At 68.0% G+C, this 57671-nt stretch carries 42 protein-coding genes (1 of these 42 running past the window's edge); 24 read left to right on the forward strand and 18 right to left on the reverse strand.

Going from position 1 to position 57671, the window contains the following annotated elements; genetic code table 11:
* On the reverse strand, window positions 1-630 hold a 630-nt coding region (locus AC1DXK_RS05460), incomplete at its 3' end, for an efflux RND transporter periplasmic adaptor subunit (protein ID WP_477297108.1).
* Window positions 631-970: 340 nt separating this feature from the next.
* On the opposite strand from AC1DXK_RS05460, the gene AC1DXK_RS05465 reads away from it, so the two are divergent.
* The gene (locus tag AC1DXK_RS05465) at window positions 971-2203 is read left to right on the forward strand and encodes a D-serine ammonia-lyase (RefSeq protein ID WP_477297110.1); all 1233 of its coding nucleotides are present in this window, start codon (window positions 971-973) and stop codon (window positions 2201-2203) included.
* Between the two features lie 173 nt (window positions 2204-2376).
* Here AC1DXK_RS05465 and AC1DXK_RS05470 read toward each other — a convergent pair whose 3' ends face one another.
* Both AC1DXK_RS05470 and AC1DXK_RS05475 read right to left on the reverse strand, forming a co-directional pair.
* Window positions 2377-2628: a PilZ domain-containing protein gene (locus tag AC1DXK_RS05470; protein ID WP_457104672.1), complete on the reverse strand. Its 252-nt coding sequence runs from the start codon at window positions 2626-2628 to the stop codon at window positions 2377-2379.
* 107 nt (window positions 2629-2735) lie between these two features.
* Window positions 2736-3050 carry a hypothetical protein gene (locus AC1DXK_RS05475; RefSeq protein ID WP_457104673.1) on the reverse strand — a complete coding sequence of 105 codons (315 nt, stop codon included), beginning with the start codon at window positions 3048-3050 and terminating at the stop codon, window positions 2736-2738.
* A 1330-nt stretch (window positions 3051-4380) separates the two neighbouring features.
* On the opposite strand from AC1DXK_RS05475, the gene AC1DXK_RS05480 reads away from it, so the two are divergent.
* The 4 genes from AC1DXK_RS05480 to AC1DXK_RS05495 all read left to right on the forward strand — a co-directional run bounded on the left by AC1DXK_RS05480 (window position 4381) and on the right by AC1DXK_RS05495 (window position 11264).
* Complete coding sequence (locus AC1DXK_RS05480) at window positions 4381-7650, forward strand: efflux RND transporter permease subunit (protein WP_457104674.1); 3270 nt, start codon at window positions 4381-4383, stop codon at window positions 7648-7650.
* Entirely contained in the window at window positions 7650-9035 is a 1386-nt protein-coding gene (locus AC1DXK_RS05485; protein WP_457104675.1) for an efflux RND transporter periplasmic adaptor subunit, read from the forward strand. Before AC1DXK_RS05480 ends, AC1DXK_RS05485 begins: the two co-directional genes overlap by 1 nt.
* 176 nt (window positions 9036-9211) lie before the next feature.
* Window positions 9212-9892, forward strand: coding sequence for a response regulator transcription factor (locus AC1DXK_RS05490; RefSeq protein WP_457104676.1), 681 nt, complete (start codon window positions 9212-9214; stop codon window positions 9890-9892).
* The gene (locus tag AC1DXK_RS05495) at window positions 9879-11264 is read left to right on the forward strand and encodes a sensor histidine kinase (RefSeq protein ID WP_457104677.1); all 1386 of its coding nucleotides are present in this window, start codon (window positions 9879-9881) and stop codon (window positions 11262-11264) included. Before AC1DXK_RS05490 ends, AC1DXK_RS05495 begins: the two co-directional genes overlap by 14 nt.
* Window positions 11265-11370: 106 nt before the next feature.
* Here the strand turns inward: AC1DXK_RS05495 and AC1DXK_RS05500 are convergent, their stop codons facing one another.
* From AC1DXK_RS05500 to fabG, 6 genes are all read right to left on the reverse strand, one after another.
* Entirely contained in the window at window positions 11371-11664 is a 294-nt protein-coding gene (locus AC1DXK_RS05500; RefSeq protein ID WP_457104678.1) for a hypothetical protein, read from the reverse strand.
* Between the two features lie 116 nt (window positions 11665-11780).
* On the reverse strand, window positions 11781-12149 hold the full coding sequence (locus AC1DXK_RS05505) for a hypothetical protein (RefSeq protein ID WP_457104679.1): 369 nt from the start codon (window positions 12147-12149) through the stop codon (window positions 11781-11783).
* Between the two features lie 97 nt (window positions 12150-12246).
* Window positions 12247-13845, reverse strand: a complete 1599-nt coding sequence (locus AC1DXK_RS05510) for a porin (protein ID WP_457104680.1) — start codon at window positions 13843-13845, stop codon at window positions 12247-12249.
* A 535-nt stretch (window positions 13846-14380) separates the two neighbouring features.
* On the reverse strand, window positions 14381-15994 hold the full coding sequence (locus tag AC1DXK_RS05515; protein ID WP_457104706.1) for a GMC family oxidoreductase: 1614 nt from the start codon (window positions 15992-15994) through the stop codon (window positions 14381-14383).
* 19 nt (window positions 15995-16013) lie between these two features.
* The gene (locus AC1DXK_RS05520; RefSeq protein ID WP_457104681.1) at window positions 16014-16841 is read right to left on the reverse strand and encodes a shikimate dehydrogenase family protein; all 828 of its coding nucleotides are present in this window, start codon (window positions 16839-16841) and stop codon (window positions 16014-16016) included.
* A gap of 23 nt (window positions 16842-16864) precedes the next feature.
* A complete protein-coding gene (gene fabG / locus AC1DXK_RS05525) occupies window positions 16865-17671 on the reverse strand; it encodes a 3-oxoacyl-ACP reductase FabG (RefSeq protein WP_457104682.1) in 807 nt (268 codons plus the stop codon).
* Between the two features lie 370 nt (window positions 17672-18041).
* Here fabG and AC1DXK_RS05530 point away from each other — a divergent pair, with 370 nt between their 5' ends.
* From AC1DXK_RS05530 to AC1DXK_RS05585, 12 genes are all read left to right on the forward strand, one after another.
* Complete coding sequence (locus tag AC1DXK_RS05530) at window positions 18042-19814, forward strand: ethylbenzene dehydrogenase-related protein (RefSeq protein ID WP_457104683.1); 1773 nt, start codon at window positions 18042-18044, stop codon at window positions 19812-19814.
* Between the two features lie 14 nt (window positions 19815-19828).
* Window positions 19829-20866 carry a 2Fe-2S iron-sulfur cluster-binding protein gene (locus AC1DXK_RS05535; protein ID WP_457104684.1) on the forward strand — a complete coding sequence of 346 codons (1038 nt, stop codon included), beginning with the start codon at window positions 19829-19831 and terminating at the stop codon, window positions 20864-20866.
* 75 nt (window positions 20867-20941) lie between these two features.
* Entirely contained in the window at window positions 20942-21751 is an 810-nt protein-coding gene (locus AC1DXK_RS05540; RefSeq protein ID WP_457104685.1) for a PstS family phosphate ABC transporter substrate-binding protein, read from the forward strand.
* On the forward strand, window positions 21748-24609 hold the full coding sequence (locus tag AC1DXK_RS05545) for an EAL domain-containing protein (protein WP_457104686.1): 2862 nt from the start codon (window positions 21748-21750) through the stop codon (window positions 24607-24609). Before AC1DXK_RS05540 ends, AC1DXK_RS05545 begins: the two co-directional genes overlap by 4 nt.
* Before the next feature lie 290 nt (window positions 24610-24899).
* Window positions 24900-25109, forward strand: coding sequence for a hypothetical protein (locus AC1DXK_RS05550; protein WP_457104687.1), 210 nt, complete (start codon window positions 24900-24902; stop codon window positions 25107-25109).
* 394 nt (window positions 25110-25503) lie between these two features.
* Window positions 25504-25644 (forward strand): hypothetical protein, encoded by a 141-nt coding sequence (locus tag AC1DXK_RS05555; protein ID WP_457104688.1) that lies wholly within the window; start codon window positions 25504-25506, stop codon window positions 25642-25644.
* Between the two features lie 493 nt (window positions 25645-26137).
* The gene (locus AC1DXK_RS05560) at window positions 26138-26227 is read left to right on the forward strand and encodes a K(+)-transporting ATPase subunit F (protein WP_017484418.1); all 90 of its coding nucleotides are present in this window, start codon (window positions 26138-26140) and stop codon (window positions 26225-26227) included.
* A 24-nt stretch (window positions 26228-26251) separates the two neighbouring features.
* Complete coding sequence (kdpA, locus tag AC1DXK_RS05565) at window positions 26252-27967, forward strand: potassium-transporting ATPase subunit KdpA (RefSeq protein ID WP_457104689.1); 1716 nt, start codon at window positions 26252-26254, stop codon at window positions 27965-27967.
* A 1-nt stretch (window position 27968) separates the two neighbouring features.
* Window positions 27969-28166, forward strand: a complete 198-nt coding sequence (locus AC1DXK_RS05570; RefSeq protein ID WP_457104690.1) for a hypothetical protein — start codon at window positions 27969-27971, stop codon at window positions 28164-28166.
* Window positions 28167-28305: 139 nt separating this feature from the next.
* A complete protein-coding gene (kdpB, locus tag AC1DXK_RS05575) occupies window positions 28306-30396 on the forward strand; it encodes a potassium-transporting ATPase subunit KdpB (protein ID WP_457104691.1) in 2091 nt (696 codons plus the stop codon).
* Window positions 30397-30418: 22 nt separating this feature from the next.
* Window positions 30419-31024 (forward strand): K(+)-transporting ATPase subunit C, encoded by a 606-nt coding sequence (locus tag AC1DXK_RS05580; RefSeq protein ID WP_457104692.1) that lies wholly within the window; start codon window positions 30419-30421, stop codon window positions 31022-31024.
* A gap of 22 nt (window positions 31025-31046) precedes the next feature.
* Window positions 31047-33764 carry an ATP-binding protein gene (locus AC1DXK_RS05585; protein WP_477297118.1) on the forward strand — a complete coding sequence of 906 codons (2718 nt, stop codon included), beginning with the start codon at window positions 31047-31049 and terminating at the stop codon, window positions 33762-33764.
* A 114-nt stretch (window positions 33765-33878) separates the two neighbouring features.
* Here AC1DXK_RS05585 and AC1DXK_RS05590 read toward each other — a convergent pair whose 3' ends face one another.
* The 3 genes from AC1DXK_RS05590 to AC1DXK_RS05600 are packed head-to-tail and all read right to left on the reverse strand — an operon-like array spanning window position 33879 to window position 38787.
* The gene (locus tag AC1DXK_RS05590; protein ID WP_457104694.1) at window positions 33879-35225 is read right to left on the reverse strand and encodes an NCS2 family permease; all 1347 of its coding nucleotides are present in this window, start codon (window positions 35223-35225) and stop codon (window positions 33879-33881) included.
* The gene (locus AC1DXK_RS05595) at window positions 35216-37957 is read right to left on the reverse strand and encodes a molybdopterin-dependent oxidoreductase (RefSeq protein WP_477297121.1); all 2742 of its coding nucleotides are present in this window, start codon (window positions 37955-37957) and stop codon (window positions 35216-35218) included. Before AC1DXK_RS05595 ends, AC1DXK_RS05590 begins: the two co-directional genes overlap by 10 nt.
* A complete protein-coding gene (locus tag AC1DXK_RS05600; RefSeq protein ID WP_457104696.1) occupies window positions 37954-38787 on the reverse strand; it encodes an FAD binding domain-containing protein in 834 nt (277 codons plus the stop codon). The genes AC1DXK_RS05595 and AC1DXK_RS05600 overlap by 4 nt, the downstream gene beginning before the upstream one ends.
* Before the next feature lie 170 nt (window positions 38788-38957).
* On the opposite strand from AC1DXK_RS05600, the gene pucL reads away from it, so the two are divergent.
* Window positions 38958-39800: a factor-independent urate hydroxylase gene (pucL, locus tag AC1DXK_RS05605; protein WP_457104697.1), complete on the forward strand. Its 843-nt coding sequence runs from the start codon at window positions 38958-38960 to the stop codon at window positions 39798-39800.
* A 457-nt stretch (window positions 39801-40257) separates the two neighbouring features.
* Window positions 40258-41742, forward strand: coding sequence for a methyl-accepting chemotaxis protein (locus AC1DXK_RS05610; RefSeq protein ID WP_457104698.1), 1485 nt, complete (start codon window positions 40258-40260; stop codon window positions 41740-41742).
* A gap of 28 nt (window positions 41743-41770) precedes the next feature.
* Here AC1DXK_RS05610 and AC1DXK_RS05615 read toward each other — a convergent pair whose 3' ends face one another.
* Window positions 41771-42490 (reverse strand): HWE histidine kinase domain-containing protein, encoded by a 720-nt coding sequence (locus AC1DXK_RS05615; protein ID WP_457104699.1) that lies wholly within the window; start codon window positions 42488-42490, stop codon window positions 41771-41773.
* 449 nt (window positions 42491-42939) lie between these two features.
* On the opposite strand from AC1DXK_RS05615, the gene AC1DXK_RS05620 reads away from it, so the two are divergent.
* From AC1DXK_RS05620 to AC1DXK_RS05630, 3 genes are all read left to right on the forward strand, one after another.
* A complete protein-coding gene (locus AC1DXK_RS05620; protein ID WP_457104700.1) occupies window positions 42940-44100 on the forward strand; it encodes a glycosyltransferase in 1161 nt (386 codons plus the stop codon).
* 840 nt (window positions 44101-44940) lie between these two features.
* Window positions 44941-46587, forward strand: a complete 1647-nt coding sequence (locus AC1DXK_RS05625) for a HAMP domain-containing methyl-accepting chemotaxis protein (RefSeq protein ID WP_457104978.1) — start codon at window positions 44941-44943, stop codon at window positions 46585-46587.
* Between the two features lie 60 nt (window positions 46588-46647).
* Window positions 46648-47583 carry a substrate-binding domain-containing protein gene (locus AC1DXK_RS05630; RefSeq protein ID WP_457104979.1) on the forward strand — a complete coding sequence of 312 codons (936 nt, stop codon included), beginning with the start codon at window positions 46648-46650 and terminating at the stop codon, window positions 47581-47583.
* A gap of 120 nt (window positions 47584-47703) precedes the next feature.
* Here the strand turns inward: AC1DXK_RS05630 and AC1DXK_RS05635 are convergent, their stop codons facing one another.
* Window positions 47704-48516, reverse strand: coding sequence for a universal stress protein (locus AC1DXK_RS05635; protein WP_457104980.1), 813 nt, complete (start codon window positions 48514-48516; stop codon window positions 47704-47706).
* Between the two features lie 191 nt (window positions 48517-48707).
* On the opposite strand from AC1DXK_RS05635, the gene AC1DXK_RS05640 reads away from it, so the two are divergent.
* Both AC1DXK_RS05640 and cydB read left to right on the forward strand, forming a co-directional pair.
* Complete coding sequence (locus AC1DXK_RS05640) at window positions 48708-50150, forward strand: cytochrome ubiquinol oxidase subunit I (protein WP_457104981.1); 1443 nt, start codon at window positions 48708-48710, stop codon at window positions 50148-50150.
* Window positions 50151-50155: 5 nt separating this feature from the next.
* Window positions 50156-51169, forward strand: coding sequence for a cytochrome d ubiquinol oxidase subunit II (gene cydB, locus AC1DXK_RS05645; protein ID WP_457104982.1), 1014 nt, complete (start codon window positions 50156-50158; stop codon window positions 51167-51169).
* 120 nt (window positions 51170-51289) lie between these two features.
* Here cydB and AC1DXK_RS05650 read toward each other — a convergent pair whose 3' ends face one another.
* From AC1DXK_RS05650 to AC1DXK_RS05665, 4 genes are all read right to left on the reverse strand, one after another.
* Window positions 51290-52114, reverse strand: coding sequence for an alpha/beta hydrolase (locus tag AC1DXK_RS05650; RefSeq protein ID WP_457104983.1), 825 nt, complete (start codon window positions 52112-52114; stop codon window positions 51290-51292).
* A 182-nt stretch (window positions 52115-52296) separates the two neighbouring features.
* Window positions 52297-53595, reverse strand: coding sequence for a hypothetical protein (locus AC1DXK_RS05655; protein ID WP_477297126.1), 1299 nt, complete (start codon window positions 53593-53595; stop codon window positions 52297-52299).
* Window positions 53592-55391 carry an alpha/beta fold hydrolase gene (locus tag AC1DXK_RS05660; RefSeq protein WP_457104985.1) on the reverse strand — a complete coding sequence of 600 codons (1800 nt, stop codon included), beginning with the start codon at window positions 55389-55391 and terminating at the stop codon, window positions 53592-53594. The genes AC1DXK_RS05655 and AC1DXK_RS05660 overlap by 4 nt, the downstream gene beginning before the upstream one ends.
* On the reverse strand, window positions 55381-57671 hold the 3' portion of the coding sequence (locus AC1DXK_RS05665; protein WP_457104986.1) for a glycosyl hydrolase 2 galactose-binding domain-containing protein. 145 nt of this gene lie beyond the right edge of the window; 2291 of the gene's 2436 nt are visible here — the last part of the coding sequence; its start codon lies off the right edge, out of view; the stop codon is at window positions 55381-55383. Before AC1DXK_RS05665 ends, AC1DXK_RS05660 begins: the two co-directional genes overlap by 11 nt.

The following is a 57671-nucleotide window of genomic DNA, read 5'->3' on the forward strand; positions in this document are numbered from 1 at the left end:
GCTCCCTTCCGGCAGGAACACCTCCGCCTCGCGGGCGCCGTCGCGGGCGAGCTTCACCACCGTCTGGCCGGCGGCGACGACCTGCCCGGGCTCGCTGGGCACTTCCATCACGACGCCGTCGGCATCGGCCAGAAGCTCAGAATAGCCGGCCTGATTGCCGATCTGGCTCGCTTGTGCCTCGGCGTTGGCGAACTGGGCGATGGCCGCGTCCGCCGCGGCCTTGTTCTGATCGTAGGTCTGCTTGGAGGTCCAGCCGTCGCCGACGAGCTTGCGGCTGCGCTCCTCGTCGGCCTTGGCCTTGATCATCTGCGCGCGGGCCGCCTCGACCGAGGCGCGGGCCGCGTTGAGCGCGAGGGTGAAGTCGGTGCGGTCGAGCCGCATCAGGGACTGCCCGAGGCTCACGTGGTCGCCGGGATCGACGAGGCGCTCGAAGATCTTGCCGCCGACCCGGAAGCCGAGATTGCTCTCGGTGCGGGCGCGGATCACGCCGGTGTAGCGCGCGACGCTGCCCGCGGCGGGCGCGACCGCGATGGTCTGGACCAGCGGCGGCTCGGGCGTCACGGCGGTCTCGGCCGGGGAGCATGCCGCCAGGGCCAAACCGGCGAGCCCGATCATCCATCGCGCGTCCATTGCAGATTCCCGTCGCCGTCCGAGCATCATAAAAATTATGATCGTCATCTATTATGGTGCGGCGACGTCGTCAATGGCCCCCGCGGCCGACGTCGCCGACGTTGCCGATTTTAGCGGCCGAGCGGACGAACAATGGAGCGCTGACGACGCTCAAATCGCGTCCCGCGGGCACGAGCCATGCTAAGGTCGGTGCATCCTGCGTGTCTGGACGTGCCATCGGTGCGCCGCCGTTCTTGCGCGCATGTTCTGCAGGCAGCCATCGACCGGGACCGCAATCGCTATGACTGCAATCGCCGAACCGCAGGGAAAATCACTGCTCGAACGGATCCCGGCCGCTGTCATGGGCGCCAGCCCTACGATCTGGATCAATCCCGCCCTTGGCAGCAGCGCGTCCGTTTTGCCGAGCCTGGCGTTCGGTCATGCCGATGTCGAGCAGGCGGTGGCGCGCTGGCGGCGTTTCGCGCCCTTGCTGGCTCACCTGTTCCCCGATGAGGGCGCGGGCCGGATCGATTCGCCGTTGATCCCCATGGCGGTGGACCTGTCCGAGAGGATGATGCCGGGCGCCGCCATGGGGCGCGTGCTGGTCAAGGGCGACCACGCGTTGCCGGTGACGGGCTGCATCAAGGCGCGGGGCGGCGTGTACGAGGTTCTGGCCTACGCCGAGGTGCTCGCCGGCCGCGCCGGGCTGCTCGCGGAAGGCGGATCCTACGCGGCCTTCGCCGGGTCGGCGTTCCGCGACCTGTTCGCCCGGCATACCATCGCGGTCGGCAGCACAGGCAATCTCGGCTTCAGCGTGGGCCTGATGGGGCGTGCGCTCGGGTTCTCGGTCGAAGTGCACATGTCGCACGATGCCAAGGCCTGGAAGAAGGCACGCCTGCGCGCTCTTGGCGCCCGCGTCGTCGAGCATCGTGGCGACTACGGAGCGGCGGTGGCGGCAGCGCGGGCTGCCTTTTCCGGACGCGACGACGCGCATTTCGTGGACGACGAGAATTCGGTCGACCTGTTCCTCGGTTACGCCGCCGCCGCCCACGACCTGGATCGGCAACTCGCGGCGGCGGGGATCGCGGTGGAGCCCGCTCGCCCCCTGTATGTCTATCTGCCCTGCGGCGTCGGCGGCGCACCGGGGGGGGTCGCCTTCGGGCTCAAGCTGCTGTTCGGTGACGCCGTGCATCCGGTCTTCGTCGAGCCCGTCGCCTCGCCCTGCATGCTGGTGCAACTCGCCGCGGGCCTCGAACGGTCGGTGAGCGTCTATGACGTCGGCCTGGACAACCGGACCGCAGCCGACGGGCTGGCGGTCGCCACAGCCTCCATGCTGGTCGCGAGGACCCTCGAGAGGCTCGTCAGCGCCGTGGTCACGGTGACCGACGACGCGTTGTACCATTGGCTCAAGGTGCTCTGGACGGAGGCGAACATCCGTCTGGAACCGTCCGCCGCGGCCGGCTTCGCCGCCGCGGAGCGGTTCGCCGCACAGCTTCCGGCGGAGGCGCGCGCCGGCGCGACCCACGTGATCTGGACGACCGGTGGCGAACACCTCCCGGTCGGCGAATTCGAGGCTGCTTTGGCCCGGGGTTAGAGGGTGCCCCGACGGGTCCAGCTCTGCGAGTCCGTTGAGGCGATCCCTCGACGTCTCGTGGTCCAGGCCGCCCGCGCGACCGCGTGGCGTATGGCAGGGTGACCGGCTGACAGCCGCGTGCAGAGACAGGCGGGCGGCGACACGCCTGACCACAATCCTCTGGCCGGCTGAGATCACTCCATGAGATCGGTCAAGGCTCCGATCTCGTCGGCATTCTTCCACACCGTCTCGCAACCGATCACCTTGTCGGTGGCGTCGATGGTCAGCGTGAATTCGGACGGTATCCGCTCCGTGCCTACGAGCCGGAGCCGAACGCCCCACCGTGACATGTCATGCACCACGCAGGGGATCGCCGGGTGGCCTGCCACCGCGATCCGACCCTGCAGGTTGATGGCGACGCGCCGGGAAATCCGCTGGTTTTCCATATGTACAAAGCCCTAAAGCCACGCACGTTACACAGCGATCTTCAATGAGCCGTTGACGCGTAAGGCGAAATTGCGCGGAACAACCGGACACGACGGCTCGAATTGGATCATCCGGTCTGCCGGTTCGGCAGCCACCGGGAGACGAAGTGCAATGGACGCGCCACGCTGGCGCCAGCGCTGCCATCCCTGACGGGTTCGTCGTCGGGCACCAGCGACGCGATCAACCGCAACAGATTCTCCCGCTCCTCGCCGCTGAACAGCACGAGGAACGAACCCAGTTCCAATTCCACCTCCGGTTCGTCGTCTCCGGTTCGGTGCAGAACATAGGGTTGGCCGGTCTTCACATCGCGCGTCAGCGCCCATCGGTCGCCGGCGGCGCCAATGTGAAACTCCCGAACGACACGGGGCGCCTGTTCAATCATGCCTCAACCAACGCGCAGTCAATCACGCAACGCACGGCCGATTAGCACCAAATTACGGGCGCGAATATAATCTGCTTCCGTATTCCACAATCTTGCGTTTCAGGATCGTGCATCCAAGACGGCGTTGGCGGCCGCACGGTCTGTGATTCGAACTCGCTCGCGTGCCGTAGACGGCTTGAACCCGGTGCGGCCTCGGCAGATCTGCCGGGTGAAACGGCGGTCTCGCAAACCGGCATTGTCGATCGGCTTATCCCCTGTGAGATCCATTGAGAGAGTCGCTGCCGATCGGTCGCCGCCGTGTCTCTCGGCTAGGGATAGGCGTGTCTGCGTGAGCGCTCGAACGCATCCGCGCAGGGTTTGTCGAATAACCTGCAGGGCGGATCGGCGTCGCCCGGCTCTGCCAACAGCGGTTGTCCTCCGACGTCGCCGGTGGAATGACGCTGCGAATATCGCGATCTCGGATCGAAATAGGGGTCCGAGGTGTAGCTGTTCATGAACGCGCCGCCTGCAGGCATCTCGCTCTCGGCTCTGGCCATGCCGATCAGTCGTGGAATCGTAAGCGCGGCCATTGCAAGCCACAGGCATCGTCTGACCATTGGCTGGCCTCTCTTCGTGTCGGCATAAAGGACGGTACGGATCGGGATCGGAACAAATGTGTCGGGACAATAGAAAGATAATTGAAGCTGATAGAAATTCGTATGCGAGAGATACAACGCGGAATGATTTTTATCAGATTGAAAACTAGAGATTTGCCGTCGACTCAATCATTGAACTTAGAGAGTCAGTGCTGATGGATGGCGCCGCCGAAATCCATTCCGACAGGGACGCCAACGCACGTTCACGCGATCGAGAAAAGGTTGCGTCCGCCATAGATCACCGAACCCAGCGCCTCCGCACCACGCCGTAGAGACGCGACCTTCTGCGGCCTCAGACGGTCGTGGATCGCGCCGCATCCCTGACGTGTAGATCGCGTGAGTTTGGCGGCCATGACAATGAAACAACGATTTCTCAAGTAAAAATAATAATACTTCTTGAATAATATTTCAATTTCCAATCGTCGCGATTGCGAGGTTCGATCGAGTCCGACCGGCCGCTCGTCTCTGGCTTCCCCGACTTTATGAAACCGGGCGCGATTTTAAGTTTCTTAAAGACGCTTTTAGTTTATCGCGCCGAATTCATTCGAAGAGTGGTTTCGTGCGGACTATATCGCTTTCCAGCGGGGCCACCGCTCGGCGTCCTCTTAGCAAACAAAGCTCAATCCGCGCATAATCCTTGCGGCCCACTGGCCGAGGACATGCGCCGGATCGGGGTGGGACATCGGCTAGGTAGCATGGAACTCGTCCGGTTCGCTCTCAAGTTCCGCAAGAGCTTCTATGTTCTTGCCATCCTTATGTTCCTGTCCGGCGTCGGGTCGATCGCGGTGGCGCCCAAGGATGTTCTCCCCGCCGTCGATATCCCGGTTGTGGTGGTGGTCTGGACCTACAGCGGTCTCGACGCGACCGACATGGTTCAGCGCATCACGAACTACAGTGAGTTCTCGCTCTCCAGCAACGTGAACAACATCAGGCGGATCGAATCGACCTCGATCCAAGGCACTGTGACCGAGCGGATCTACTTCGATTCCGCCGTGAGCATCGATCTGGCGATGACCCAGGTCGACTCGGCCATGAACGCGATCCGCTCGCGCATGCCGCCGGGCGTGCAGCCGCCCGTGATCATGCGCTTCTCCGCCTCGTCGGTGCCGGTGATCCAGCTGGCCCTGTCCTCGTCGAAGCTGACGCTCACCAACGTCTTCGACTACGCCCAGTATCGGACACGCAGGCGGCTGGCCGAGGTGCCGGGCTCCACCCTGCCATCCCCCTATGGCGGTGCGCCGCGGCAGGTGATGGTCGATCTCGATCCCGCGAAGCTGCGCGCCCTCGGCATGACGCCGCTCGACGTTCTCGACGCGGTTCTGAAGCAGAATCTCGTGGTGCCCTCGGGTCTCGCGAAGATCGGGACACAACAATACACGGTCCGGCTCAATTCGAGCCCGCAGCTGGTCGACCAGCTCAATCGCATCCCGATCAAGGTCGAGAACAATCAACCGGTCCTCCTGCGCGATGTCGCCCATGTTCGCGACGGGGCGCCCCCGCAGATCAACATCGTGCGCGCCGACGGGACGCATTCCGTCCTGCTGCAAGTTTTGAAGAACGGCGCGGCCTCGACGTTGGACGTCGTGAACGCCGTGAAGGCGGCGCTGCCCGACATCCGCGCCGCCGCGCCAAAGGGCATGACGATTACCTCGCTCTTCGATCAGTCGGTCTTCGTCTCCGACGCGATCTCCGACGTGGTCCGCGAGGCGGTGATCGCGGCCGGCCTCACTGGCTTGGCGATCCTGCTGTTCCTGGGGTCTTGGCGCTCGACCATCGTGGTCCTCGTCTCGATCCCCCTCTGCATCCTGACCTCCCTGTCGATCCTGGTCGCCCTCGGGCAAACCATCAATGTGATGACCCTGGGCGGCCTCGCCCTGGCGGTTGGCATCCTGGTGGATGACGCGACCGTTGCCATCGAGAACACCTACCGGATGTTCGAGGAGGGCTTCCCGTTCCGGCGGTCCGTGGTCGAGGGGGTCGCCGGTATCGCCAAGCCCGCGCTGATCTCGACGCTGGCGATCTGCTCGGCCTTCTCGGCAGTCTTCTTCCTCACCGACGCGCCCCGCTACCTTTTCGTCCCACAGGCCGAGGCGGTGGTGTTCGCGATGCTCACTTCCTACCTGCTGTCGCGGACGCTGGTGGCGATCCTGATCGACGTCCTGGTCGCCCCGGAATATGCCCGGCATCACGGCGGCTCGCATCCGGATGTCAACGGGTCCGTGGCGCCCCGCCGACGCACGAGACTGGGTCGCCTGCTCGGTGCGGTGGCGTGGCCGGCCCTCTGGCTCCTCCGGATTCCGGTGCGTGGCGCCCTCGCCTTTCGGGCCGCCTTCGAGCGGGGCTTCGCGCGCTTCCACGCCGGCTATGTCGGGCTTCTCTCCGCCGTGCTCCACCATCCGCGCCGGGCTTTGCTCGGCGGGCTCTCCGTCGTCGCCGTGACCGCGTCGATCTTTCCCTTCGTCGGGCAGGATTACTTCCCGATGATCCAGTCCAGCCAGATGACGCTGCATATCCGCACCCGGCCGGGCCAGCGGATCGAAGAGGCGGAAAAGACCTTCGCGCAGGTCGAGGATGTCGTCCGGCAGGTCGTCCCAAAAGAAGAAATTGGCCTGATTCTCGACAACATCGGTCTCCCGGCATCGAACTATAATTTCGCCTTCATGGATGCGTCATTCGTTGCGTACAACGATGGGCAAATGCTCATCAACCTGAAGGGCGAGCACAAGCCGATCGCGTTCTATCAGAAACGCCTGCGCAAGGTCCTGCGCGACGCGTTTCCCGAGGACACCTTCTACTTCCAGCCGTCCGATATCATCACGCAGATCCTGAACTTCGGCACCGTTGCGCAGATCGATGTGCAGGTGGCCGGTCGGCATGATGACAAGGACCTCGCCGTCGCCCGCGACTTGGTCCGCCGGATCTCCGCGGTCCGAGGCGCCGTCGACGTCCACCTCCACCAGATCGTCGACGCGCCGCAGATGTACGTGAATGTCGACCGGAGGCTGGCGTCGGAGATGGGTGTCAGCGAGCAGTCCATTGCGCAGAACCTCAACGTCTCGCTCTCCGGCTCCTTCCAGGTCAGCCCGAACTTCTGGGCCGATCCGAAGTCCGGGATGCCCTATCAGCTCTGGGTTCAGACACCGGAATGGCGCAACGCTGATATCAATCAGCTCATGAACACTCCGGTCTCCGTGCACGCGACCACGCAGAACCGGCCCGGGATTCCGATCCTGCTGTCGAACATCGCGACGATGCAGCGTCAGCCGGAGCAGACGGTCATCAACCACGTCAATCAGCAGCCGACCTTCGATGTGCTCGCCAACGTTCAGAACGCCGATCTCGGCAGCGTGCGCACGGACGTAGAACGGATCGTGGCCGAGGAGCAGGCTCAGCTTCCGGCCCCGGACAAGATCCTGGTCCGGGGCCAGATCGAGAGCATGGAGAGCGCGTTCTCGCATATCGAACTCGGGCTCGGGATCGCGCTGGTGGCGGTCTACCTGCTCCTCGTCCTGAACTATCAGACCTGGGTCGATCCCTTCGTCGTCATCGCCGCGCTGCCGCTCGCCTTCTGCGGCATCGTGATGAGCCTGTTCATCACCAGCACCGCGTTCTCGATCCCGGCCCTGTTCGGGGCGATCATGTCGGTCGGCGTCGCGAGCGCGAACTCGATCCTGCTCGTCACCTTCGCCAAGGAGCATCGGGAAGCCACGGGCTGCTCGGCCCGTGAGGCCGCCCTGATGGCGGGCCATACCCGGCTCCGACCGGTCCTGATGACCGCCTCGGCGATGTTCCTCGGCCTGATCCCGATGGCGATCGGTGCGGGCGAAGGCGCCGAGCAGAATGCCGCCCTGGCCCGCGCGGTGATGGGCGGGATCGGGATGGGCACCGTCTCGACCCTGTTGTTCGTCCCCCTCCTCTACACCCTGCTCCGGCGCAGCCCGATCAAGCCCCTCGAGGATTATTGATGCACGCTTTCACCGACGCCCCCGGGAGCGGCGCCGAGGCTGCCGCGCGGGCGCACCAGCACGCGGTCGAGGTCGATCCGCTGCGGCAGGACAGGGCCGGCGAGGTGCTTGCCCATGCCTCACCTCCGCCGCCGCGCAAGCGGCCCTTCCTGGTGGCGCTGATCGCCCTCGGCAGCGCCCTAGGGCTCGGCGCCTGGCACCATTGGCAGGCCTATCAGGCCTCCCTGGAGACGCAGGCCGAGACCGTCAACTTCGTCCCCGAGGTCCGGACCGGGCCGGCCAAGGTGGAGGACGGCCCCCTTACCCTGACCCTTCCGGGCCAGACGGAGGCCTTCGACCACGCCGACATCTTCGCCCGCGCCACCGGCTACATCGCCGAACGCCGGGTCGACATCGGCTCGCGGGTCAAGAAGGGCGACCTTCTCATCCGCATCGCCGCCCCGGATCTGGACCAACAGGCGCGTCAGGCCGAGGCCCAGCTAGGCCAGCTTCGCGCCCAGCTCGCGGTCGCGAATGCGGACGTGCAGCAGGCCAGGGCCAACGTCACCCTCGCGAACGCCACGGACGCGCGCACCTCGACGTTGGCCGGTCAGGGCTGGGCCTCCAAGCAGAACGCCGATCAGACCCGGGCCGGGATGCTGACCGCCTCCGCGTCCCTGACGGCCGCGGAGGCGAAGGTGAAGGTCGCCGAGGCCAACATCACCGCGCAGCAGGCCACCGTCGACCGGCTACGAACGCTGACGACCTTCGAGAACGTCGTTGCTCCGTTCGACGGGATTGTCGTCGCCCGCAAGGTCGATGTCGGGGATCTGGTTCATGGCGATGCCGGCGGCGGGACGCCGCTCTTCTCCATCGACAGCACCGACGTCCTGCGCGTTGCCGTGCAGGTGCCGCAATCGGCAGCGGTTGGCATCCACGACGGCGTCAAGGCCCACGTGAAGGTTGCGCAGATGCCGGATCGCACGTTCTCCGGGACGGTGTCGCGGAGTTCCGTCGCCCTGCAATCGTCGGTGCGGACGCTGGAGACCGAGGTCGACGTCGCGAACCCGGAGGGCATCCTGCGACCCGGCCTCTATGTCGCCGTGACGTTCGAGGTGCCGCGCATACATCCGCGCGTGACGGTGCCGGCCGAAGCGCTGATCTTCAACGCGGACGGGACGCGCGTGGCCGTGGTCGGCGCGGACGATACCGTCCGTCTCCGTCCGATCACGATCGCGCGCGATCTCGGCACGCGGCTCGAACTGCGCAGCGGCCTGACCAGCGACGACACTGTCGTCCTCAATCCGCCCGCCGACCTTCGGGATGGCAGCCGGGTCATTCCCAAGGGCAGCGCCGCCGCCCGGAACCCTCAAGCCAAGCTCTCCGAGCAGGCGAGTGCGGAGTGAGGCGCATGGTCCATAGCCCTCGCCCCCCGGTAAGCTTTGCCGCACCTATGACGCCTTCCAGCAGCCGCGGTCGGAGCCCATTTGACTCCGGGACAGAAGAGGATATTTCCGGCGCTCCCTCCGGGCCGCAGGAGACCAGACAAAGCCGGCGAATACAAAATAAGAAGGAAAAACGGATGGCTAGCGTATTGGTTGTAGAGGACGACCGCCGCGTTGCAGCCGAGATCGGGTCCGCGCTCGCGGAATACGGCTTCCAGGTGGATGAGGCGCCGAGCGGCAGCATCGGACTACGCAAGGCCATGGACGGTAACTTCGACGTGATCGTTCTGGATCGTATGCTGCCGGAGATCGACGGCCTGTCGTTGCTGACGAAGCTGCGTGCCGCGAAGGTCTCGACGCCGGTTCTCATCCTGAGTGCGCTGTCGGCCGTCAATGAACGCGTGGACGGCTTGCGAGCAGGCGGTGACGATTATCTCGCCAAGCCTTTCGAATTCATCGAGCTGACGGCCCGCGTTGATGCGCTTGCCCGGCGCAAGATGGCTGCGGAGGCGGTCAGCGAGCTGGTGGTCGGCGATCTCCGGCTCGACCTGATCGAGCGTGTGCTCGATTGTGCCGGCCGCGAGATCGAGTTGCTGCCCAAGGAATTCGCGATCATCGAGTTCCTGATGCAGAATCCCGGCGTCTTGGTCAGCCGAAAGATGATCTTCGAGTCGGTGTGGGGTTACAGCTTCAACCATCAATCGAGCGTGATCGATGTCCATATCGGCAAGATCCGCAAGAAGCTGGACCCCGACGGCCTGAATCCGCGGATCCATACGGTGCGCAACACGGGCTTCATCCTCCGTGCGCCTTCTTGAGGTCCGGCGCACGAGCGGCTTCCGGGTTGCGGGCCTGTTCTTCGCGACTTTCGGAACGGCATCGCTGGCGCTGTCGGCCTTCCTCTACATCGACACGCGCAGCTACGGGCGCAAAGCCGCGTTCGAATGGGTCGAGTGGGAATCGAAGCATCTTCTGAGCCTCTCGCCTCGGGCGCTGCGCGAGCGAATCGACGCCTCCGAGGACTTCGCCGAAGGCGGGCGTCCCCTGGTCCTCTTCGGCCCCGATCACGAACGCCGGGCCGGAGCGCCGATCGCCTATCCGGCCGCGGCGCCCCTTGGCCGGCCGTTCGTCCTGTCGCAGCCGATGGATCGCGGCACCCGGACCCTGTTCAGCCAGCTCACCGAGCTTCCGAGCGGCGAGTACGTGCTGGTGAGCCGCTCGGCCCAGGATCTTCAGGCCCTCGAGAAGGCGCTGGTCGAAACCTTCGTCTGGGGCATGGCCGCCACGATCATCATCGGCCTCGTCGGCGCCGTGATCTTCGGGGCCGGCTCGCTGCGGCAGAACGATGCGATCACCAAGGCGGTCGAGCGGATCATGCGCGGCGACCTGAGCGAACGGCTGCCGACACGCGGCGTCTCGGCCGATCTCGCGCACCTCACGCGCGTGGTCAACGACATGCTCGATCAGCTCCAGCGGCTGATGCTGGAGATCAAGGGCGTCAACGAGAACATCGCCCACGACCTGCGGACGCCCCTGACCCGGGTTGTCGGAACTTTGGAGCGGTCCCTGCGCAAGGCCGACAGCGTGCAGGCCTTCCGCACATGCAACGAAGACGTCTTGGCCGAGGTCAAGAACATCGTCATCCGCTTCTCCGCACTGCTGCGCATCTCGGAGATGGAAGACCGCCTGCGCCGTTCCGGCTTCACCGAGGTCGATCTGGGGCGGCTGTTGGAGGACGCCGTCGAGTATTACGAGCCCCTGGCCGTCGAGCGCGGCATCGAACTCCACTGGGACCGGCCGGAACCCTCCTGCATGGTCGAGGGGGATCGAAGCCTCATCTTCGAGGCGGTGAGCAACCTGATCGACAACGCGCTCAAGTTCACACCGACGGGTGGTGAGGTCACCGTGACGCTCCTGCGGAACCCCGCGGGCATCCGGGTCACCGACAGTGGGTGTGGCATACCGCCGGAGGAGCTGGGGGCCGTCCGTGCGCGATTCCGCCGCGGCGCGCTGAAGACCGACAACAGCGGTTTCGGAATCGGGCTGAGCTTGGTGGACTCGATCGCCCGGCTGCATAGTGCCGCCTTCGACATCGTCAGCGACGGCGCCGGCTGCTGCGTCACCCTGCGCTGGACTCACAGGCATGTGGAGGCGGCACTCGTAGAGCCTGCGCCGGTGCCCGCTCACTGAGCCCTGCGGTGAGCGGAACGGCCGCCGGGACGTCCCGTCCAGCCTGCCCGGCATCCGCAGCCATCGAGGCGGACACCGGGCGCCTGTCTGTTTCAGACGAGGTTGCTCAGTCCGACCGGCCGCTGCGCCGACGCTCGCGGGTATTGAAGCGGCTCCACTGCCGGTTGGTTGGGACGGTCCCCACCGAGGCCGGCTGCTGAAGGGACGAGCTGTATCCCGTCGCACCTTCCCACATCCCGCCCGAACGGTCGTTGCCCTGGGCGTAGGAGTCCGCATCGAGGCCACTGCCGTGGGTGCGGATGATGAGGCTGGGATCGATCGTGGCGCCCCCATCCTGTGCGAAGGCAGGGCCGGCAAGCAACATGGCGCCCACCGAGCAGGCCAGGACGATGCTCTTCATAGTGATCTCCCGTTTTCGAGCTGTCGCGAACCGGCGACGTGGGAGTAAGATGCAGCTTTGACGGTTTAAATTCTATATTTTATTGCAGAATAATTGTTTCGCTCTTTGGTCGACATTCAATCTTTGAATGATTCTTTGGATTTCGCCGCCGCGATCGGCCAGGGCCAGCCGATGCGCTGCGCCGATGCCCATCCCTCGGGCGGCGTATGTCGCCTGGCGATCGGGTCGTCCGTCTGCTCCATGTCCGCGTGGAGGCTCATGTGCGAAACGAAAAAGCCGACCGGTTGCCCGGTCGGCGAAGTCTTATGGGTCTGAAGCTTTGGATCAAACGAGGCGAACTCTGGTACCCGAGCCCGCCGGATCTGAAACCATAGCATCCGCTCGGTCGACGGCGAAGAAAGCCGCTGAAGAGCTGATGTCTTTGTACCTGATCCTGCGTATCGTGCAACAAAAACATTTTTTATTTGTTGAATGTCATCGGTCAAACTTCGATGTTTATGAATATGTTCCAAAATAATAAGCCCAGCCTGTTGGCTGGGCTCGGTATTTCAAGACCAAGTTGAGAAATATTTCTCTCTGGGTTCAAAAATCCCGCTGCACGCGGAAGCGGACTTGCGCCGCATCCTGCGAATTCACGTAGCGCAGGGAGTTTTTGGAGATGTCCGGCGTCACGCCACTGTTCAGCGCTGTGCGGATATACTCACCCTCGACGCCGATATCGAGGTCCTTGACGGGCGTCCAGATCAGGCTCGCGCCTGTGATCACCTGGTTGTTTCCCCTCAGAACCGGGCTGGTGGCGAAGGCCAGCGCGTTGGCGGCGCTGGCGCCAGACGGTGCGAAGCCGAAACCGAGAAGGCCGAGCGCGTTGCGACCCTTCGAATTGTAATCGATCTGCGCGTAACTCCCAAAGAAGGCCGACCGCCAGCTCGGAGCCCAGTAGTGGAGCAGTGATGCCACGGCGGAGAAGGACGTCGACAACTCCAGCCGCCCAGTCGTGGGGTTCAGTACTGCATCGGCATAGTATTGCGCGAATGAGCCGCCGCCGACGGATGCGGCACCGAGGGCGTCGTACGGCGCCGTGTAGTTCGAGATGCCGGTATACGTGATGGCGCCCTGGCCGTAGGCACCCTGCAAATAGAGGGTGTCGCCGGTCGCGATGAAGGGCAGATTGACCTTCAGGCCCCCCTGGACCGCCCAGCCATAGGCGTTCGAGGCGCGTCCGGTCGGCGAGATGCCGAGGCCGGCGGTCGCCGTCGTGATGCCCCCCACCGTGCTTCCGGCATCGCCCGCGTTGATCTCGTGGACCGCTGCGGAGAGCTGCGCGGAGCCCCAGGCCTGATCGATCCGCGCGACGCCGACGACGTCGGGCATCCGGCTCTTCTGTGTGACATCGACGAAGGCGACATTGCCGGGGCCGACGACGATCGGTGCCAGCCAGGTCGAAGGCGTGAAGGGATTGAACGCGTTGCTGTAGCCCGCGAAGCCCCCGCCCGCCGTGAACGCGCCGGCAGCCGCGCCCGTGCCGAAGATCGGGAAACGCCGGTAGGTCGGATCCTCCATGGAGGCGGTCAGCGTGATGCCGTTACCGAGCGTCGCCGAGTAGGCGAGCAGATTGGTGCTGAACGTGTCGGATCCGGCTGTGCCACCGATCAGCTCGAAATCATGAGCGTAGAAGTCGAAGAACGACGCCGCACGGCCCGCGGTGAGACCGGCGAACTGGATGAACGCCTTGTCGGCGTTGACGTAGGTCTGCGTCCGACCGAAGGCGTCGGCCCCAAGCCCGGCAATGGCCAAGCTCTCGCGCTGCCGGGATCCTGAGGTGAGGAACGGGCCGCTGCGATTGGCGATGTCGATCCGCAGGAAGGCGCGCAGGGTGCCGTAATCGGTCTGCGTGCGCGAATCGAGGTTCAGCCGCATCAGGCCCAGATAGCCGGTTACATCGCCGCCGGCCCCGGTGCGGACCTTGCTGGTCTGGTACAGGAAGTCATACCGGGCTCTGCCGGAAATACGGATACATGTATCGCCGCCAGGAATGTAGAAAAAGCCGGCACCATAGGCATTGCAAACGCGTACATACTCGACTGGGGCAGCCTTCATGGTCGGGAGATCGGCGGCTCGCGCGCTTCCGAACGGGATCAGCAAGGCTGAAGAGCCAAGTAACAGCGCCTTGAGTCTGGTCATGGTGTCCCCGCATCAAACGCCGTGGGCATGAATCCGCCAGCGTCAACCCAATGATCCGCGTTCACGTCAGGTCTCGGTTCCCGCTTGAGACCAACGCCGCAGTGAATTTGAGATTTGGCCGACCTATCGACCGGCAGCTTGACCGTATCTATCAAGAGATGATTTTACAAATAAATTGCGATTGCATTTTATAATTGGAATTGAGTTCATTAAATTTGTTTTTGTATTTGAATTGTCCAAAGCGGCGCGCGCTGAAGCCGCTTCGTTTCGCGACCCCGGATGGGTCGGCCGTTCGGGCGGGTGATTCGGTCCGCGCGTCACTCCCCGTCCCGCGCGCCGGCGCGAAAGCCGGACGGTCGCACCCGTGCAGCGCGAGGGCATCGAGCCTGCGGGGTGGGGCGGACCGGATGCGTCTGGTGGCGGGTTGTTCCGAGACCCAAGGGGCGTCTCGCCCCCGTCTGCGATGCGGCGTCGGGACCGGATCCCGTGCGATCGCGCAGGCGCGGCCGCGCTGCCGCAGATCAGCGCCGCGCTTTCAGCTGCAGGCGCCGATCAGAGCGCTCGCCTTTTCGGCAATCATGAACACCGCCGCCTGCGTATTCCCCGAAACGATGCTCGGCATTACCGAGGCGTCCGCCACGCGCAGCCCCGTAACCCCGCGCACGCGCAAGTCTGGATCCGTGACGGAACCGGGATCGGCGCCCATGCGGCAGGTGCCGCAGATGTGGTAGATGGTCTGGCCGTCGCGGCGGGCGAAGTCGAGCCAGTCGGCATCCGTCCGGCAATCAGGTCCCGGGTTGAGTTCGGGGCCACGGAAACGGTCCATCGGTGCCTGTTCGACGATGTGCCGGGCGATCTTCATCCCCTCGACCATCGCGCGACGGTCCTCCTCGGTGGCGAGGAAGTTCGGCCGGATGGCAGGGGCCTGAAGCGGATCGGGCGAGATGGCGTGGATCGTCCCGCGCGATTCGGGCCGCAGCTGCGTGACGCCGATCGTCATGCCGGGCAGGCGGTCGAGCTTGCGCTCGGCGGCGTTGGCGTAGCTCGCGTGCATGAAGAAGTACTGGACGTCAGGCCCTTCGAGACCGGGGCGCGTCCGTACGAAGCCATGGGCGAGGCCGGTGCCGAGCGACAGGATTCCCTGCCCCGTGGCGAGGTAGCGGGCCGCCGCGAGGCCGAGGCTTAAGCCGCGGGTCTGCTCGTTCAGCGTCACCGGCAGACGCACCCGCCAGTTCATCCGCGTGCAGTAATGGTCCATGTAATTGGCGCCCACTCCGGGCGCCGCGCGGCGGATCGGAAGACCGAGGCGGGTCAGGATGTCGGGATCGCCGATACCGGACAGCTCCAGGATCTGGGGGGTCTGGGCCGCGCCGGCGGCGAGGATCACCTCTCCGCAGCAGCGAAACAGCCGCTCGCGCCCTCCGACCAGCGCGGCGACACCGTTCGCCCGATCCCCATCGAAAGTCAGCCGCAGGACGTGCGCGTCGGTGACGACGGCGAGGTTCGCGCGCGGAAGGGCAGGTTTCAGGTAGGCATCGGCGGCGCTGATCCGCCGCCCGCGCCGCTGGTTGACTTGATAATAGCCGACGCCGTCCTGGCGCGCCGCATTGTAGTCCGGATTACGCAGGTGGCCGGCCGCCTCCGCCGCAGCAATGAAGGCCTCCGCAATGTCCGGCTGCTCGCCGACCTCGGTGAGCGGCAGCGGGCCGCCGCGGGCGCGCAACGGATCGGGCGGTCCGTCGAAATCCTCCACCCGTCGGAAATAGGGCAGTACGTCCGCAAAGCCCCAGCCGCGGCACCCGGCCTGCGCCCAGGCATCGTAATCCTGTGGCTGTCCGCGCACGTAGATCATGCCGTTGATCAGCGTTGATCCGCCGAGGCCCTTGCCGCGCGGCACCGCGATCACCCGGCCGCCGGTCGCCGCCTCCGGCTCGGTCCGGAAGCGCCAGTTGTAGGCCGGATGCTGAAGGAGACGGCTGAAGCCCGCCGGGATCGCGACCCAGGGGCTGCGCGCCCGACCCCCGGCCTCGAGCAGCAGCACCCTGCGCGTCCCGGACTCGGTCAGCCGGTTGGCCAGAACGCATCCCGCCGTGCCGCCGCCCACGATCACGTAGTCGAAGTCAGCCGCCGCGATGGCGTCGATGTCGATCCGTCGCACAGATCTCGCCTCAGAGTGCGCCCATGTGGTGGGCCATCAGCGCGATCTGGCGCTCCAGCATCGGCAGGCCCTTCTGGATGCGGCATCCGGCCGCCGACGCTGCGGCGAGCAGCGGCGTCGTCTCGGGATCCATGATCGCCTCGGCGACGAACTGGCCGCCGTGGAGAGCGGTCAGATCGAAGGGCGCGGCGTCCCCCGGGCGCATTCCGAGCGACGTACCGTTGACGAGGATGTCATGGTCCACTTGGCTCCCCTCCGCGGCGACCGCGAGGGCGGGATACGCGGCGCGCACGCGCGCGATCAACGCCTGCGCGCGGTCGAGGGTGCGGTTGAGGATCGTCAGGCGCGCGACGCCCGCCTCCGCCAGCGCGAAGGCGATCGCACTGGCGGCACCGCCAGCGCCTGCCAGCGCCGCGTCCCGGCCGCGGGGCTCAACGCCCGAGGCGCGCAGCGCATCGACGAAGCCGATGCCGTCCAGCATGGTGCCGACCATGCGTCCGTCCGCCTCGCGCCGGACGCAGTTCACCGCCCCGATCTGCTCGGCCTCGCGGGTGAGCGCGTCGCACAGATCCGTCATCGCCGTCTTGTGCGGAACCGTGGCGATGAAGCCGCCGAAATTGCGCACCTGCCGAAGCCCGTCCATCACGGCGGCCAAGCCGTCCGCCGGCACGTGCAGCGGAACGAGCACGCCGTCCACGCCGTGACGGGCGAAGAGCGCACCCATCACCTCGGGCGCCTTCACGTGGTAGATCGGGTCCGCCAGGATCCCGTAGACCCGTGTCCGACCGGTGATCCCGACCGCGGTGGCCGCCCCGTCCATGGCCGTCCTCTCGTCCATCCGCCGTCCTGATTGCGACCGGCTCACGTCATGTACAAGCCGCCGGCCACGTCGACAGTCTGGCCGGTCACGAAACTCGCCTCCGCGGAGGTGAGGTAAAGGGCGAGGTCCGCAACTTCCTCCGGCGATCCGAGGCGGCCCATCGGCGTCAGGCGGACCTGCGCGTCGTTAACCGCACTGCCCACCGCCCGGACCATCGGGGTCTCGATGCGTCCCGGGGCGATCGCGTTGACCCGGATGCCGAACGGACCGAGTTCGGCCGCCAGATGCTTGGTGAGGCCGATCAGCCCCGCCTTCGAGGCCGCGTAATGGCAGGCGACGATCGGCGAGTGGGTCTTTCCCGCCACCGAGGACAGGTTCACGATGAACCCACGCCCGGCCGCCCGCATCGCCGGCACGAGCGCCCGGACGGTGTTGAACGCCCCTGTGAGATTGACCGCGACTACGCGGTTCCACTCGGCCGGATCCATCTCCCAGACGCGGTGAGCCACCCCGTCGTGCTTGGGCGAGATGCCGGCATTGTTGATCACGGTATCGAAGGCCCCGCCCATCGCGGCGGCCGCCTCGGCCAAAGCAGTCTCGACCGCCGGATAGTCGGCCACGTCGAGCCGCAGCGGCAGGGCTCGCCCGCCCGCTTCCTCGATGAGCCCGACGGTCGCCGCCACGTCCTCCTGGGTGACGTCGGCGACGCCGACCAGGGCCGCGCGCGCTCCAAAGCCCTCCGCGATCGCCCGGCCGATCCCGCAGCCGGCCCCCGTGACGAGGACGCGTCGGCCGGCATGGCTCGGCCGGCGGGCGATGGCATCCGGGTTGGTCTCTCGCTCCGTCATCTCGGATCCTCCGATCGGCGCACCTCACAGAACCGCGGCCGTGGCGCGCCCGGATGGTGTCGGCCAGGATGTCCGCGCCAATCTCCACCACGGAGCGCCGGTTTGCGACCCGCAGCGGTGGGGGATGTTCCGAAGGTCGAGGACACTGCGCAGGTCGGTCCGGCCGATGCCGAGTCCCCTGCCGGACTGCGTTCCGCGCTTGCGCCGGCCCAGCCGCCGGGGTTCCCGGGAGCCGGGCTGGGCTGCGCCGTTAAGCATGTCCGCGGTCGATTCAAGATTGCGGAGCTCGGGTATATGCCGATCGTGGCGTTATGTTTTACAAAGTTCTAACGCATCTCGGCCAATTTGAGTGGGTATTGCGGAGGATCGAATGTCGGAACCGCTGACCCTCTCGTCGCATCCGCTTTCCAGCGCCGAGGTCGTCGCACCACGGCGCGCCGATGCGTCCGCCCGCGCCGAGCGCCGTCCGCGCACCGATACGGGTACGATCGTCATCCACTGGGTCGTCGCCATCGCGATGGTCGCGAGCCTGCTCACAGGGCTTCGGATCTCGGCCGACGCACCCATCGCCCGAACCGCAAAATTCCTCGCACCACTGCTCCCGCAGGGCGAGGTCTGGACGGTTCATTTCGTGGCCGGCCTGACCCTGTTCTTCGGCATCACGGCCTACCTGGTTTATCTCGTGCGCGGGAGGCTCACCGATCGCAACGGCATGACGCGCCTGCGCGCGATTCTGGTCGGCGGCCGGACCAAGGCGGCGCGCAAGGCGCGCTGGGGCGGCGTCAACGTCGCGCTGCACTGGCTGATCTACGCCGTTACGCTCGTCCTGACGGGGACCGGCATCGCGCTCTATCTCGGCTATGGCGGCTGGGTGGTGTGGCTCCACGCCACCTGCGCTCTGGTCGCCCTCGCCTACATCGCCGTTCATACCGTTGCGCATTTCATGTATGGCGGCCTGTGGCAGCTCCTGCGCCTGTTCCGTCCGGCTCCACTGTCCGACGGCGCGGTGCGTCGACGCCGGCCGCTCCTCGCGGCCGCGATCCTGGGCATCCCGGTCGTCGGAGGCCTGGCCTGGGCCGACGTGAAGGGCCGGTCCACTCTGGTGGTGGACAAGGTCGCGGTCGGACCCGACCTCGGAAAGCTCCTGGACGATCCGGTCTGGCGCACCGCCCGTCCGGTTTCGGTCCGGACGATGCAGGGCGCCAATTTCGGAGGCACCGGCGAGACGACCGTCGAGATCCGCGCGGTGCGCGACGCAGCGAACGTCTACTTCGCCTTCCGGTGGTGGGATCCGTCGCGGTCGCTGAAGCGCGTCCCGCTGGTCAAGAAGGATGACGGGTGGCATGTCCTCGACGCCGAAGCGGCCCATGCCGACGTGACCACCTATTACGAGGACAAGCTCGCGGTGATCTTCTCCCGCTCGGACGCTTTCGGCAGTGGCGGCGCCACCCATCTCGGCGCCAGAACCCTGCCTGACGCGCCCGCGCCCCTGAACGGCCGCGGCTACCATTACACCACCGACGGCAGCTACATCGACATGTGGCAATGGAAGTCGGCCCGTGGCGGCATGCTGGGCGTCCTCGAGGATATGCATATCGGGCCGCCGACCGATCCGACAGCGGCCGAGCGGGCGGTCAAGGGCCGCTATCAGGCGGGCTACTGGGGCGACCCCGGCACCAGCGCCTACCGCTACAATTTCCGGTTCGAGGGACCCGGCGGATACACGGGTTCCGTCGAGCCGCTGCGGCTGCCCAAGGACTGGCGCGCCACCGTGGCCAAGCTCGGCACCGTGGATCTCACGCCCGATGCGAGCGCCTCGAAGGGCTCGGCCTGGTGGATGGTCGAGAAGACCGAGACCGTTCCGTATTCCACGGCCGTCGATGCGGAGATTCCGGTGGGCACCGTCATACCGGGTGTACTGCTGACCGACGGCTATACCGGTGACCGGGCCGGCATCTCGGCGGCCGCCGACTGGGCGGACGACCATTGGACGGTCGTGGCCTCGCGCAAGATCGCGACCGGCAGCAAATACGACGTCGATTTCCTGCCCGGCAACACGTTCTACCTGTACGTTTCCGCATTCGACCACACGCAGACCCGCCACACGCGGCACATGCGGCCGGTCGAAGTCCTGCTGCGCTGAGGCGGTCCCGCGGCATGGTCGATCCGGTCGCCCTCGTCATCAATGGCCGGCGCATCAGTGCCAGCGCTGGCCAGACCCTGCTCGATGCCGGTCTGGCGGGTGGCCGGGCGATCCCGCACGATTGCGCGACCGGCCAGTGCGAGACCTGCCGGGTCCGGATCTATGACGGTTCGGTGGACGATGCCGGTACGCGGATCGGCGATACCGTCCTGGCCTGCCGGGCGCGTCTCACCGCCGACACGGTCATCGAATTCGATGAGGTGCCCGACATCGTCCGGCGGAGCGGAACGGTCGACACCGTGACCGAACTGACCGCCGACATCGTCGAAGTCACGGTCGCGATGCGCAGACGGCTGTCCTACCTTCCCGGGCAGTACGTGCGGGTCGCCTTCGCGGGCCTRCCGCCGCGCGACTACAGTCCGACCCTGCGCGCCGATGGATCCGGCGAGCTGAACGAGCTGATCTTTCAGATCCGTCGCCAAGCCGGCGGCGCGGTGTCGCCGCATCTCGGCGGGCGGATCGGGCTCGGGACGGCCGTGAAGGTCGAGGGTCCCTTCGGGAGCGCTTTTCACAGACTCGGGCGCGGTCGCCTCGTCGTCGTCTCATCCGGCGTCGGATGGGCGCCGGCTTGGGCCGTCGCCCGCGCGAGCCGCCTGCGCGAGCCCGACCGTGACCTCGTCGTCGTGGCCGGCGCGCGTAACCCGCAGAATCTCTACATGCGTTCGGCACTGGATTGGCTGCGCGACCGGGGGGCGACGACGATCCTGACCTGCAGCGGCGGCTATCCCCCCGCCGATGCACGCTCCGGGCGGCCGACGCTCCATCTGCCGATGCTCACGCGGGACGATACCGTCGTCGCCGCAGGGGTTCCGGACATGGTCGCCGCCGTCCAGTTCCTGGCAGCGGCCGCCGGTGCGACCTGTTACGCCGATCCATTCTACGCGGCTGACCGCAGCCTTGAGGCGGCCGAGCCGTCTGAAACAAACTTCTTTCAGCGCTTTCTACAGCGCGTGACAGGTAATCGGACCGCTAAAACGGATCCAGTCGCCTAGCAAATCGTCAACCACAGCTTGATTGCGATGTATCCGGTGACTCGAAGTTAAGCATTCGAGTCTCATTATGCCGGAATGTCAACGCTGTCCTTCGGTCTTCGGCGTCTCTCGGCAGTCGCCCTCGCCCTCCTCCTCCAGTCGATCGCCGTCCGGGCGGAGGAGCTTCCAATCGTTGGGACCGGTGACGGAATCGAGATGCTGCAGGCTGTCGCGACCGCCTACAATGCCCAGGCCGGCGAGGCCCGCGTGTCGGTGCCGCCGAGCATCGGCTCCGGCGGCGCCGTGGCCGCCGTTGGTGGCGAGCGCCAGAGGCTCGGTCGGGTCGCGCGCCCGCTCACTGAGGCGGAAAAGGCGCAGGGGCTCGTCGAAGTTCCATTGATCCGCATACCGTCCGCGGTCTTCGTGCATCGCGGTGCCGGCGTGACCAACCTGACGAGCGACCAAGTCGCGGCCATTTTCGCGGGCAAGACGGAGAATTGGAGCGCGCTCGGCGGCTCCGATCTCAAGATCCGGGTGGTTCGCCGCGAGGACACGGACAGCACGCTCTCGGTGCTCCGGTCCACCATGCCGGGCTGGCGTGACCTCGTCCTGACCAGCCGTTCGAAGACCGCGACCACCACCCAGGACGCGATCGAGACCGTTCGGCAGACGCCCGGGGCGATCGGCTTCGGACCGTTCTCCCCGGCCCTGTCGGACGATCTCGTCGTCCTGTCGATCGACGGAAGGGCGCCGCGCGATCCGGCCTACCCGAGCGCGGTTACCCTGGCCCTCATCTACAAGCTCGCCACCCGGGATGCTGCAACCTCCGCCTTCCTCGCCTTCGCCACATCCGATCGCGCGGCGCAGGTGATGGCGGAGCGGGGTGGCGCCCCGCTCAAGCCGTGACGGGCACCGTCTTCTCGCGATCTCTGCGCGCGCGCCTCGTCGGCGCCACGCTTTCCACGGCTGCCATCGCCCTCGCAGCCCTGGTCTTCCTCGTCGTTCTCAGCTCGGGGCAGACGCTGCGGGACCAGGCCCAGGAGGTCTCGAACTGGTCGGAGGCTCAGTTGTCGGACCGCCTCCTGAGCGATGCCAAGCTGGCCGCCGCCCGGCTCCAGATGCAGCGAGAGGACGTGGAGCGGCGCTTCGCCACCATGGCGAAGCGCTGGGATGTGGCCAATGCGGTCTTCTCGGGCAACACGGTGGCGGCGTCCGAACTGATGCGGCCCGCCCTGGCGCTGGCCGATCTGGACGGCGCGATCGCGTTCGACCTGAACTTGCGCGCCCTGACGGCCGACCGGGTCGATGCGGACCTGCTCGCGGCCAACACGGCACTCGGCACGATCCCCCTCGCCGCTTCCTTGCGCACCATGATGGCGCGCAACGACCGCGATCATGCGGACGGATTCGTGTCGTCCCTCCGGTGGGACCACACCTTGGCGCGCGCGCTGGCGGCCGATGAATCGGGCGCGGTCGCCGACATCTTCGGGCAGCCGCTCTTCGACGAGTTCGGCGAGGTGATCGGCGGGTTGATCGGCTATCGCATCCTGCGCGCCCGCGAGCCGATCCTGGCGGCCTTCTCGGCGCTGAGCGGGCGCGACGTGCTCATTCTGGCGGGCCAGCGCCTCCTGTCCTCGTCCGGCGCCGCCACCGCCGGCGCTTGGCTCGGCGATGTGTCCCGGGCCGAACTGCATCCTGTCGTCGGTTCTGAGAAGGTTGCCCGCTGTCTTCCGCAGGTGCCGGACATCCGGCTCTGCGTCGCGGCGCCTCTCCGGGAACTGCAACAGCTCACCGGCAAGGTCGTCGGAATTGGAGAAGAGAGTTCCCGCTCGCTCCTGAAGACGCTCAGCATCGTCGCCGGGCTGACGCTTTGCCTGGTCGCGGTGGTGCTGCTCATCCTGTCCAGCCGGATCACCCGCCCGCTGGTGCGCATCACACAGACCGTCTCCGAGGTGGCGCGCGGGAATTGGCACGTCAGCGTGCCGGATGTCGACCGCGAGGACGAAGTCGGCGACATCGCCCGCGCTGTCGTCGTGCTCGAACAATCCCTCTCCGAGCGAGACCAGCTGCGCAACGATGTGTTCCGGAAGAACACCATCCTGACGGAACGCGAGCGGCAGCTCCAGGAGCAGAATGCCCGCTTCGATGCGGCGTTGAACAACATGTCGCAGGGGCTGTGCATGTTCGGCGCCAGTGGGCGCCTCAAGGTCTTCAACGCGCAGTTCTGCCGGATCTACGGGATCGCGCCGGACGCGCTCGAGACCGAGCCGACCTACGCCGAGGTGCGCCGGCTGGCCGGTCTCGCGGATCAATCCGGCGTGGAGATCGGTCCCCACGGACGGACCATCACCAAGACCCTCGCCGACGGCCGGTGCGTCGAGATCACCGTCGAGCCGATGACGGACGGAGGCTGGGTAGAGACACACGAAGACGTCACGGCGAGCGTCACCGCTCAGGCCCGCATTACCCATCTGGCGACCCACGATGCCCTCACCGGGCTCTCGAATCGCGCGCTCCTGGCCGACCGCTTGGCGGCGGCCTTTTCGGATCGTGCCCGCGGCGGCCGGCCGGTCACCGTGGTCTGCCTCGACCTCGACGACTTCAAGGGCATCAACGACACCCTCGGGCACCCGGCCGGCGACGAGCTGCTCCGGCAGGTGGGCCAGCGCTTGACCACTCTGTGCCCGCCCGGCGGCACCGTCGCGCGTCTCGGCGGCGACGAGTTCGCCCTGGTCCTGTGCGAAGGGGATCGCTCGGAGAGGGTGCTCGCGCTGGCGGAGGAGATCCTGGCGCAACTCAGGCGCCCGTTCCTCCTCGCCGGCCAGTTCGTCTCCGTCGACGGCAGCCTCGGGATCGCCGCTTCGGCCCCGGAGGATGCCGACGGCGACGATCTCCTCCGCCGGGCCGACGTCGCCCTCTACGTCGCCAAGGCGGAGGGCGGCCGGCGCGTCCGCACGTTCGAGCCGGAGATGGAGGAGCGCCAGAACCAGCGGCGGTGGCTGGAGCGTGAGCTGCGGCTCGCGATCGGCGCCCAGCAGATCGAGCTTCACTATCAGCCGCTGTTCGACCTCGCGACGAACGCGGTGACGAGCTTCGAGGCCCTGGCCCGCTGGAACCACCCCGAGCGGGGGATGATCTCGCCGGGCGAATTCATTCCGGTCGCCGAGGCGACCGGGCTGATCGACGACCTCGGCGCCTACGTCCTGAAGCGCGCCTGCGCGGACGCGATGGGATGGCCGGGAAACCTGCGCGTCGCAGTCAACATCTCGCCGATCCAGTTCCGCGAAGGCAATCTCGACCAGTTCGTCGAGGAGGTTCTGCGTGCGACCCGGCTGCCGAGCCAGCGCCTCGAACTCGAGATCACCGAGTCGGTGATCCTGAGCCAGGACCAAACGAGTTTCGACATGCTGACGCGGCTGCGCCGCCTCGGCGTGCGGTTCTCCATGGACGATTTCGGGACCGGCTATTCGTCCCTCAGCTCGCTCAACACTTTCCGCTTCGACAAGATCAAGCTGGATCAGTCGTTCGTCCGGAATTTGCTCGAGAAGGACGAAGCGGCCGCGATCGTCCACGTCGTGGCCGAACTGGGCCGCAGCCTGAAGATCACCACCACCGCCGAGGGCGTCGAGACGCCGGAGCAGCTTGCACGTCTGCGGGCGAGCGGGTTCTCCGAAGTGCAGGGCTATCTCCTGAGCAGGCCGATCCCCGCCGCCGGCGTAGCGGCCTTCATCCTGGCGCAGGACAGGCACAACGCCGCCGCATAGTTTGAGCGTACGGAGGCCGATCCGACGGGGGATCGAGCGCGGATCAGTCTGCTGCGACAGGTCGACGCCACAGCCGCACCGACCCTGCAGAGCCCCGAAAGCTGCTGTCGACCCGCGGGACCGTCAGACCGCGGGCTTCGGTATCGGCGAACGGTCGGTCGAGCCCTGTCGATCCGGGACGCCTTCGAACGATCTCGGTCCTCTCCCGCCCGGGACGCATCGGTGCCATGCCCGGGATGGACGTGGCGCGCGTACAAGAAGGTGTATCCTCCGTGAAAACGGAGGAAATGATGGCCTACAAGATCACTTTTCGCCGGGGAAAACGCGAAAGCTTCACCAAGCTGTGGCCGTGCGACCTCGAGGCGGCGACGGCGTACGCGCTGGCACAACTCCCTGTCCAGAATCGGGAAAACGGCGCGACATCGGTGAGCGTCGTCTGCGAGCGGACCGGCGAAGTCGTGTTCAGCTCCACCGAGCAGCCCGAGCCCGCGACGGCGTAGGGCGGATTCCGGTCGCATCGTGACCGGGAGCCAAGGCCGGTATCCCGTGCGAAGAGCCGCGGGATCAGGTCCGACGGACGGGCCGCAACGGAGGAGACCGCATCATGCCGTCAGACCCGGCCCGGCCGCCCGAGCCTCCTGCCGCAACCTCGGGCAAGGACGACCTCGTGTTCGGCGCGTACAGCTCCCCACCCTGCTTCCTGCACGAACTCGATCCGAGCTACCTCAGTCCGGCCGACGCGGCCGCCGCAGAATCGCGGACGACCGCAGCGGATGCCGCCGGTCCGTTTCCTGATGACATCCCTATGCCGGACGGCCCTCGGTCGTCTTGGTCCCTCACGGCCGACGCGGAAAGGATCGCGCCATCGGGCACCGGCCCGGATGGAGCCTCCGCATGCAGACCGTCCGCCACATCCTCGCCGCGTGCGGGGCCGACCGCGCCTTCGCGCTGACGATCGTCGCGCTCGGCGCGTGGTCAGCCTTGTCTCTCGGGCTACTTGCCCTGAACACCTTCGAACCCACGCTCGTCCCTTGAGTGCCAGAGCGTCGGAGGTCGATCCGCCGTTTGCCTCGCGCGCGCCGATCGCCCGTACTGCTTCCGAGCCAATCCCCTGCCTTATCGAACCCGTCGAAGGCCGCTGCGAGATTTGCGGCTTGGGCTTTGGCGGTGTCCGGGGGCGAGCCGCAGGTGTCGTCCGGGTGGGCCGCGCCCAATGGCGTGACCTTTGTCCGGATGCGGCCCGGCTGACGGCGCCGGCAGCCTGCCCCGGTCTGCGGACGAGCTTCCGCGGAGAGGCTCACTCCTAACACGTCCCTTATAAGTTCCGGCGCGGCCCTCGCTCGAACCCTAACGCGGTTCCCGGCCACAAGCATGGTCGGCCAAGCCCGGTCGCGGAGCCTCCGCGGCCGGTGCGCCGAACGGACCCGACCACCATGCTCGACATCGTCTTCCTCGCCGGAGGGCTCGCCTTCTTTACGGCCGCAGCCGGCTACGCGGCCGCCTGCGAGCGGCTCTGAGAGAGGCCGCCATGACCCTCGACCTCGCCCTCGGCGCCCTCGTGACCGCGGGCCTCCTCGTCTACCTCACCTACGCCCTCGTCCGCCCCGAGCGGTTCTGAGCGGCCCCTGACGGACCTCCCCCCATGACCCTCAATGGCTGGATCCAGATCGCGCTTTACGGCGCGGTCGTTCTGGCGCTCGTGAAGCCGCTCGGGGCCTACATGACCCGCGTCTTCACCGGAGAGCGCACTGTCCTCTCGCCCGTGCTCGGACCGATCGAGCGCGGGCTCTACCGCGTGTCCGGAATCGATGCCCGCCAGGAGCAGCATTGGCTGGCCTACACGGGCGCGGTCATCCTGTTCCACGTGCTGGGTTTCGCGGTGCTCTACGCGATCCTGCGGCTGCAGGCCGTCCTGCCGCTCAACCCGGCCGATCAGACCGCGGTGGCGCCGGACCTCGCGTTCAACACCGCGACCAGCTTCATCACCAACACCAACTGGCAATCCTACGGGGGCGAGACCACGCTCTCGTACCTGTCGCAGATGTTGGGGCTGACGCACCAGAACTTCCTGTCGGCGGCGACCGGCATCGCGGTGGCGGTGGCGCTGATCCGTGGGTTCGCCCGCGCGTCCTCCGGCACGATCGGCTCGTTCTGGGTCGATGTGACCCGCGCGACCCTCTACGTGCTCCTGCCGATCTGCGTGCCCTACACGCTGTTCCTCGTCTGGCAGGGCATGCCGCAGACGCTCTCGCCCTCCATCGACGCGACGACGCTGGAGGGCGCCTGGCAGACCATCGCGCTGGGGCCGGTGGCGAGCCAAGTGGCGATCAAGATGCTCGGCACCAACGGCGGCGGCTTCTTCAACGTCAACGCCGCCCACCCGTTCGAGAATCCCACCGCCCTGTCGAACTTCGTCCAGATGGTCTCGATCTTCGCGATCGGCGCCGCCCTCACCAACGTCTTCGGCCGCATGGTCGGCGACGAGCGGCAGGGCTGGGCGATCCTCGGCGCCATGGGGATCCTGTTCCTCGCGGGCGTCGCCGTCACCTACTGGGCCGAGGCCCACGGCAGCTCGGTGCTCAACGGCTTCGGGCTGACCGGCGGCAACATGGAAGGCAAGGAAGTCCGCTTCGGAATCGCGGCCTCGGCGCTGTTCGCGGTGATCACCACCGCGGCGTCCTGCGGGGCCGTCAACGCCATGCACGACTCGTTCACCGCGCTCGGCGGCCTGATCCCGCTGCTCAACATGCAGCTCGGCGAGATCATCATCGGGGGCGTCGGCGCCGGCCTCTACGGCATGCTGATCTTCGTGATCGTGGCGATCTTCGTTGCGGGCCTGATGGTCGGCCGCACCCCCGAATACCTCGGCAAGAAGATCGAGGCGAAGGATGTGAAGATGGCCATGCTCGGCATCCTCTGCCTGCCGCTGATGATGCTGGGCTTCACCGCCCTCGCGACCGTCCTGCCGGCGGGGCTCGCCGGCCCGGCCAATGCCGGCCCGCACGGCTTCACCGAGATCCTCTACGCCTACACGTCGGCGGCGGCCAACAACGGCTCGGCCTTCGGCGGGCTGTCGGCCAACACGCTATTCTACGACAGCACCCTGGCCATCGGCATGCTGGTGGGTCGATTCTTCGTGAAGATCCCGGTCCTGGCCATCGCCGGCTCGCTCGCCGCCAAGAAGACGGTCCCGGCTTCCGCAGGTACGTTCCCGACCCATGGCGGCCTGTTCGTCGGGCTCCTTGTCGGTGTGATCCTGATCATTGGCGGCCTGACCTTCTTCCCGTCGCTGGCGCTCGGCCCCGTGGTCGAGCACCTCGCGGGCGCGGCCGGCCAGACCTTCGCGACGGGAGGCTGAGATGCCGCGCGCGCTCTCCTCCCGACGCATGCCGCGCCATCACCTCGCGCTGCACCGGCCGCCGTCCCGGCGGGGCCGGGCCGCGCCGCAGCCGGTGCGGACCTCCGACCTCGTGCTGGCGCTCCTCGGCGTCGTGCTGCTCGGCGGCTTCGCACTCCTGGCGGCTTACGGTCTGACCCTCGGTCCGCCGGGGGGCTGAGCCTCACCTTCGTCATCGCGAGCGCAGCGAAGCGACCCGAGCCGGCTCGACGCCGCCGAACGTGACGCTGCCCTGGATTGCGTCGCTCCGCTCGCAAGGACGGCGAGCCCCACTTCAATCTTCCCTTCGGACATCCCCCATGTCGCGCCAGACATCATCCCTCTTCAGTGCCGCCTTGATCGGGCCGGCCCTCCTCGGCTCCGTCAGGAAGCTCGATCCCCGCGCCATGATCCGCAACCCGGTCATGTTCGTGGTCGAGGTCGTGGCGGCCCTGACCACGGTCCTGTTCGCCCGCGACCTCGTCACCGGCGGCAGCGATCTCGCCTTCTCCGGCCAGATCATCCTCTGGCTGTGGTTCACCCTGATCTTCGCCAACTTCGCCGAGGCGCTCGCCGAGGGCCGCGGCAAGGCCCAGGCCGACAGCCTGCGGCGGACGCGCACCGAGATGACCGCCAAGCGCCTCAAGGGTCCCGGCGGCGCCTACGAGACGGTCCCCGGCACCGCTCTCAAGGTCGGCGACGTCGTTCTGGTCGAGGCGGGTGAGCTCATCCCCTCCGACGGCGAGGTGATCGAGGGCGTGGCCTCCGTCAACGAGGCCGCGATCACGGGCGAGTCCGCCCCGGTGATCCGCGAATCCGGCGGCGACCGCTCGGCGGTGACCGGCGGCACCCAGGTGCTGTCGGACGCCATCAAGGTCCGCATCACGGCCGCGGCCGGTTCAACCTTCGTCGACCGCATGATCGCCCTGGTCGAGGGCGCGTCGCGCCAGAAGACGCCGAATGAGATCGCTCTCAACATTCTGCTCGCCGGGCTGACCATCGTGTTCGTCTTCGCGGTGGCTTCGATCCCGAGCTTCGCGAGCTACGCGGGCGGCGCTATTCCCGTGATCGTGCTGGTGGCCCTGTTCGTCACCTTGATTCCGACGACGATCGGCGCGCTGCTCTCGGCGATCGGCATCGCCGGCATGGACCGGCTGGTGCGCTTCAACGTCCTCGCCATGTCGGGCCGCGCCGTCGAGGCGGCGGGCGACGTCGACACCCTGCTCCTCGACAAGACCGGCACGATCACGCTCGGCAACCGGCAGGCCACCGAGTTCCGCCCGGTCTCGGGCGTGACCGAGGCGGAACTCGCCGACGCAGCGCAACTCGCCTCCCTGGCGGACGAGACGCCGGAGGGACGCTCAATCGTCGTGCTCGCCAAGGAAAAGTACGGCATCCGCGCCCGCGACATGGCCGCGCTCAACGCGACCTTCGTGCCGTTCACCGCGCAGTCCCGCATGTCGGGCGTCGACCTGGAAAGCGCGTCGATCCGTAAGGGCGCGGTGGACGCGGTGATCGCCTCGCTATCGGGCCAGCCCGTGGCGAGCCGCGGCTCGAATGCCGCACTCGCCTTCCAGCCGGCGCCGGAAACGCCGGCGGTTCGGGAAATCCGCGCCATCGCGGAGGAGATCGGCAGGGCCGGCGGCACGCCCCTCGCGGTGGCCCGAGACGGCCGGCTCCTCGGTGTCGTCTACCTTAAGGACATCGTGAAGGGCGGGATCCGGGAGCGTTTCGCCGAGCTGCGCCAGATGGGCATCCGCACGGTGATGATCACCGGCGACAACCCCATGACCGCGGCCGCCATCGCGGCGGAGGCCGGGGTCGACGACTTCCTGGCCCAGGCCACACCCGAGGACAAGCTCGCCCTGATCCGCGCGGAGCAGGCACACGGCAAGCTCGTCGCCATGTGCGGCGACGGTACCAACGATGCCCCGGCCCTGGCTCAGGCCGACGTCGGCGTCGCGATGAATACCGGCACGGTGGCGGCCCGCGAGGCCGGCAACATGGTCGATCTCGACAGTGACCCGACCAAGCTCATCGAGATCGTCGGCATCGGCAAGCAGCTGCTGATGACCCGCGGCGCCCTGACCACCTTCTCCATCGCCAACGATGTGGCCAAGTATTTTGCCATCATCCCGGCGATGTTTTTGGGTCTCTACCCGCAGCTCCAGGCGCTCAACGTCATGCACTTGGCCTCGCCCCAGAGCGCGATCCTGTCGGCGATCATCTTCAACGCGCTGATCATCGTGGCGCTGATCCCGCTGGCACTCCGCGGCGTCACCTACCGCGCCGTCGGCGCCGCCGCGCTCCTGCGCCGAAACCTGCTGATCTACGGGCTCGGCGGCGTCCTGGTGCCCTTCGTCGGCATCAAGGCGATCGACCTCGCCGTCAGCGCCCTTCACCTCGTCTGAACCGGTCCATCGGAGACCCGCCATGCTGAAACAGCTTCGCCCCGCCCTGGTCCTGCTCACCGCGCTCACGGCGATCACCGGCCTCGCCTATCCCCTCGCCATCACCGGTCTCGCCGGCGCCATCTTCCCCGCCAAGGCCGCCGGCAGCCTGATCGAGCGCGACGGCACGGTCATCGGCTCCAGCCTGATCGGCCAGACCTTCACTGGCGCCGGCTACTTCCACGGCCGGCCCTCCGCGACGACGGCCCCGGATCCTGCCGACGCCGCCAAGACGGTACCGGCGCCCTATAACGCGTCGAACTCTTCGGGCTCGAATCTCGGCCCGACCAGCGCGGCACTCGCCGAGCGCGTGAAGGGCGACCTCGTCGCGCTGAAGGCCGAGAATGGGGGGGCGCCCGTCCCGGTCGATCTCGTCACGGCGAGCGGCTCGGGTCTGGACCCGGACATCTCGCCGGAGGCCGCCTACTTCCAGGTTCCCCGGGTCGCCGAAAACCGCAAGATCCCGGAGGCGAAGCTGCGCGACCTCGTAACCTCGCGTATCGAGGGCCGCATGCTGGGCATCCTGGGTGAGCCACGCGTCAACGTCCAGACGCTCAACCTCGCCCTCGACGCCCTCGCCCGCCCCTGAGCGGCGTCCATGTAGAGGGACCATGCCGGAGACCGGTCGCGACCCCACTCGTCCCTCGCCCGAGGCGCTCCTCGAGGCGGCGCGCCGGGAGGAACGGACGCGCGGCCGGCTCAAGGTGTTCCTCGGCGCAGCCCCGGGCGTCGGCAAGACCTACGAGATGCTCACCGTCGGCCGTGCCCGGCTGAAGGTCGGGACCGACGTCGTCGTGGGCGTCGTCGAGACCCATGGGCGGGCCGAGACCGAGGCCCTCCTCGACGGGTTCGAGGTGATCGCGCGCCGCCCCGTGCCATACCATGGCACGGTCCTGGAGGAGATGGATCTCGACGCGCTCCTCGCCCGCCGCCCGGCCCTGGCGCTCGTCGACGAATTCGCCCACACGAACGCGCCCGGGTCGCGGCACCCCAAGCGCTATCAAGATGTCGAGGAGCTGCTCGACGCCGGCATCGACGTCCTCACGACGTTGAACATCCAGCATGTGGAGAGCCTCAACGACGTCGTCGCCGCGATCACCCGCATCCGGGTCCGCGAGACCGTGCCGGACGGGATGCTCGACCGGGCCGACGACATCGAGGTGGTCGACCTCAATCCGGACGACCTGATCCAGCGCCTGAAGGACGGGAAGGTCTATGTCCCGACCAATGCCGAGCGGGCGCTGAAGCACTACTTCTCCCGCGGAAACCTGACCGCCCTCCGGGAACTGGCGCTCCGGCGGACGGCAGACCGGGTCGACGACGAGTTGCTCGGCCACATGCGGGCCAACGCCATCGCCGGACCCTGGGCGGCCGGGGAGCGCGTCCTGGTCTGCGTGAACGAGGATCCGCGCTCGTCCGGCTTGGTGCGCTACGCCAAGCGGCTCGCCGATCGCCTGCACGCGCCGTGGACCGCCCTCTCGATCGAGGGGCCGCGTGCACCGTTTCGCAGCGAGACGGAGCGCGACCGGATCGCCGAGGCGCTACGGCTCGCCGACCGTCTTGGGGGCGACGCGGTGACCCTGCCGGGCGGCCGGCGCGTCGCCGACGACGTGATCGACTATGCCCGGTCGGCCAACGTGAACCATATCGTGGTGGGCAAGGCGAACCGCTCGTGGCTGTTCGAACTCCTGAACGGGTCCGTGGTGCACGACCTCGTTCGCCGCAGCGGCAACATCAGCGTGCACGTGGTCCCCGGCGAGGCGGTCCCCGACGAGCAGGCGCCGCGCCGCGCCGTGACGACGGCGATCCCGCGCCCGGGATTCGAGGCGCTGCCCTACGGGATCGCGATTGCCGCAATCGGCGCCGGACTCGGGACTGCGCTCCTGGCCGAGCCCTATGCCGGCGTCGAGAACGCCGATCTGTTCCTGCTCACCGCCATCGTGGCGGTGGCGGTCCGATGGGGCCGGGGACCAGCCCTCGCCGCCGTGGTCGCGGCCTCGCTCGCCTACAACTTCTTCTTTCTGCCGCCGGTCTACACGCTCACGATCGCGGACCCGACGAACGTCGCCGCATTCCTCCTCTTCACCCTGGTGGCCGTTTTGGTCTCCAACCTGGCCTCGCGCGCCCGGGGGGTCGCCGTCATCAGCCAGGGACGCGCCCGGGCGACGGAGCGTCTGTTCGGCTTCTCACGGAAGCTCGCCGCCTGCGGCACCCTCGACGACGTGCTCTGGGCCACCAGCGCCCAGGTCGCGGCGATGCTGAAGGTCCGCGTCGTCCTCCTCCTGCCCGATGGCGAGGCGGTCTCCGTGATGGCCGGCTACCCGCCGGAGGACCGGCTGGACGCCGCCGACGTGGCGGCCGCGCAGTGGGCCTTCGACAAAGACAGGCCGGCCGGGCGCGGCGCCGACACGTTGCCAGGCGCCAAGCGCCTGTTCCTGCCGATGCGGACCGGGCGTGGCACGATCGGCGTGATCGGCCTCGATGTGGACGGCTCTGGGCCGATCCTGACACCCGAGGGCCGGCGCCTGCTCGACGCCCTGGCCGACATGGGCGCCCTTGCGATCGAGCGGGTGCGGCTGGTGGAGGATCTCGACCGCGCCGAGCGCGCCGCGGAGACCGACCGCCTGCGTCAGGCGCTGCTCACCTCGATCAGTCACGACCTGCGCACGCCCCTCGCCTCGGTCCTGGGTGCGGCCAGCACGCTGCGCGACCTCGACGCGGCGCTGCCGCCCGAAGCCAAGGCGGAACTCCTGGCCACGATCATCGACGAATCGGAGCGACTCAACAGGTTCATCGCCAACCTCCTCGACATGACGCGCCTCGAGGCCGGTGCGGTGGCGCCGAACCTCTCCGCGCAGGACGTCGCCGAGACCGTCGACACCGCCCTGCGACGCACACAGAAGGTCATGTCTGAGCATCGGGTCGTCGTGGAGGTGGCCGCGGACCTGCCGCCGCTGGCCCTCGATCCGGTCCTGTTCGAGCAGGTTCTGGTCAACCTCCTCGACAACGCCGCCAAATACGCCCCCGAAGGCTCCACCGTGACCGTGCGGGCGCGCCGCCAAGGCGACCGGATCCTGATCGCGATCCTCGACGAGGGCGAGGGCCTGCCGGAGGCGGATGTCGAGCGGGTCTTCGACAAGTTCTACCGCGTGCGGAAGGGCGACCGCGTCCGGGCCGGCACCGGTCTGGGCCTCGCCATCTCGCGCGGTTTCGTCGAGGCGATGGGCGGCACCGTCACGGCCGGGAACCGCCCAGACCGGAGCGGGGCTTGTTTCACCGTCAGCCTGCCCGTTCCGGCCGGAGGCACGCTGGAGGTGACAGCCGCATGAGGCTCGCGATGCGAACCCCAGGGTCCTGAACGTCGGCGACGGGGCGTCGTGTCACGCGGGGCTGCGCGCGCCGCGGCCACCGGTCGTGAGCGGCCCTGCACGCCGTTCCGGCCGTCAATGCGCGCCGCCCGTCGCGACGAACCGGAACAGGAAGATCGCGGCGATCACCCAGACGATCGGCTTCACCTCCCGGGCGCGGCCCGCGAGCAGCTTTAGTGCCGCGTACGTGATGAACCCGCAGGAGACGCCGGTGGCGATCGAGTAGGTGAAGGGCATGAGCAGCGCCGTTACGCAGGCCGGAACGACTTCGGTGAGATCGTCCCAGTCGAGCGCCACCAGTTCGCGGAGCATTAGGCAGGCCACGTAGAACAGGGCCGGCGCCGTGGCGTAGGGCGGGACCGCGGCGGCCAAGGGTGCAAAGAACAAGCAGGCAAGGAACAGCACCGCCACGGTGGCGGCCGTGAGGCCGGTGCGGCCCCCCTCCTCCACGCCGGAGGCACTCTCGAGGTATGCGGTGGTGCTCGACGTGCCCAGGAGCGATCCCGCGAAGACCGAGACGGAATCGGCCATCAGCGCCCGGTCGAGGCGGCGCATCCGGCCGTCTGTCAGGAGGCCGGCACGGCTCGCCACCCCCATCAACGTGCCGGTGGCGTCGAACAGCTCGACCAGGAACAGCACGAGGATCACGTTGAGCAGGCCCGCCGAGAGGGCGCCCGGGAGGTCGAGGGCGAACAGTGTCGGGGCGATCGAGGGCGGCAGGGATACGATCCCCTGGAAGGTATTGTCCGCGCACACGAAGCTCAGTGCCGTGACGGTCAGGATGCTGGCGAGGAGCGCCGCCCGCACCTTCCGGGCTGAGAGGGCGGCGACCATCAGGAAGCCGATCACCGCCAGCACGGTTGCGGGCTTGTGCAGATCGCCGAGGGTCACGAAGGTTGCCGGGCTCGCCGCGACGAGGCCGGCGTTCTTGAGGGCGATGATCGCCAGGAACAGGCCGATTCCCACCGTGATGGCGATGCGCATCGAGTGCGGGATCCCGTCGACGATGAGCGCGCGCAGGCCGGTGAGGGTGACAACCAGGAAGCACAGGCCTGAGATGAACACCGCGCCGAGGGCGGCTTGCCATGTGAAGCCCAGTCCCTGGACGACCACGTAGGTGAAGTAGGCGTTGAGCCCCATCCCGGGCGCGAGGGCGATCGGGTAATTGGCGTAGAGCGCCATGATCAGCGAGCCCAGCGCCGCCACGAGGCAGGTCGCCACGAACACCGCGCCACGGGGCATGCCGGCGTCCGCCAGGATGCTCGGGTTGACGAAGACGATGTAGGCCATCGTCAGAAAGGTGGTCAGTCCCGCCAGGATTTCGGTGCGTACGGTGGTGCCGTGCTCGGCCAGGCGAAAGGTGCGCTCGAGGAAGCCGGACGGGCCTGGGCCGCGCAGAGCCGCAACCCGCTTCATGTCCATGACGGCGGCCCGCTGCGCTCAATGCCCACGGCCCGGTAGATCCTGTCCGCCGCGAAGGGCGTGGCCGTCAGGCGCGCGCCGGTCGCGTCGCGGATGGCGTTGCCGAGCGCCGCCGCGACCGGGTTGAAGGGCGATTCACTCATCGACTTGGCGCCGAGTGGGCCGACGCTGTCGTGGGTGTCGGCGAACAGAACCTCGGTGTCCGGCACGTCGGCGCAGGCGGGGATGTGGTAGTCGCGGAAGGTCTGCGTGCCGACGCTGCCGTTCGCGGCGATGCGGACGTCCTCGTAGAGCGCGGCCCCGATCGCCTGTGCGACGCCGCCCTCCACCTGGCCACGGCATTGCATCGGGTTGATCACCCGTCCGGCATCGGCGGCGTGGACGCTCCTCAGGATGCGCACAACCCCGCTCGTCGGGTCGACCGCCACCCGGAAGGCGTGAACGTTGAACGCCACCGAGCGCGGGCTGCCGTCGGCACGGCCGCGCGCCTCCAGCGGGCCGATCGCGGTCAGCGCCACAGAGCCGTCCGGCACGTCGACGGCGTCGGCGGCGAGGCGGCAGGGATCCGGGGCTGCGCCCGAGATCTCCGCCGCCCGCGCACGGATCCGGGCCGCGAGCGCCTCGGCCGCCCGGAGCGTCGCGAGACCCGCCACCACGGTGCCGGTGCTGCCGTAGGCGCCGGTATCGTGGCCGACCGCGTCGGTGTCCGCGTCTGCGATGCGAACCCGATCGGGCGTGGCACCGAGCGCCGAGGCCGCGATCTGCCGATGCACCGTGCTGGTGCCGTTGCCGAATTCCGCCGTGCCGACCCGAACGGTGTAGCGCCCGTCGACGTCCAGGCTCACCCGCGCCTCGGCGTGGTGGCCGCGGGGCGGGATCGTGTCGATCATCGCCATCGCCATGCCTGTCCCGACGCGCCAGCCCGGTTCCGGCTCGAGCCCCGGATCGGCCCGCAGCGCCGCCTCCACGAGGGTCAAGCACTGATCCAGACCGTAACTGCCGAAGACCACGTCGTGCGGCTCAAGACTGTTCGACACCATCGCGTCGCCGGGCTTGACGGCGTTGCGGCGGCGCAGGGCGAACGGGTCGAGCCCGAGCCCGCGGGCGACCTCGTCGAGGGCCGATTCGAGAGCGAAGATCGTCTGGCTCAGACCGTAGCCGCGGAAGGCGCCGGCCGGGACCGTGTGGGTGTAGACCGCGCGGCCGTCCACCCGCTTGTTCGGGCAGACATAGGCGGCCAGCACCTCGTTGCAGCCGTGATGGATCACGCCGCCCGCGTGGTTGCCGTAGGCGCCGGTATCCGAAAGGACGTCGAGGCTGATCGCCGTGAGCGTCCCGTCCCGTTTGGCACCGACCTTCACGGCCACCCGCATCGGGTGACGCGTGGTCGTTGCCGCGAACTGTTCCCGACGGGTCAGTTCCCAGCGCACCGGACGCCCGGTGCGCAGGACGGCCAGGGCGACGAGATCCTCGGTCAGCATCTCCTGCTTGCCTCCGAAGCCGCCGCCGACCCGGCCGCAGACCACGCGCACGGCGTCGCGCTCAAGGCCGAACAGGTCGCACAGGGCGTCGCGGGTGAGGAACGGGACTTGGCTGCTCGTCCGGATCGTCAGGCGCCCGTCATCGGCGCGCCAGCCGATGCTGGCATGGGTCTCCATGGCGGCGTGCTGGAGGCGCTGCGACTGGAACGTCTCGTCGTAGACGAAGTCCGCCGCTGCGAAGCCCGCCTCCACGTCGCCGACGGCTCCGTGCACCTCGGCGGCAAGGTTCGGGTGGCGGTCGCGGGGCGGCGCGCCCTCTCCGGGGCCATCGCGGGGATCGTGAACCCGGGGCGCTTCGGGCAACAGGGCCAGATCCGGATCGAGAAGCGCCGGGCGGACCTCATAGGTCACCGTCAAAGCCCGACAGCCGGCCTCCGCGGCCGCTTCGGTCTCGGCAACCACCGCGGCGACCCGCTGGCCGACGAAGCGGAGGATCGGGTCGAGCACGCGCGTATCGGCCGCGTCGTCCCGCGGATCCTCGTGACGGGCCGTGGAGAACCGGCGCGGCGGCGCGTCCGCGTGGGTCAGCACAGCCACGACGCCCGGCACGGCGCGGGCCGCCGCGGTGTCGATCGCCACGATGCGGGCATGGGCATGGGGCGAACGCAGGACCTTGAGATGGAGCGCGTCGGCGAACGGCCCGTCGAGGGTGTAGCGGGCGCGTCCCGAGACGACGGGCCCGGCGGCCGGCGCTGCGAGGTTGCGCCCCACCGGATCGCCCCCGGAGCTCTCGTCGATCGCATGCGTGCCGCCGATGGCATCCCGGACGGCGCGATAGCCGGTGCAGCGGCAGAGGTTGCCCTTGAGGGCCGTGCCGAGATCCTGCCGCTGTCCCTGGTCGAGGGCGGCGGCCGTCATGATCATGCCCGGCGTGCAGAAGCCGCACTGGAAGCCCTGCGCGGCCAGGAAGGCCGCCTGCACCGGATGAAACGCTGCGGGCTCGCCGTCGTGCTGCTGGCAGGGACCCGCGAGGCCTTCGATCGTGGTCACGCTGCGTCCCTCGGCGCGGAACGCCGGGATCAGGCAGCTGTGTACCGGCTCGCCGTCGAGATGCACCGTGCAGGCTCCGCAATCGCCGGCATCGCAACCCTTCTTGACGCCGAACCAGCCGGCCTCGCGCAGATAGGTCCGCAGGCACTGACCGGCCCTGGCCGCAGCCTCGTGCGCGCTGCCGTTGACGGTGAGTCTCATGACGCGGCTCCCGGCTCCGCGTCGAGCGTCCCGCGGATCTCCTCGGCGAACTGCCGGGTCACGTGGCGCCGCCAGTCGGGGCGGCCGTGGACGTCGTCGTGGTAGAGCGCCTCCGGGATCGCATCGTCGATCGCCTGCACCAGCGCTCGTCCGGTGGGCAGCGCGTCGAAGGCGAGGCGGACCGGGCGCCGGACGGAGGCGGTGACGGTCAGCGCGAAGGCGCCGTCGGAGGCCCGCGTCCCGATCAGGAGCGCACCGGAGCGGCCGTTCGGGCTGAGGCTGATGCGGCGGAAGGCCGTGCGGCGCACCAAGGCCGCAACCGGTATCGACAGGCTCCGCAGGATGTCGCCCGGTCCCAGGGCGGTTTGCTGCGGACCCACCACGAAGTCGGGGACGGATATGGCCCGCTCGGCCCCGTGGGGCGACCAGATCGTAAGGGTGGCTTCGAGGGCGGTCGCGAGGGCGATCATCGGACCGGCCGGCAGGGCAAGGCAGAGGTTGCCGCCGACCGTGGCCACGTTCCAGATCTTGAACGAGCCGAGCAGGGCGCGGCAGCATTGCCCGACCAGCGGCGCGGCGCTCCAGTCGGACGGCAGTTCCAACCGGTCGAGCTGCGCAATGGTGCACGTTGCCGCGAGTGTCAGGCCGCCCGCGTCAATCGCGTGCGGCGGCCAGTTCAGCGTCCCGAGATCCACGAGGCGCCGTAGGCCGACCTGCGGCTCGGAGAACAGCCACGTGCCGCCTGCCAGGCAGGCATCGCCATCCCTCCAGGCGGGGAGTTCGATCCGACTGCGGGGTCTGAGAACGGTCTCGATGGTGTTGAGGTCCATGCCCGCTCGTCAGCCCGAAGCCGGTTCGGTCCGGCGACGCACTATGCCTGCCGATGAGAGGTCCCGGTCAAGCCGCTGCGATGCGGCCGCGGTTGGAGCCTCGAACCGCGTGGCCCTAGGATCGGTCAGGCGCGTCGAGACGTGCCGGCTTTGACCAGCTGGAGACCCTCATGACCCTGACGGCATCGCGTTACGGCAAGGAACGGGTCCGGGTGATGCGCCTCGCCCGCGACGGCGATCACCACACGCCGCGCGAAATGACCCTGTCGGTCATGTTGACCGGGCGCTTCGACGCGGCCTGGACGGACGGCGACAACCGGACCTGCATCGCCACGGACAGCATCAGGAACATCGTCAACGTGACGGCCGCCGGGAGCCTTGCCCTCGATGCGGAGGGTTTCGTCGCGGCGATCGCCCGGGTGCTTCTCGATACCTACCCGCAGGTCGAGTCGGTCGCGATCGAGGGCGACGAGATCCGCTGGTTGCGCCACGGCCTCATCGGTGCGCCGCACGGGCATACCTTCACCCGGGATGGAAACGGCTCCGGCTTCGTGGCGCTGGCCGCCGATCGCACCGGGTCCACGCTGCGCTCCGGCCTGCGCGGCTACACCTTCATGAAGACCACGCAGTCGGGCTGGTCTGGCTTCGTGGCCGACCGATACCGGACACTGCCGGACACGACCGATCGCATCGCGGCGACGAGCATGGATGCGACCTGGACGTGGTCGACGGCGCCCGCCGATTACAGCGACGCCAATGCCCGCATCCTCGCGACGCTGCTGACGGTGTTCGGCACGACCTACAGTCGCGGGGTGCAGGACAGCATGTACCGAATGGGCGAGGCCGCCCTCGCTGCCGTTCCTGAACTCGCCCAGATCAGCTTCGTCATGCCCAACAAGCATTACCTGCCGATCGACCTCTCGCCGTTCGGCATCGATAATCCCGGCACCGTTTTCCTGCCGACGGACGAGCCCTCCGGCCGCATCGAGGCGACGATCGGCCGGATCGGGTGACGCGCGGTCTCGATCGAACCGTCGATGCGGGTGGGTTCTGCGATCGCGGCGGCGGACAGGGCTCGGGCCGAAACCGAAGGCCCATCGGCGGTTACCGAATGGTTTATGCAACTCCAGGATCGTGCCCGACGGTCGTGTCTCCGCTGAACGCAACCTGCCGCTGAAGCCGACGGCGAGAAATATTGAACCCGATACGCCGCGATGCAATCTCTGCGCGAGCCGTTGCGTTGTCGGAAAAATTCCCCGGACAACCGTAAGTATCTGACCGCATCATAATAGCCACTCTTAACTTCGGTGAAACTTCGGCTGTCTACGAAACACGTCAATCATCATGGGTGTCGACAGATGCCTGACGAAGTCCTTGTCGCTGTGAAGCGCGGAACTTCGGAAAAAACCTGATCCGGCCGTGAAAGTGTGCGCTTCTGTCGCGCCGCGGTGCAGATCTGCGGAGGGACCGATGTTCGAGAGGCGCCTGCGTCGAAGGGATGAGACAGCCAAGCTCGCTGCATTGAGCCGGTCCCTCGCCACGATCGAATTTGCCCTCGACGGTACGATCCTTGACGCCAACGAGAATTTTCTCGTGACCATGGGTTACGCGCGGGACGAGATCCTGGGCCGTCACCACAGCCTGTTCGTGGAGCCGGCCACGCGAGAGACCGAGGCTTATCGCCAGTTCTGGGAGAGTCTTCGCCGCGGCACCTTCCAGTCCGCCGAATACAAGCGCCTCGCCAAGGACGGACGCGAGATCTGGATTCAGGCCTCCTACAATCCGGTGCTCGATGCGGCGGGTCAGCCGGTCAAGATCGTCAAGTTCGCCACCGACGTGACGGCGCAGAAGCTGCGCACCCTCGATCTCGAAGGACAGATCGGCGCCCTGCACCGCTCGCAGGCGGTGATCGCCTTCTCGCTCGACGGCACCATCGTGAACGCCAATCCCAATTTCCTGGCGGCCGTGGGCTATCGGCTGGAGGAGATCGTCGGGCGCCACCACGGCCTGTTCGTCAGCGAGGCCGAGCGCGCCAGCGAAGCCTACCGGCAATTCTGGGCTGCGCTCGCCCGCGGCGAGTTTCAATCCGGAGAGTTCGAGCGGACCGGCAAGGACGGCCGTCAAGTCTGGATCCAGGCGACCTACAATCCGATCACCGACGCGGACGGGAAGCCGGTCCGGGTCGTCAAGTTCGCCACCGACATCACCGCTCAGTTCCATGAGCGGCAGCGCCGGGCCGCGGCGCAACGCGCCATCGGCGATGATCTGGATGCCATCGGCGACGCCGTGGCGGATGTCACGCGGCAGACCAACGAAGCGGCCCAGCGCGTGGTCCGCGTGTCGGACGAGATCCGGTCCGTCGCCACCGGCGCGGAGCAGCTCTCCGTCTCGGTGGACGAGATCAGTCAGCAGGTGAGTCACGCGGCCGGGATTGCCGGCCGGGCGGTGGAGCAGGCGCAGCGCACAGGTGAGATCGTGACCGGCCTCAGCGCGCAGGCCACGCAGATCGGAGACGTTCTCGGCCTCATCGCGGGCATCGCCGCCCAGACGAACCTGCTGGCCCTCAACGCCACCATCGAGGCCGCCCGCGCCGGAGAGGCCGGCCGCGGCTTCGCGGTGGTGGCCACCGAGGTGAAGACCTTGGCGGCGCAGACCGGCCGGGCGACGGACCAGATCCGCAGCCAGATCGCGTCGACCCAGTCGGCGACCCGCGAGGCCGTGGACGCCATCGACGTTATCCACGGCACGATCCGGACCCTCAGCGCCGTATCCTCCACCATCGCGGCGGCGGTGGAAGAGCAATCCGCGGTGACCCGGGAGATGTCGGGGAGCATGCAGACCGCGGCGCACGGCATCTCCGCGATCTCGGCCGGTATGGACACGATCGCGCAGGCGAGCGTCCGCGCGGACCGGGCGACCTGTCAGGTCCGCGAACTCTCGCGGGCCTTCGGGTGAGGCGATCGGGGCGGCGCCCGGTACCAGTTCAATCCGGGTCGACGGTTCCGTCGCCGGACAGCGCTTCGAACAGTCGCCCGATCCGCGGAACAAGGGGGCAGCGGAGGGTGCAGCGCAGGCCGTCAGCCTCGAAAGCGAGGGCGACGGCGCCGCCGAGTTCGTAGCTCAGCATCTCCGTGAGGACCTGCATGCCGAACCCGCGGCGCGTCGGTGGGGTGACGAGCGAGCCTCCCCGCTCCTTCCAGACCAGCATCAGGGCATCGGCGGCGTCGGCGCTCTCCCTGGTGACGCCCCAGGCGACGTCGACAGCGCCTTCCGACAGACCGAAGGCGCCGTGCTCCACCGCGTTGCTGCAGAGTTCATGCACCGCGAGCGCGATCAACTGCGCGGGCTTCGGCCTGAGGCGAACCGTCGGGCCATCGATCGCGGCCTGCTCGCCTTCGCGGATGAGATGTACCATCAGCTCGTCGGAGATCAGCGTGTGCAGGCTGACCTCGCCGAAGCGATCCGCTGAGACCCGAGCCCGTGCGATGGCGTCGAGCCGGCCTTCGAGATGGGTCGCGTAGCCCTCGACGCTCTCGGCCGTCTCGGCCGACAGGCGCAGGACCGCGCGCAGCATGGCCAAGGTGTCGCGCAGACCGTGGCGCAGGCCATCCGGCGTCCCGGCCTCGTCCAAGAGGCGGCGCAGACGCGCATTGTCCGCTTCAAGCTGCGCGAAGCGCGCCGCGGTTGCTCCAGCCTCTTCCATTCTTGCTCTCTCCGCGCCGAACGCCGGGAGGGTCCGTTCAGATCAGATAACGTGCGGTGGCCCGGGCCAGCATCACAAGCTGGAGAAAATCGCCTCTTCGAATCGATCAAGCTCATCCTTCGCATTCGGCGGACACCACAGGCCCGAGGCGGTTCGATTCCGCAGCCGGCAACATTTGGAATCGCGCACAGGACGACGCTAGAGTGCGAGCATTCCGACCAGCAAAATCGGATTTAATTTTCTTTGACCCCATCTTTGAATGAAAAAATCTGTTATTGGCCGTGAACTTGAATTATTCATGGCACGAATTTGACGAATTAATCAACAATAATGCAAATCAAAGTTCGACATCGGACCAGGCATGACTTTGAAATCGTGATTTCCCTGCGCTAAGGACGGAGCAGCAACAAAAATCGCGTCTGATGTGCGCATCGCGAAGGCTTTGCGGTATGAACAAATTCGGCCAGACCATCTGCCTATCGATGATCGTCAAGAATGAGGCGCCGGTCGTTCGCCGTTGCCTCGATTCTGTTCGTCCCATAATCGACCATTGGGTTGTCGTCGATACGGGATCAACCGACGGCACGCAGGATATCATTCGAACCGCCTTGGCCGGCATCCCCGGGACGCTCCTGGAGAGGCCGTGGGTCGATTTTGCCCATAATCGCAACGAGGCGCTGAGGCTGGCGCGCGCCCATGGAAGCTACGCGCTGATCATCGACGCCGACGATGAGTTGCTGATCCCGGCCGGTTTCATGTTGCCGAAGCTGAATGCGCCTGGATACGAATTCACGATTGTGGATGAATGCATGCGTTATAGTCGCGTGCAACTGATCCGCAGCACTTTCAATTGGTATTACCGGGGTGTAGTTCACGAGTATCTCGAGTGCGAACAGCCGTCTTGGAGAGCGCCGCTACCCTTGGCGATGCGTCGTGGCATTGATGGAGCGCGTCATCGCGACGCAACGACCTATCGGCGTGACGCGGAAGCCCTCGAGAGGGCTTTGGCCGAGGAAAAAGATCCGTTCCTGATCGCACGATACACTTACTATCTGGCGCAGAGTTACCGCGACTGCGGCGAAGCGCGTAAGGCCTGCGATCTATACCTCCGGCGCGCCGATCTCGGGTACTGGGAAGAAGAGATTTATATCAGTCTCTTTGGAGCAGGCCTTCAGATGGAGGCGCTGGGCGATGCGGTCGAGCGGGTGCTAGCCGTCTATGACCGGGCCATTTCGACTCGCCCGGAGCGGGTGGAGGTTCGCTACGCCGCGAGTCGATACTGTCGACAAAAGGGTCGGCACGTGGACGCCCTGCGCTACGCCGAGGCCGGCCTCAACCTCCGTATGCCGAGCGAGGCGCTGTTCCTGCAATCCTGGATGTACAGTTACGGCATTCGAGACGAGTATGTGATCGCGGCCTACAACACGGGCCAATACCGCGCGTGCCTCTACACTTGCTTGACCACCCTCGATCAAAGCGATCTGCCGGCCGATGTCCGCACACGAATCATCATGCTGGCCCGTGAGGCGCTTGGTAAGATGCTGGATCCGGTCTGGGGGTTCGATCGCTCATCCTATCGATCGGAATTCGTGCCGCTCTGGCGGCTTTGACGGCGCTGCATCAACGGATGGCACCGCACGCCGCTCGCATGAGTGGCTGGCGCCAGCGGTGCATTCATGCGAGCCGTTCCGAAAAAGCTGGAGCGGCCGATCGCTGGAGCGAATACCGGGGTGGCGTTCGGTGGGGTGCTGCCCGCCCATGCCTAGGGGAAGGTTCATACGCCAAGCGCCGAGTCCCGGCTCGACCCTTGTCTCGATCCGTTTAACCCCTCGTCGATCCGTCCCTGTAGCGGACGCGGATGCGGCAAGTAGGGACGTCCGTCGAGCCTTGGGTCGTTCGACGACCCCGTCCGTCGTCGGAGCCATCTCCTTGAGAGTTCGGTCGGCGGCGCGGCACCACTGTTGACCGCATCCGCCTCAAACGCGGCCTGACTCCGTTCGCCGGTGAAAAGCCCGAACCGTCGCCGTCGGGACCGGGGTCCCCGCGCGCCGCATCGAGACCGAACCGTACCGCCTTGAACGTCCGCGCGGCCTCCCTCAGCCGGGTGTCTGCCAATGGGGGTAGCGTGCGCGTGCTTAGGCCGCGACATTCGATGGGTTACCCCTGCACGAGCGGGATGGCGGTCGATTCAGGGCTTGACTAATTCCCGATCCGAGACGCGATGTTTTCCGTTTAAGTTCTCAATTCGGCGCGAAAACGTGAAATAAGCGATCCGATCCAGTTTTCGCAGCGAGCTCAGAAGTCAATCTAATCTAGTTCGATGTTGATTTTGCACGCATTGATATTTTATGTTCACAGAGATATAAACCGACTAGCCAGAAACCGGAAGATTTTAAACGGAATATTTTTGCATGGATTTATATAGAAGATATCCATCCAGATTGAATTCCATGATAGTTATTTTTGCGTTGACGATGTTTTGTTTTACTGCCGGAATCGCCGCCTTTTCGGTCAACCGGATCGGCCAGATCGGTTCTGCAAGTCGCTTGTTCGACAGTGAGATCAAAGCCGTGGCGGTCCTCGGCACCATCAGGCAGCTGAGCCAGGAGTTGCGTACGCTCGCGGTGTTGGCGCAGGTCGCGCCGTCGGAGGAGGCGCGGCGGGACAGTGTCGGCCGGACCGAAAAGGCCCTGGACTCCGTATCCACGGCGTGGACCGAGTACGCGCCGATGGTGACGACAGCCGAGGAGCGGGATCTCGCGCAGAGCCTGTGGGAGGCTTGGCAGCACGTCCTGGCCGCCGCGGCCGAGGCGGCCGCCCTGGACCGAGCCGGGGAGCGCGACCTCGCCGACACTGTCCTGACCACGGTGTTGCAGGTGGACGCGGAGACCTTCAGGCGGGCGGCAGACGCGATGCTGACCTACCGCCAAACCAGGGCTTCTGAAAGGCGGGCGGCCGGCGATACCGCCGGCCTGACCGTCCAGCTGGAACTCGCGATGGCCGTCTCCGTCGCCGCCCTGGCCGCCCTGGGGTTCGTCCGGATCGTCCGGCGTCGCGTCATTCGACCGATTGCCGCGACAACCCGTGCCGTGCAGCAACTAGCGAATCACGACCTCATCGGTGCCGTACCGGCGGCGGTTCACGGCGACGCGTTATGTGCCATGGCGGGCACCCTGGAGGCCCTCAAGGAGACTTTGCTGCACAACCGGCGCCTGGAGGCTGAAGCGGTCCGCCTGCACGCGATCGAGGAGCAGAGGCGCGAAGGCGTCGTGCGCGAGATGACGGAGCGTTTCGAGGCGACAGTGGGAGACATCGCGGGAGCGGTCGCGTCCGTGGCGGAGGCCCTGCGCGGCACGGCCAATCTGGCCGATCGAGCCGTCGGGCCTGCGGCGAGCCAGTCGGCGATGGCGGCCGGTGCCATCGCGGAGACCCGATCCCATCTCCGGCGGATCGCCGCTGCCGCTGGGGAATTCGGTTTCGCGGTCGACGCGGTTGGGCGCCAGGCCGAGAGCGCGGCCGCCATGGCCGGCGGCGCCGCAGCGGAGGCGGAGCAGACCACGTCCCGCGTCCAGGCCCTCAGCGGGGCGGCCGATCGGATCGGCGACGTGGTTCGGATGATCGCCAAGATCGCCGCTCAGACCAACCTACTCGCCCTCAACGCCGCGATCGAGGCGGCACGGGCCGGAGAGGCCGGGCGCGGCTTCGCGGTTGTGGCGGCCGAAGTCAAAACCCTCGCAGGGCAGACCAAGCAGGCCACCGAACTGATCAGCCAACACGTGGCCGAGATCCAGGGATCGACCGCCGAGGCTGCATCCGCGATCACGGGTATCACCGCCCGGATCGCGGATATGAGCCGGGCGGCGGACGCCATCGCCTCAGCGGTCGAAGAACAGGGTGCCGCGGCTCGGGAGATCGTGGAGACCGTCACGAAGGTCGCCGACGGCTCCGGCGTTTCTGGCACCCCGAGCGTCGAATTCGCGGACGGCTCTGATCTGATGGCGGCGAGCGTCCTGAGCGCGGCGAGCACACTCTCGCGGGATGCCGAGCGTCTCGGCAACGAGGTTGCCGTCTTTCTCCAGGGCATCCGCGCCGCCTGAGCCGACCGGCGCGGCGACAAGGACGGGGCAGGATCGATGGGTCAGACAAGTCGATGGCGCATGAGCGGCCTGATAGGCGGAGCAACCCGCGCGGTAGCCGTCATCTTCGCTTGTCTGTTCTGCGCGATCCCGGCATCGGCGACCACGATCGCCGTCGCGATGGCGCCGCCCGTAGGCTTAACCCGGCTCCTGCACCGCGGCCTTGAGGAGCACGCGTCGGCGCGGGGCATCGCGCTGGACTTCGCCTACGCGCCGGACGGCGCGGGCGAGCAGCAGGTCGCGCAGGTCCGGAGCTTCGTTGCCGCGAAGGTCGACGCACTCCTGGTCATGCCCGTGGATCGGTCGGCCAGCGATGCCATCACCCGCTTGGCACTGGAGGCCGATATCCCCCTGGTTTTCCTCGAAATCGGCGCCGAGACCGCATGGGCGACCGGGCGCGTCGTCGTCGTAGCACCAAACGACCTCGTCGCCGGCCGTCTGCAGATGCGCAAGCTCGCACAGATGCTGAACGGGACCGGGCGGGTCGCGATCCTCACGGGCCTCCCGTCTCGTCCGGGATCGATGCTCCGCACCAGGGGCGTCAAAGAGGTCTTGACCGAATTCCCGAGCCTGCGCCTCGTCGCGGAAGCGGCGGCCGCCTCAGACCGGACGATGGCCAGAGCCGTCGTCGCCGGCTGGCTCGCCAGGGGGCTTGCCGTCGACGCCATCGTCGCCGGCGATGACGCGATGGCGCTCGGCGCCGCCGAGGCCGTCGAGGCCGCCGGGACCCCGGCAGGCCGGACCCTCATCGGCGGCGTGGGTGCCACCGCCGACGGTATGCAGGCGATGCAGACCAAGCGCCTCGCCGTGACGATCTACCAGGATGCGGTGACGCAGAGCCGCCGGGCGCTCGACGATGCCCTGGCGCTCATGAGGCACGAGCCGGTGCCGCATGTCGATTGGGTGCCTTTCGAACTCGTCACGGATCGGATGTCGACGACCCATTTCTCCCGGTAGTCCGGCTGTGCAGCATCGAACGCGCGCGTGTTCCTGCATCGCCCCGGGCGGCTTCAGGCTCATCGATCCCCGCGGGCTCGGAGGGCGCGCCGGAGCTTGAGCATCGCGATGGTCGGCCCGTCAGTGGGCCATCAGGCAGCAGATGGCGGTCTCCTGCAGGATCTCGCGGGTGGCCCCACCAAAGGCCCATTCCCGCAGGCGTGCGTGACCATAGGCGCCCATGACGATCAGATCGGCCTGCTGGTCGCGGGCGAATCGCAGGATCTCGTCGCTGTCGTTCCCCGCCGTCGTCAGCAGATGCGTGGTGACGGACGCACCGTGGAGCCTCAGATGCGCCGCGACCTCCTCGATCCCCTCTGAGCCCGCACCCTGTCCGGTCGTGACGACGAAAACCTGTGCGCTGGACCGCAAGAACGGAAGAGCCCCCGAGATGGCCCGGCGCGCCTCCAACGTGTCCTTCCAGGCAACGACGATGCGCCGGCCCGGCGCATCCGTGACGTCAGACGGGACGACGAGGACAGGCCGTCCCGCCTCCATCAGGACGGGGGCGACGGCCACGCCGAACGGGCTAGGATCGAGCACGGTCGGTCCGGTCCGACCGACCACGAGCAGGTCGGCGGCTCTCGCCTTCGCGACGAGGTGGGCGAACGGTCGATCGGTCCCGCCCGACCATGCGGTCCGGGATGCCTCGGCGGCGCAGCGGGTGAAAATCGCCTGCGCCCGCTCGAGCTCCTGCAGGATCGTCTCCTTGAACCGGTCGTACTGGCGCGCCGCATCGCGGATGTCGTGGGCGAAGAGCGGCACCGGCACCTCTGCGGCGGCGGCGCCGGTCAGCGTGGCGTCGAAGCGACGGGCCAGGGCGGCCGCGAGACGGACACGGTCGGGCGCCGCCTCCGAGAAATCCACGGAAACCAGGATGTTGGCGTAGCACATGGTGGGGTCCCCTCTGCCCGCAACTGGAGCGCAGCCAGGGAAATGTCGATGGCGGTCCGGGCTGCGGCCTTGATTCAGCGCAAGTGCCCGCGCCGACGCGAATCCGGTTTCACGGCGCCGGCTTTGCGCTGAATCAAGGAGCTGCCTCCTGCACTGCGGCAAAGCTGATCCGTCCGCTCCTGGAGATCGCGATGTCAGCTCTCGAACTGCCGAGCGCAGTCAATCTCGCGCGCGCCCAATTCGCGCTCACCGTCGTCTGGCACTTCCTCTTTCCTGCATTCACCATCGGTCTCGCGAGCTACCTCGCCGTGCTGGAAGGCTTCTGGCTGCGGACCGGCCAGGCCGTCTATCTGGACACCTACCGATACTGGCTCCGCATCTTCGCCGTGGCCTTCGCCATGGGCGTCGTCTCGGGTCTGGTCATGAGCTATCAGTTTGGCACGAACTGGTCGGTCTTCTCCGACCGGACGGCGCCAGTGCTCGGCCCCCTCCTCGGCTACGAGGTACTGACGGCCTTCTTCCTCGAGGCCGGCTTCCTCGGCGTCATGCTGTTCGGCCTGGAACGGGTCGGTAAGGGGCTGCACTTCCTGGCGACCTGCCTCGTCGCCGTCGGCACCCTGACCTCCGCGTTCTGGATCCTGTCGGCCAATTCCTGGATGCAGACGCCCACCGGGCATGTCGTCGGGCCGGACGGGCGCTTCGCTCCGGCCGACTGGTGGGCGATCGTGTTCAACCCGTCCTTCCCCTACCGCTTCGCCCATACGGTCACAGGCGCCTACCTCACCACCGCCATGATCGTCGGCGCCGTGGGCGCGTGGCATCTGCTGCGGAACCGGGCCAATCCGCGGGCGCGACTGATGTTCTCGATGGCCATGTGGATGGCGGCCGTGGTGGCACCGGCCCAGTTGGTGATCGGCGACCTGCACGGCGGCAATTCCTACGAACACCAGCCCGCCAAGGTCGCCGCCATGGAGGGGCATTTCGACACCGAGCGCCGCGCCCCCGCGATCCTGTTCGGCTGGCCGGATGCGGAGGCGGGCGCCGTGCGGGACCGGATCGGCATCCCCGGACTGGCCAGCCTCTATCTGACCCACGACCTCGACGGCGAGGTCCGCGGCCTCAAGGCCATGCCGCGGGACCAGTGGCCGACCAACCTGCCCCTGGTGTTCTGGTCGTTCCGGATCATGGTCGGCCTCGGCCTGTTGATGATCGCCCTCGGTCTGGCCGCGCTCTGGCTTCGTCGTCAGGGGCAGCTCTACGACACGCCCTGGCTCCACCGCTTCGCCGTCGCCATGGGACCATCCGGTCTCATCGCCGTCACGGCCGGGTGGACGGTGACGGAGGCCGGCCGCCAGCCCTTCACCGTCTACGGCATGCTTCGCACCGTCGACAGCGTCTCGCCGGTGGCCGCCCCGGCGGTCGCCGCCTCGCTGGCGGCCTTCGCGGCGGTCTACCTCGCGGTGTTCGGCGCGGGCATCTGGTACCTCCTGCACCTGTTCGATCAGGTGCCGCACGCCCACGAACCCGGGCCGCCCCCGGGTCAACCGATCCGCACCGCCGGCATCACGCCCGCCCCCGCCCTCGTCTCCGGCGGGCAGAGCGCCGGCCGTCCCCTCGCCCAGCCCGCGGAGTAGGCCCGATGTCCGTCGATCTCACGCTCATCTGGGCGCTCCTCATCGCCACCGCGGTCTTTCTCTACGTGGTGATGGACGGCTTCGACCTCGGGGTCGGCATCCTGTTCCCGGCCTTCCGCGGGAAGGCGGAGCGGGATGTCATGGTCAATACGGTCGCCCCGGTCTGGGACGGCAACGAGACCTGGCTAATCCTCGGGGGCGGTGGGTTGTTCGCGGTGTTTCCGCTGGCCTATGCCACGATCCTGCCGGCCCTCTACATGCCGCTGATCCTGATGCTCCTGGCGCTCGTCTTTCGCGGTGTCGCCTTTGAGATGCGCTTCCGAGCCGCCACGCCGGGAGCCCAGAGCGCCTGGGATCGCTCGTTCTCGTGGGGCAGTTACGTGGCGACGTTCTGCCAGGGCATCTGCCTCGGTGCCCTGGTGCAGGGGATCCGGGTCGAGGGCCGCGCCTACGCGGGCGGCTGGTGGGACTGGCTGACGCCGTTCTCGGTGGTCACGGGGCTGGCCTTGGTGGCGGGCTACGGCCTGCTGGGCGCCTGCTGGCTGATCTGGAAAACCGAGGGCGAGGTCCAGCTCCGGGCCTATCGGTGGGCGCGTCCCCTCGGCATCGCCACCCTGGCGGCCATCGCCGTCGTGTCGGCCGCCATGCCGATCCTGAGCGAGGCCTTTCGAGCCCGCTGGCTGTCCTGGCCGAACGTGATGATGGCGGCCCCGGTCCCGGCTCTGGTCGCGCTGCTGGCGTGGCGTTTCTTCGTCGCCCTCGATCGGCGGGCCGAGGTGACGCCGTTCCTCTGCGCCCTGGGACTGTTCCTGATGTCGTATGTCGGCCTCGGGATCAGCCTCTGGCCGATGATCGTCCCGCCGACGATCACGATCTGGGACGCCGCGACCCACCCCAGCAGCCAAGCCTTCCTGCTCGCCGGCGCCGTGGTGCTGGTGCCGATGGTTTTGGTCTATACCGGCTACGTCTACTGGCTGTTCCGCGGCAAGGTCGGAGTCGGGGCACCGGGTTACCATTAGCCCCGTGCCAGATCGCGGTGCGCACGGCGGCCGGACCTGCACCCGCGCAGCCGGTCTCCAGCAGACCGGTCGCCGTCCGGCCTCGGAGCATGGGCTCGGGCGCCCCTAGGGTGCGTGATGTCACGGATCGGCGTGCGCGGCGGCAACGAATTGCGCGACGTCGTCGGCGACCGAAAGGCTCAGATCGAACGGGAAGCTCATGGCGTGGATGAGCTGTCCGTGGCCGAGGCCATCGTAGACCTTCGTGGTCTGATGTCCGTCGTAGGCCTGCAGTTCGCGCGCGAGCGCCAGGGTTCCGGAGGGATTCACATCCAGATCCGCCGCCCCGGTGAGCAGGAGCATGGCGGGATGTCGACCCGCGGCATGGTTGATCGGCTGCAACGTCGGATCGCTGCCCGCGAAGACCTGACGATCCAGGGGTTGGGTCAGCGCCGAACTCGCATACGGTCCCGCCAGACCAACGATGCCGGCGAGCTTCACCGGACTTGAGCCGGCGTGCTCGAGCCAAGTCGGGTCGAGTCCCAGCATTGCCGCAGCCCAGGCGCCCGAGGAATGGCCGGCGACGACGACACGGCGGGCGTCGCCGCCGAACTCGGCGGCGTGCGCGAGAGTCCAGGCGACCGCGGCGGCGTTGTCGGCAAGGATGTCCGCGAGACCTACGGCCGGGACGTGCCGATATTCGGGGATCACGACCACGAACCCCCGGCGCGCCAAGGCCGCGCCGACATAGGCGACCTCGTCCTTGGATCCGGTCCGCCATCCGCCCCCGTAGAGGAAGACGACCACCGGGCGCGCTCCCGCCGCCGTCGAGCGGTAGATGTCGGCCCGATGCTGAGTTCCCTCGGCGTACGCAACACCGGTCTGCACGTGGACTTCGAGCGGTGCGAGCGCGTTCAAGACCGCCAGGGTCAGGCCGATGATCTGATCCCCCAAGTAGCTCAGCATGAGATCGATGTCCGTGATCGTCGATGATGCGGACGGGCGTCTCGGCCTGCGGCGGCCCATCGGTGTCCGATCTGCCTGCAAGCCTTCAGAGGCTCGTCCACGCGGTGCCCCCGATTTCAGAAGTGACGCGATCCATCAGTGCGGTCGCGGACCACGCCGGCTCCGACCTCCGGCGCGATCCGCTAGCTCAGTTCGACCACCGCGAGCCGATCGGTGACCTGGACCGAAAAGCGCCTGTCGGCGGGAAGGGCGACGACGCTCACGCGGCCGTCGTCGTCGAAACGGTGAAGGCGCACCTGCCGCGGCTGACGCGAGAGGCCGATCTCGACAGATCGGGCGTGCACGTCCGGACGGACGGTGCGGCTCCGCCGATCCCATCCGTCGAGGCCCAGCCAGACGGGGATGAGCGTCGCCCCGTCCCGCCGCACGAAATGTCCGGAGACGAGGTCGGGGACGGCGGCGGACAGCGAGACGTCGCGATCGGCCGGGACGGCGTCACGCTCGCCGCCCGGCGCGGCGAAGAGGCGGACGAGGTTGCGCACCGCCGCGAAGGCCGGGGTCGGCCGCCCGTCGTGGGCGATGAGACCGAAATGGCTCTCGGGGTCCGTGTCGCCGCGATCGAAGCTGGAAATCAACTCGTACAGGTAGGTTCGGCGGATCCCCTGCAGGTAGCTCCACAGGAGCAGCCGCGGCATGTACCGGGCTCGGAGACCCTCCGAGATCGGAAGGTGGGCGCTGCCGGTGGTGAGCGCGGTGTGATAGCCGGTCTCGGTGGCGATCATCGGCGCGGCGCCGAAGACGGGCCTGGATGCGGCGACGAAGCGGGCGAGGCTGCCGCCGGCTTCCGTTTCCGGATGTTCGGCGCCCGGATACGGGTGAATATTTCCGAGGTCGACCACCGCCGCGAGGTTCCGCGCCGCCGCGACGTTGCCCTGAATGTAGCTCGGGCCGGCAACCTGCACACCCCGGAACCGGGCCTCCGTCCGCACCGCGCGGAACAAGGCGGCTTGGTGATCGGCCGAGAGGCGCGCGCGATCCGGCCCCGCGGCCACGGGAGGCTCGTTACCGCCCTCCGCCACGATGAGCCCGTCACCGGCCCACCGGGCGATCTCGGCAAACCGATTCGGTGGCACCCGCGGCCCCGGCGTAAGCCCGTCATAGAAGATCAGGCTGAAGCGGAAGCGGCGACCTGCCAGGGACGCGATCCGTTCGAATTGCCCCGCCGGCTCGTCGCCGGTGAGCACGATGTCGTCGCGCAGGTGACGAATGCCGAGTTCGTCGAGGGCGCGGGCGCAGTCGGCGAATCGGTCGACATAGGGGCTGCCGCCATGTCCGAGATGAACGTTGACGCCGATCGAGTCGATCAGGTCCTCGCATCGGTGCAGCGGAGCGGCGGCGACCGCGCGGTCCGCCGCCAATGCGCCGGCCGTCAGGGCACCCGCCGTCAGGACGAGCGCCGAGCGGCGTGTGAACCAGGTCACGTCCGGCTCGCCAAAGTGAGGAACGGACCGGATGCGGCGACATCCGCCCTGTCGGGTCGGACCGCCTCGGCTCGCTTGACCGCCCGGAGCAACTCGCGCAGCGCCTCCTCGACCCGGATCTGGGCTTGGCGGGAACTGAAATTGTGGTCCGCATCCGGTACGATCGTCACAGGCGCGCCGAGGCGCCGATCCGCCCGGCCCGGCGAGCGTCCCAGCCGGCTGCGGACGGCCGCGAGGCCGGGGTCGCCCGCGCTGTAGAGCAGGCGGATCTCGGCGCCCCGCCGGCGGAGGGTGGCGATGCGCCGGGCGGGAGAGCCTCCGGGTACCCCGGGGCGCCACGCCCGGCGCAGGCGCCGGATCGCGGCCTCGGCGCCGCGCCGGACCAAGGCGCTGCCGATGGCGTGGATGCGGATCTGCCCACGGATCAGGCGGCGCCATGTCGCCCCCTGCGTCAGCAGCGCCGCGTAGGTCGACGCGCTGCCGAAGGTCTGACGGATCACCCGGTCGAGATCCTGATCGGGGTCCCAATCGAAACAATAGAGGTTGAGCAGCAGCGCCCCGTCGACCCGCCGGTCCCGCCAGAGGGCGTGGAAGGCCGCGTAGGCGCCGCTGCAGCCGCCGACGAGCAGGATCGGGCCACCAGCACCGACGATCCGGTCGACGGCCGCGACGACATCGGCGAACCCGTCGGGGGCGAAGAGGGGCTTGCGATCGTCGGAGCGGTCGTCGCTGTCGCCGATGCCCAGGGAGTCGAAGCGGAACGAGGCCACCCCGTCCGCCGCGAGGCGTCGGGCGAGATCCGTCGTCTGCCGGCCCCAGCCGGAATGGACCGTCATGCCGGTGCAGACGAAGACGACGGTGGGCGCGCCGAGATTCGCTCGATGCGGCCGGCAGCGGATCCCGAACCGGCCCTGTGCGAATTGGATCGCCTCCTCCTCCCAGGCCGGACCGCTCATGCGGGCCGGGCTCGGGCCGATGACAGGAGTGCAGCCGGCCGTGGGCTCCCTCACGCCGTCCGTCGCGAAGGCGACCACCTGCGCGAAGTCCGCCGCCGGGACTTCGGAGAAGATCGGGTCCGCGACGAGCGCGGCGAGACCCGGGAACGGTCCGGTCGCGACGGCACAGCCGAGCCCGCTCAGGTGGCCGGCCAGCGCCCGGGCCTCCGCCGCGAGGAGGAGGATGTGGCCGGCCGGCGCCCGTTCGAGCCGCGGGAGCGACAGGTCCGCGAGGTCGCCGAGAAAGGCGCGACCCATCCGGAAGCCACCAACGGTCAGACCGTCCGGCTCCTCCCGTGGGGCCGAGCCGTCCGGAAGGCGCCCGATCGTCTTGGCGCGCAGCCGCATCTCGCGCAGGTACGCCCGCCCGGTCGCCACCGGAGCCAGCAGGACGAGGCGGTCGACAGCCTCGTCCCGGGCCGCCAGGGCCGCGAAGGTCGCCCCCAGGCGAAGGCCGACGAGAACGACCTCCGTCACGCCGGCCGTCGCGCGCAAGAACCGCACGGCCTGGCCGATCGCTGCGACGCAGGCCGCGACGCGCGGCTCTTCGAGGTCGGCCGAGTCGCCCTCGCCTGGGTAGTCGAAGCGCAGGGTCGGGCAGCCGGCCACGGCAAGATTATCGGCCAGCGCCCGCCAGGGCCGGTACGCGGCCATCTGCTCGAAGCCGTACGCCCCGCAGAGGACGACGCCGCGCCGTCCCGCGGCCGGATGAAACCAGCCGAACAGGCCCTCGAACGTCACCGGTTTTGGGCCGCGCAAGCCCGAGGCGGCTGCCCTCTCGGAACCGACCTCATCCGTCATGTCCGAATTCCACGATCTCGTTGCTGTTGATCGCGCGGAGGGACCCGCGCGGAACCTGGGTCCTGCCGGCAAAGGTGATGATCCGGGTCGCTCCCGGCGCGAGGTGGAACCCGTTATCGCTCGGCTGCGCCGCCGAAGTCCGGACCTGGACACTGCAGGCGAGCCGCTCGGTGCTGACGCGCAGGGCCGGACCGTCCGCCGTCGCGACCGGCTCGGCCCGGAGGCCGACGACCGCGCGGTCGGTCGGGCGACGGCCCGGAAAGTGGAAGCTCTCGGCAATGAGGCGTGCATCGGTTCCGGTCAGCCGCGCGTGCGCCACGTCGTGGATCCGAGGCCCGAAGCGGTAGCTGTGGGTGGCGTCGAAGAAGCGGCCCAGCAGGTCGGCGGAGGTCAACGTGACGGCGGCCCGGGCTCCGACAACGATGGCGCGCTCGGCGCGGGCCGCGACCCGACCGCCGGCATCCGACAGCGTCAGAGCGACGGTGAGCGCTTGCATCGCCGCGGTCTCGTTGAGGACGTGGAGGTGCAGACCGTCGAGTCCCTCGTCGGTGATGAGGATCTGAACGGGTCGGAAGGCGCGCTTGAGCGCGTACCACGCCGATTTCGGGTGCTGCGTCCGATCGATGACGCCCCAGCCCGAACCGGGTCCGAGGTCGCGCAGGGAGAGAACCAGTCCCCCCGCAGTCTGCGAACGCGGCCGGCGCCACTCCGCAAAAGTCGCCTCCATGACCTCGGCCACGGCGGCGCGGCCGAGTTCGAGGTAGCGCTCCGGATCGCCGATGCGGAGCGCGGCCGGATCGACGCCGTAGAGCAGGCCGACGTAGTGGTCGCGCACGGTCTCGAAGTCCCAGTCGGCGCCCCGATCCCGCGGGATGCCGGCCGACCAGTCCGGATCGATCGGCCCTGCGGGACCGGGCGTGCCGGGGTCGGGCGGGATCGCGAAGGCGAGACACTCGCTGGCGAAGCCTACCTCTGCCCGGCGGGCATCCTCGAGAGGGCGACGATAGGCGCCGACGCCGAAATAGTGGGTGCAGCCCGCCCGCGGCGAGAAGGGCAGATCGCCGCCGGACGGCGAGTTCGGCAGGACGATCAGGTCTGGCCTCAGGGCCGCGGCGAGCCCCGGCAGGGTCGCCGTGCAGAAGGTGTCGGCCCAGACGGCGCGTGGCGCGCCGAGCATCGCGGCCTGCTGCCAGACCTCGCTTCCGCCGCAGAGCACGCACAACGACGGCGAAGTCTGGGTCCGGTCCAGAAACCCCGTCACCTCATCCGCGAGCCGGGCCGCGAAGGTGGGGTCGTCGTGCGGGTAGTCGAAGTTGGCGAGCATCAGGTCCTGCCAGACCAGGATGCCGCGCTCGTCGCAGAGTTCGTAGAAGTTTGAAGCCGGGTAGAGCGTCGTGCCGGGGACGCGCAGCATGTTCATCCCGGCCTCTCGGGCGAGGTCGAGCAGTTCCGCATCCCCCTCCGTGCCGAGACCGACGAGATCCGGCGGCATCCAGGTGGCGCCGCGGCAGAAGACCGGAACGCCGTTGACCGCGATCGACAGGCCCTCCTCGAAGGGCCGGGACAGCGATAGGGTCCGGAAGCCGACCCGACCCAGGTCGACGCGCGTGCCGTCCACGGATGCCGCGACCGGGTAGAGATGGGGGATCCCGTGTGTATGCGGCCACCAGGGCGCGATGCCGGGCAGCGCAAGCGCGCCCGCGAACAGCCCGGGCTCGATCTCCTCGAGGAACGCCTCGCAGCCGTCGCACAGGAGCGCGACGGATCCGGCCGGCCCCTCGATCCGAAGACGCGCCGTCAGCCGACCCGTGTCCCCGTCGAGGACCGGGCGCAGATCCGCGGCCGCGACGCGGGGGCGCAGGGCCTCCACGGTGATCGGCCGGTAGGGGCCGACGAGGTCGATCTCCGGACACCAGCCGGGCATGAACCCGAGGACGCTGGTGCGCAGGTGGCGCAGGGATCCCGGCGTGATCATCCGCGGCCGCCAGCGCCCGCGCTTGGCCGGACGATCGAGTTCGGCCTTGAGCGCGCGGAAGCACAGGGCGAGGTCGGACGCGGCACCGAGTTCGGCCTCGACGACGTGCTCCTCGAACATCGAGCGGGTGAAGAGGATCGGCACGCCGTCGAGCCAGACCTCGGCGAGCGTTGCCAGCCCCTCGAGGCGGAGCCGGACCCGGCCGTTTCCGGCGAGCCGGGTCCGATACCAGACGTCGCGGTCGTGGATCGGCGTCGGTGCAGCCTCGTTCCAGCGCCCGGCCGCGCGGAGGGCGGCGGCAGCGG

The organism is Methylobacterium sp. P3_A11 (genome assembly GCF_056403155.1).

What these genes read in the sequence shown, in the direction of transcription:
- AC1DXK_RS05465 (WP_477297110.1), top strand. Translation starts at nt 971, where the DNA reads ATGGGCGCCAGCCCTACGATCTGGATCAATCCCGCCCTTGGCAGCAGC.
- AC1DXK_RS05470 (WP_457104672.1), bottom strand. Translation starts at nt 2,628, where the DNA reads ATGGAAAACCAGCGGATTTCCCGGCGCGTCGCCATCAACCTGCAGGGT.
- AC1DXK_RS05475 (WP_457104673.1), bottom strand. Translation starts at nt 3,050, where the DNA reads ATGATTGAACAGGCGCCCCGTGTCGTTCGGGAGTTTCACATTGGCGCC.
- AC1DXK_RS05480 (WP_457104674.1), top strand. Translation starts at nt 4,381, where the DNA reads ATGGAACTCGTCCGGTTCGCTCTCAAGTTCCGCAAGAGCTTCTATGTT.
- AC1DXK_RS05485 (WP_457104675.1), top strand. Translation starts at nt 7,650, where the DNA reads ATGCACGCTTTCACCGACGCCCCCGGGAGCGGCGCCGAGGCTGCCGCG.
- AC1DXK_RS05490 (WP_457104676.1), top strand. Translation starts at nt 9,212, where the DNA reads ATGGCTAGCGTATTGGTTGTAGAGGACGACCGCCGCGTTGCAGCCGAG.
- AC1DXK_RS05500 (WP_457104678.1), bottom strand. Translation starts at nt 11,664, where the DNA reads ATGAAGAGCATCGTCCTGGCCTGCTCGGTGGGCGCCATGTTGCTTGCC.
- AC1DXK_RS05510 (WP_457104680.1), bottom strand. Translation starts at nt 13,845, where the DNA reads ATGACCAGACTCAAGGCGCTGTTACTTGGCTCTTCAGCCTTGCTGATC.
- AC1DXK_RS05520 (WP_457104681.1), bottom strand. Translation starts at nt 16,841, where the DNA reads ATGGACGAGAGGACGGCCATGGACGGGGCGGCCACCGCGGTCGGGATC.
- fabG (WP_457104682.1), bottom strand. Translation starts at nt 17,671, where the DNA reads ATGACGGAGCGAGAGACCAACCCGGATGCCATCGCCCGCCGGCCGAGC.
- AC1DXK_RS05530 (WP_457104683.1), top strand. Translation starts at nt 18,042, where the DNA reads ATGTCGGAACCGCTGACCCTCTCGTCGCATCCGCTTTCCAGCGCCGAG.
- AC1DXK_RS05540 (WP_457104685.1), top strand. Translation starts at nt 20,942, where the DNA reads ATGTCAACGCTGTCCTTCGGTCTTCGGCGTCTCTCGGCAGTCGCCCTC.
- AC1DXK_RS05550 (WP_457104687.1), top strand. Translation starts at nt 24,900, where the DNA reads ATGGCCTACAAGATCACTTTTCGCCGGGGAAAACGCGAAAGCTTCACC.
- AC1DXK_RS05555 (WP_457104688.1), top strand. Translation starts at nt 25,504, where the DNA reads ATGCAGACCGTCCGCCACATCCTCGCCGCGTGCGGGGCCGACCGCGCC.
- AC1DXK_RS05560 (WP_017484418.1), top strand. Translation starts at nt 26,138, where the DNA reads ATGACCCTCGACCTCGCCCTCGGCGCCCTCGTGACCGCGGGCCTCCTC.
- kdpA (WP_457104689.1), top strand. Translation starts at nt 26,252, where the DNA reads ATGACCCTCAATGGCTGGATCCAGATCGCGCTTTACGGCGCGGTCGTT.
- AC1DXK_RS05570 (WP_457104690.1), top strand. Translation starts at nt 27,969, where the DNA reads ATGCCGCGCGCGCTCTCCTCCCGACGCATGCCGCGCCATCACCTCGCG.
- kdpB (WP_457104691.1), top strand. Translation starts at nt 28,306, where the DNA reads ATGTCGCGCCAGACATCATCCCTCTTCAGTGCCGCCTTGATCGGGCCG.
- AC1DXK_RS05580 (WP_457104692.1), top strand. Translation starts at nt 30,419, where the DNA reads ATGCTGAAACAGCTTCGCCCCGCCCTGGTCCTGCTCACCGCGCTCACG.
- AC1DXK_RS05585 (WP_477297118.1), top strand. Translation starts at nt 31,047, where the DNA reads ATGCCGGAGACCGGTCGCGACCCCACTCGTCCCTCGCCCGAGGCGCTC.
- AC1DXK_RS05590 (WP_457104694.1), bottom strand. Translation starts at nt 35,225, where the DNA reads ATGGACATGAAGCGGGTTGCGGCTCTGCGCGGCCCAGGCCCGTCCGGC.
- AC1DXK_RS05595 (WP_477297121.1), bottom strand. Translation starts at nt 37,957, where the DNA reads ATGAGACTCACCGTCAACGGCAGCGCGCACGAGGCTGCGGCCAGGGCC.
- AC1DXK_RS05600 (WP_457104696.1), bottom strand. Translation starts at nt 38,787, where the DNA reads ATGGACCTCAACACCATCGAGACCGTTCTCAGACCCCGCAGTCGGATC.
- pucL (WP_457104697.1), top strand. Translation starts at nt 38,958, where the DNA reads ATGACCCTGACGGCATCGCGTTACGGCAAGGAACGGGTCCGGGTGATG.
- AC1DXK_RS05610 (WP_457104698.1), top strand. Translation starts at nt 40,258, where the DNA reads ATGTTCGAGAGGCGCCTGCGTCGAAGGGATGAGACAGCCAAGCTCGCT.
- AC1DXK_RS05615 (WP_457104699.1), bottom strand. Translation starts at nt 42,490, where the DNA reads ATGGAAGAGGCTGGAGCAACCGCGGCGCGCTTCGCGCAGCTTGAAGCG.
- AC1DXK_RS05620 (WP_457104700.1), top strand. Translation starts at nt 42,940, where the DNA reads ATGAACAAATTCGGCCAGACCATCTGCCTATCGATGATCGTCAAGAAT.
- AC1DXK_RS05625 (WP_457104978.1), top strand. Translation starts at nt 44,941, where the DNA reads ATGATAGTTATTTTTGCGTTGACGATGTTTTGTTTTACTGCCGGAATC.
- AC1DXK_RS05630 (WP_457104979.1), top strand. Translation starts at nt 46,648, where the DNA reads ATGAGCGGCCTGATAGGCGGAGCAACCCGCGCGGTAGCCGTCATCTTC.
- AC1DXK_RS05635 (WP_457104980.1), bottom strand. Translation starts at nt 48,516, where the DNA reads ATGTGCTACGCCAACATCCTGGTTTCCGTGGATTTCTCGGAGGCGGCG.
- AC1DXK_RS05640 (WP_457104981.1), top strand. Translation starts at nt 48,708, where the DNA reads ATGTCAGCTCTCGAACTGCCGAGCGCAGTCAATCTCGCGCGCGCCCAA.
- cydB (WP_457104982.1), top strand. Translation starts at nt 50,156, where the DNA reads ATGTCCGTCGATCTCACGCTCATCTGGGCGCTCCTCATCGCCACCGCG.
- AC1DXK_RS05650 (WP_457104983.1), bottom strand. Translation starts at nt 52,114, where the DNA reads ATGCTGAGCTACTTGGGGGATCAGATCATCGGCCTGACCCTGGCGGTC.
- AC1DXK_RS05660 (WP_457104985.1), bottom strand. Translation starts at nt 55,391, where the DNA reads ATGACGGATGAGGTCGGTTCCGAGAGGGCAGCCGCCTCGGGCTTGCGC.